55 protein-coding genes (2 of these 55 only partly in view) are annotated in these 55,805 nt (G+C 57.6%); 26 read left to right on the top strand and 29 right to left on the bottom strand.

Translation table 11 applies throughout. From position 1 onward, the window contains the following. A protein-coding gene (locus AC6I7A_RS02050; RefSeq protein WP_058958049.1) for an enterobactin synthase subunit F crosses the window boundary here: on the top strand, window positions 1-3,591 show its 3' portion. It extends 327 nt beyond the left edge of the window; only the last 3,591 of its 3,918 coding nucleotides appear in the window; the start codon falls outside the window, past its left edge; it ends in the stop codon at window positions 3,589-3,591. A 28-nt stretch (window positions 3,592-3,619) separates the two neighbouring features. Here the strand turns inward: AC6I7A_RS02050 and AC6I7A_RS02045 are convergent, their stop codons facing one another. The 4 genes from AC6I7A_RS02045 to fepB form a co-directional block, all read right to left on the bottom strand. Next, the gene (locus AC6I7A_RS02045) at window positions 3,620-4,411 is read right to left on the bottom strand and encodes an ATP-binding cassette domain-containing protein (RefSeq protein WP_058958048.1); all 792 of its coding nucleotides are present in this window, start codon (window positions 4,409-4,411) and stop codon (window positions 3,620-3,622) included. Next, window positions 4,408-5,388 carry an iron-enterobactin ABC transporter permease gene (fepG, locus tag AC6I7A_RS02040; protein WP_046101084.1) on the bottom strand — a complete coding sequence of 327 codons (981 nt, stop codon included), beginning with the start codon at window positions 5,386-5,388 and terminating at the stop codon, window positions 4,408-4,410. The genes AC6I7A_RS02045 and fepG overlap by 4 nt, the downstream gene beginning before the upstream one ends. Beyond that, complete coding sequence (gene fepD / locus AC6I7A_RS02035) at window positions 5,388-6,374, bottom strand: Fe(3+)-siderophore ABC transporter permease (RefSeq protein ID WP_072215518.1); 987 nt, start codon at window positions 6,372-6,374, stop codon at window positions 5,388-5,390. Before fepD ends, fepG begins: the two co-directional genes overlap by 1 nt. Window positions 6,375-6,465: 91 nt before the next feature. Beyond that, window positions 6,466-7,440, bottom strand: coding sequence for a Fe2+-enterobactin ABC transporter substrate-binding protein (gene fepB, locus AC6I7A_RS02030; RefSeq protein WP_058958046.1), 975 nt, complete (start codon window positions 7,438-7,440; stop codon window positions 6,466-6,468). Window positions 7,441-7,617: 177 nt separating this feature from the next. Here fepB and AC6I7A_RS02025 point away from each other — a divergent pair, with 177 nt between their 5' ends. From AC6I7A_RS02025 to AC6I7A_RS02005, 5 genes are read left to right on the top strand one after another with little or no spacing between them, the layout of a single operon-like run. Next, on the top strand, window positions 7,618-8,796 hold the full coding sequence (locus tag AC6I7A_RS02025) for an isochorismate synthase (RefSeq protein WP_058958045.1): 1,179 nt from the start codon (window positions 7,618-7,620) through the stop codon (window positions 8,794-8,796). 10 nt (window positions 8,797-8,806) lie between these two features. Then, window positions 8,807-10,417: a (2,3-dihydroxybenzoyl)adenylate synthase gene (locus AC6I7A_RS02020; RefSeq protein ID WP_058958044.1), complete on the top strand. Its 1,611-nt coding sequence runs from the start codon at window positions 8,807-8,809 to the stop codon at window positions 10,415-10,417. Window positions 10,418-10,441: 24 nt separating this feature from the next. After that, window positions 10,442-11,296 (top strand): isochorismatase family protein, encoded by an 855-nt coding sequence (locus AC6I7A_RS02015; protein ID WP_058958043.1) that lies wholly within the window; start codon window positions 10,442-10,444, stop codon window positions 11,294-11,296. After that, window positions 11,293-12,051: a 2,3-dihydro-2,3-dihydroxybenzoate dehydrogenase gene (gene dhbA, locus AC6I7A_RS02010; RefSeq protein ID WP_058958042.1), complete on the top strand. Its 759-nt coding sequence runs from the start codon at window positions 11,293-11,295 to the stop codon at window positions 12,049-12,051. The genes AC6I7A_RS02015 and dhbA overlap by 4 nt, the downstream gene beginning before the upstream one ends. A gap of 2 nt (window positions 12,052-12,053) precedes the next feature. Next, entirely contained in the window at window positions 12,054-12,476 is a 423-nt protein-coding gene (locus AC6I7A_RS02005) for a hotdog fold thioesterase (RefSeq protein WP_046101077.1), read from the top strand. 63 nt (window positions 12,477-12,539) lie between these two features. Here AC6I7A_RS02005 and cgtA read toward each other — a convergent pair whose 3' ends face one another. The 3 genes from cgtA to rplU form a co-directional block, all read right to left on the bottom strand. Next, on the bottom strand, window positions 12,540-13,712 hold the full coding sequence (gene cgtA / locus AC6I7A_RS02000; protein ID WP_009092447.1) for an Obg family GTPase CgtA: 1,173 nt from the start codon (window positions 13,710-13,712) through the stop codon (window positions 12,540-12,542). A 242-nt stretch (window positions 13,713-13,954) separates the two neighbouring features. Beyond that, window positions 13,955-14,212, bottom strand: a complete 258-nt coding sequence (gene rpmA / locus AC6I7A_RS01995) for a 50S ribosomal protein L27 (RefSeq protein ID WP_009092448.1) — start codon at window positions 14,210-14,212, stop codon at window positions 13,955-13,957. A gap of 15 nt (window positions 14,213-14,227) precedes the next feature. After that, entirely contained in the window at window positions 14,228-14,539 is a 312-nt protein-coding gene (rplU, locus tag AC6I7A_RS01990; RefSeq protein WP_008925416.1) for a 50S ribosomal protein L21, read from the bottom strand. Between the two features lie 257 nt (window positions 14,540-14,796). Here rplU and ispB point away from each other — a divergent pair, with 257 nt between their 5' ends. After that, window positions 14,797-15,768, top strand: a complete 972-nt coding sequence (gene ispB / locus AC6I7A_RS01985; protein ID WP_009092450.1) for an octaprenyl diphosphate synthase — start codon at window positions 14,797-14,799, stop codon at window positions 15,766-15,768. 231 nt (window positions 15,769-15,999) lie between these two features. Further along, complete coding sequence (locus AC6I7A_RS01980; RefSeq protein WP_033736431.1) at window positions 16,000-16,284, top strand: helix-turn-helix domain-containing protein; 285 nt, start codon at window positions 16,000-16,002, stop codon at window positions 16,282-16,284. A 62-nt stretch (window positions 16,285-16,346) separates the two neighbouring features. Here AC6I7A_RS01980 and murA read toward each other — a convergent pair whose 3' ends face one another. The 7 genes from murA to mlaF form a co-directional block, all read right to left on the bottom strand. Then, a complete protein-coding gene (murA, locus tag AC6I7A_RS01975; RefSeq protein ID WP_058958041.1) occupies window positions 16,347-17,606 on the bottom strand; it encodes a UDP-N-acetylglucosamine 1-carboxyvinyltransferase in 1,260 nt (419 codons plus the stop codon). 67 nt (window positions 17,607-17,673) lie between these two features. After that, complete coding sequence (ibaG, locus tag AC6I7A_RS01970; protein ID WP_009092456.1) at window positions 17,674-17,931, bottom strand: BolA family iron metabolism protein IbaG; 258 nt, start codon at window positions 17,929-17,931, stop codon at window positions 17,674-17,676. Between the two features lie 113 nt (window positions 17,932-18,044). Continuing rightward, complete coding sequence (gene mlaB / locus AC6I7A_RS01965) at window positions 18,045-18,350, bottom strand: lipid asymmetry maintenance protein MlaB (protein WP_046101075.1); 306 nt, start codon at window positions 18,348-18,350, stop codon at window positions 18,045-18,047. Continuing rightward, a complete protein-coding gene (mlaC, locus tag AC6I7A_RS01960) occupies window positions 18,350-18,985 on the bottom strand; it encodes a phospholipid-binding protein MlaC (RefSeq protein WP_009092458.1) in 636 nt (211 codons plus the stop codon). Before mlaC ends, mlaB begins: the two co-directional genes overlap by 1 nt. A 15-nt stretch (window positions 18,986-19,000) precedes the next feature. Then, window positions 19,001-19,546, bottom strand: coding sequence for an outer membrane lipid asymmetry maintenance protein MlaD (gene mlaD / locus AC6I7A_RS01955; protein ID WP_009092459.1), 546 nt, complete (start codon window positions 19,544-19,546; stop codon window positions 19,001-19,003). A 4-nt stretch (window positions 19,547-19,550) separates the two neighbouring features. Beyond that, the gene (gene mlaE / locus AC6I7A_RS01950; protein WP_009092460.1) at window positions 19,551-20,333 is read right to left on the bottom strand and encodes a lipid asymmetry maintenance ABC transporter permease subunit MlaE; all 783 of its coding nucleotides are present in this window, start codon (window positions 20,331-20,333) and stop codon (window positions 19,551-19,553) included. Window positions 20,334-20,337: 4 nt separating this feature from the next. Continuing rightward, window positions 20,338-21,153 carry a phospholipid ABC transporter ATP-binding protein MlaF gene (mlaF, locus tag AC6I7A_RS01945; RefSeq protein WP_046101074.1) on the bottom strand — a complete coding sequence of 272 codons (816 nt, stop codon included), beginning with the start codon at window positions 21,151-21,153 and terminating at the stop codon, window positions 20,338-20,340. A 226-nt stretch (window positions 21,154-21,379) separates the two neighbouring features. Here mlaF and AC6I7A_RS01940 point away from each other — a divergent pair, with 226 nt between their 5' ends. From AC6I7A_RS01940 to npr, 11 genes are all read left to right on the top strand, one after another. Beyond that, window positions 21,380-22,360 carry a calcium/sodium antiporter gene (locus AC6I7A_RS01940; RefSeq protein WP_009092462.1) on the top strand — a complete coding sequence of 327 codons (981 nt, stop codon included), beginning with the start codon at window positions 21,380-21,382 and terminating at the stop codon, window positions 22,358-22,360. Between the two features lie 16 nt (window positions 22,361-22,376). Continuing rightward, on the top strand, window positions 22,377-23,360 hold the full coding sequence (gene kdsD / locus AC6I7A_RS01935) for an arabinose-5-phosphate isomerase KdsD (RefSeq protein ID WP_058958040.1): 984 nt from the start codon (window positions 22,377-22,379) through the stop codon (window positions 23,358-23,360). Window positions 23,361-23,373: 13 nt separating this feature from the next. Continuing rightward, window positions 23,374-23,940, top strand: coding sequence for a 3-deoxy-manno-octulosonate-8-phosphatase KdsC (gene kdsC, locus AC6I7A_RS01930; RefSeq protein WP_058958039.1), 567 nt, complete (start codon window positions 23,374-23,376; stop codon window positions 23,938-23,940). Continuing rightward, on the top strand, window positions 23,937-24,509 hold the full coding sequence (gene lptC, locus AC6I7A_RS01925; protein WP_009092465.1) for an LPS export ABC transporter periplasmic protein LptC: 573 nt from the start codon (window positions 23,937-23,939) through the stop codon (window positions 24,507-24,509). The genes kdsC and lptC overlap by 4 nt, the downstream gene beginning before the upstream one ends. Next, window positions 24,484-25,035, top strand: a complete 552-nt coding sequence (gene lptA, locus AC6I7A_RS01920; protein ID WP_033736432.1) for a lipopolysaccharide ABC transporter substrate-binding protein LptA — start codon at window positions 24,484-24,486, stop codon at window positions 25,033-25,035. Before lptC ends, lptA begins: the two co-directional genes overlap by 26 nt. A gap of 5 nt (window positions 25,036-25,040) precedes the next feature. Continuing rightward, a complete protein-coding gene (gene lptB / locus AC6I7A_RS01915) occupies window positions 25,041-25,766 on the top strand; it encodes an LPS export ABC transporter ATP-binding protein (RefSeq protein ID WP_009092467.1) in 726 nt (241 codons plus the stop codon). Between the two features lie 48 nt (window positions 25,767-25,814). Beyond that, window positions 25,815-27,248, top strand: a complete 1,434-nt coding sequence (rpoN, locus tag AC6I7A_RS01910; protein WP_058958038.1) for an RNA polymerase factor sigma-54 — start codon at window positions 25,815-25,817, stop codon at window positions 27,246-27,248. Between the two features lie 21 nt (window positions 27,249-27,269). Then, complete coding sequence (hpf, locus tag AC6I7A_RS01905; protein WP_009092471.1) at window positions 27,270-27,557, top strand: ribosome hibernation promoting factor; 288 nt, start codon at window positions 27,270-27,272, stop codon at window positions 27,555-27,557. 149 nt (window positions 27,558-27,706) lie between these two features. Then, window positions 27,707-28,186, top strand: a complete 480-nt coding sequence (gene ptsN, locus AC6I7A_RS01900; RefSeq protein ID WP_009092473.1) for a PTS IIA-like nitrogen regulatory protein PtsN — start codon at window positions 27,707-27,709, stop codon at window positions 28,184-28,186. A gap of 47 nt (window positions 28,187-28,233) precedes the next feature. Next, window positions 28,234-29,088: an RNase adapter RapZ gene (rapZ, locus tag AC6I7A_RS01895; protein WP_003851114.1), complete on the top strand. Its 855-nt coding sequence runs from the start codon at window positions 28,234-28,236 to the stop codon at window positions 29,086-29,088. After that, window positions 29,085-29,357: a PTS phosphocarrier protein NPr gene (gene npr, locus AC6I7A_RS01890; RefSeq protein WP_009092474.1), complete on the top strand. Its 273-nt coding sequence runs from the start codon at window positions 29,085-29,087 to the stop codon at window positions 29,355-29,357. The genes rapZ and npr overlap by 4 nt, the downstream gene beginning before the upstream one ends. A gap of 2 nt (window positions 29,358-29,359) precedes the next feature. Here npr and mtgA read toward each other — a convergent pair whose 3' ends face one another. Further along, the gene (gene mtgA / locus AC6I7A_RS01885) at window positions 29,360-30,079 is read right to left on the bottom strand and encodes a monofunctional biosynthetic peptidoglycan transglycosylase (protein WP_009092475.1); all 720 of its coding nucleotides are present in this window, start codon (window positions 30,077-30,079) and stop codon (window positions 29,360-29,362) included. An 886-nt stretch (window positions 30,080-30,965) separates the two neighbouring features. Then, window positions 30,966-33,299, bottom strand: a complete 2,334-nt coding sequence (gene arcB / locus AC6I7A_RS01880; RefSeq protein ID WP_058958037.1) for an aerobic respiration two-component sensor histidine kinase ArcB — start codon at window positions 33,297-33,299, stop codon at window positions 30,966-30,968. Between the two features lie 891 nt (window positions 33,300-34,190). Between arcB and AC6I7A_RS01875 the strand changes: the two genes are divergently transcribed. Together AC6I7A_RS01875 and AC6I7A_RS01870 are read left to right on the top strand one after the other, a co-directional pair. Further along, window positions 34,191-39,722, top strand: a complete 5,532-nt coding sequence (locus tag AC6I7A_RS01875; protein WP_498004292.1) for a glutamate synthase-related protein — start codon at window positions 34,191-34,193, stop codon at window positions 39,720-39,722. A gap of 181 nt (window positions 39,723-39,903) precedes the next feature. Beyond that, window positions 39,904-41,661, top strand: coding sequence for a sulfite reductase subunit alpha (locus AC6I7A_RS01870; RefSeq protein WP_058957043.1), 1,758 nt, complete (start codon window positions 39,904-39,906; stop codon window positions 41,659-41,661). 113 nt (window positions 41,662-41,774) lie between these two features. Here AC6I7A_RS01870 and sspB read toward each other — a convergent pair whose 3' ends face one another. From sspB to zapE, 5 genes are all read right to left on the bottom strand, one after another. After that, window positions 41,775-42,260: a ClpXP protease specificity-enhancing factor gene (sspB, locus tag AC6I7A_RS01865; RefSeq protein ID WP_058957042.1), complete on the bottom strand. Its 486-nt coding sequence runs from the start codon at window positions 42,258-42,260 to the stop codon at window positions 41,775-41,777. A 3-nt stretch (window positions 42,261-42,263) separates the two neighbouring features. Further along, a complete protein-coding gene (gene sspA / locus AC6I7A_RS01860) occupies window positions 42,264-42,905 on the bottom strand; it encodes a stringent starvation protein SspA (protein WP_009092481.1) in 642 nt (213 codons plus the stop codon). A 330-nt stretch (window positions 42,906-43,235) separates the two neighbouring features. Further along, window positions 43,236-43,628: a 30S ribosomal protein S9 gene (gene rpsI, locus AC6I7A_RS01855; protein WP_008925401.1), complete on the bottom strand. Its 393-nt coding sequence runs from the start codon at window positions 43,626-43,628 to the stop codon at window positions 43,236-43,238. Between the two features lie 15 nt (window positions 43,629-43,643). Then, entirely contained in the window at window positions 43,644-44,072 is a 429-nt protein-coding gene (gene rplM, locus AC6I7A_RS01850) for a 50S ribosomal protein L13 (protein ID WP_009092483.1), read from the bottom strand. Between the two features lie 227 nt (window positions 44,073-44,299). Further along, window positions 44,300-45,427, bottom strand: a complete 1,128-nt coding sequence (gene zapE / locus AC6I7A_RS01845) for a cell division protein ZapE (protein ID WP_058957041.1) — start codon at window positions 45,425-45,427, stop codon at window positions 44,300-44,302. Window positions 45,428-45,605: 178 nt separating this feature from the next. Between zapE and zapG the strand changes: the two genes are divergently transcribed. The 3 genes from zapG (at window position 45,606) to degS (ending at window position 48,640) form a co-directional block, all read left to right on the top strand. Then, window positions 45,606-46,007, top strand: coding sequence for a Z-ring associated protein ZapG (zapG, locus tag AC6I7A_RS01840; protein WP_009092485.1), 402 nt, complete (start codon window positions 45,606-45,608; stop codon window positions 46,005-46,007). A gap of 108 nt (window positions 46,008-46,115) precedes the next feature. Then, window positions 46,116-47,489, top strand: coding sequence for a serine endoprotease DegQ (degQ, locus tag AC6I7A_RS01835; RefSeq protein WP_058957040.1), 1,374 nt, complete (start codon window positions 46,116-46,118; stop codon window positions 47,487-47,489). Window positions 47,490-47,578: 89 nt separating this feature from the next. Next, window positions 47,579-48,640 (top strand): outer membrane-stress sensor serine endopeptidase DegS, encoded by a 1,062-nt coding sequence (gene degS, locus AC6I7A_RS01830; RefSeq protein ID WP_046101068.1) that lies wholly within the window; start codon window positions 47,579-47,581, stop codon window positions 48,638-48,640. A 151-nt stretch (window positions 48,641-48,791) separates the two neighbouring features. Here degS and epmA read toward each other — a convergent pair whose 3' ends face one another. Beyond that, on the bottom strand, window positions 48,792-49,769 hold the full coding sequence (epmA, locus tag AC6I7A_RS01825) for an elongation factor P--(R)-beta-lysine ligase (protein ID WP_009092488.1): 978 nt from the start codon (window positions 49,767-49,769) through the stop codon (window positions 48,792-48,794). 135 nt (window positions 49,770-49,904) lie between these two features. On the opposite strand from epmA, the gene AC6I7A_RS01820 reads away from it, so the two are divergent. Further along, window positions 49,905-50,429 (top strand): lipocalin family protein, encoded by a 525-nt coding sequence (locus AC6I7A_RS01820; protein ID WP_058957039.1) that lies wholly within the window; start codon window positions 49,905-49,907, stop codon window positions 50,427-50,429. Window positions 50,430-50,483: 54 nt separating this feature from the next. Here the strand turns inward: AC6I7A_RS01820 and AC6I7A_RS01815 are convergent, their stop codons facing one another. The 3 genes from AC6I7A_RS01815 to efp all read right to left on the bottom strand — a co-directional run bounded on the left by AC6I7A_RS01815 (window position 50,484) and on the right by efp (window position 51,468). Beyond that, window positions 50,484-50,618 (bottom strand): entericidin A/B family lipoprotein, encoded by a 135-nt coding sequence (locus AC6I7A_RS01815; protein WP_003848302.1) that lies wholly within the window; start codon window positions 50,616-50,618, stop codon window positions 50,484-50,486. A 101-nt stretch (window positions 50,619-50,719) separates the two neighbouring features. Next, entirely contained in the window at window positions 50,720-50,851 is a 132-nt protein-coding gene (locus tag AC6I7A_RS01810; protein WP_009092493.1) for an entericidin A/B family lipoprotein, read from the bottom strand. Between the two features lie 50 nt (window positions 50,852-50,901). Further along, entirely contained in the window at window positions 50,902-51,468 is a 567-nt protein-coding gene (gene efp, locus AC6I7A_RS01805) for an elongation factor P (RefSeq protein ID WP_009092495.1), read from the bottom strand. Between the two features lie 43 nt (window positions 51,469-51,511). On the opposite strand from efp, the gene epmB reads away from it, so the two are divergent. Then, window positions 51,512-52,540, top strand: a complete 1,029-nt coding sequence (epmB, locus tag AC6I7A_RS01800; protein ID WP_009092497.1) for an EF-P beta-lysylation protein EpmB — start codon at window positions 51,512-51,514, stop codon at window positions 52,538-52,540. Window positions 52,541-52,593: 53 nt separating this feature from the next. Here epmB and AC6I7A_RS01795 read toward each other — a convergent pair whose 3' ends face one another. The 4 genes from AC6I7A_RS01795 to AC6I7A_RS01780 all read right to left on the bottom strand — a co-directional run. Continuing rightward, window positions 52,594-52,941 (bottom strand): DUF4156 domain-containing protein, encoded by a 348-nt coding sequence (locus AC6I7A_RS01795; protein ID WP_009092500.1) that lies wholly within the window; start codon window positions 52,939-52,941, stop codon window positions 52,594-52,596. 320 nt (window positions 52,942-53,261) lie between these two features. Then, window positions 53,262-54,911 carry a chaperonin GroEL gene (gene groL, locus AC6I7A_RS01790; RefSeq protein WP_058957038.1) on the bottom strand — a complete coding sequence of 550 codons (1,650 nt, stop codon included), beginning with the start codon at window positions 54,909-54,911 and terminating at the stop codon, window positions 53,262-53,264. A 48-nt stretch (window positions 54,912-54,959) separates the two neighbouring features. After that, window positions 54,960-55,253: a co-chaperone GroES gene (locus AC6I7A_RS01785; RefSeq protein WP_009092502.1), complete on the bottom strand. Its 294-nt coding sequence runs from the start codon at window positions 55,251-55,253 to the stop codon at window positions 54,960-54,962. 228 nt (window positions 55,254-55,481) lie between these two features. Beyond that, window positions 55,482-55,805 carry the 3' portion of an FxsA family protein gene (locus AC6I7A_RS01780; RefSeq protein WP_181161912.1) on the bottom strand. 138 nt of this gene lie beyond the right edge of the window, so the window shows 324 of its 462 coding nt (coding positions 139-462); its start codon lies beyond the right edge, outside the window — the gene reads right to left on this strand; it ends in the stop codon at window positions 55,482-55,484.

Here is a 55,805-nt window from a genome sequence, read left to right as displayed (position 1 = left end):
GATTTGTCGGGCGATCTGCGGGTGCTGAGCGGTTCGCCGCTCTGCCACCACAGCCTGCTGCGACTGGGTGAGGAGCAGTGGTACTGGTATCAGCGCTACCATCATCTGGTGGTGGATGGTTTCAGCTTTACCGCCCTGACCCGCCGTATCGCCGATCTCTACAGCGCCTGGCAGCGCGGCGACACGCCGCCGCCGACGCCGTTTGTGCCGTTCAGCGAGGTGGTTGAGGAGTATCAGCGCTATCAGCAATCGGCAGCCTGGCAGCGCGACCGCCAGTTCTGGCTGGAGAAAGGCGCAGCGTTACCTGCCCCCGCCTCCCTCTCCCCGCTGCCGCTGGCCGGTCAGAGCGCCAGCACGGATCTGCGGCGTCACAGCATCACGGTGGATCGAAGCGCCTTTCAGAAGCTGCTTGAGCACACCGGGCAGCAGAACCTCAGCGCGGCAGATACGGCCGTGGCGCTGGTGGCGCTGTGGCTGGCGCGTCTGACCGGTCAGAACGATTTTGCCGCCGGTTTCATCTTTATGCGCCGCATCGGCTCGGCGGCGCTCTGCGCCACCGGTCCGGTGATCAACGTGCTGCCTCTGGCAGTGCATTACGATCCGGCTCAGCCGCTGGCAGCTCTGGCGGCCCGGCTGGCGGGTGAAGTCAGAAAAATGCGTCGTCATCAGCGCTATGACGCAGAGCAGGTGCAGCGCGATCTGGGTCGTCACGGCGACAGCGATCCGCTTTACGGGCCGGTGATTAACCTGAAGATGTTCGACTACCAGCTCGATTTCGCTGGTACAGCGGGCATCACCCATCAGCTGGCGTCCGGCCCGGTTCGCGATCTGGAGATGGCTATCTATCTGAACGATCAGGGCGATCTGACGCTGGCGCTGCTGGCAAACGCGCAGCGCTACAGTGACGCCCTGGTGCAGCAGCATGCGCGCCGTTTTGATCGGCTGCTCTCCCAGCTCGCCAGCCAGCCCGCGCGTGCCTGTGGCGAGCTGGATATGCTGATGCCGGACGAGCACCGGCAGCTGGCGGCGATCAATCAGACCGCCGTGACGCTTCCCCCGGCCACGCTGAGCAGCCTGCTGCTGCAGCAGGCTGAACGAACGCCGCAGGCACCGGCGCTGATCGATGCGTCGCATCAGCTCAGCTATCAGCAGATGCAGCAGCAGGTCGCCGCGCTGGGACAGCAGCTGATCGCCCGGGGTGTGGCGCGGGGAGATATTGTCGCCGTGGCGCTGCCGCGCTCCGTGTTTTTATCGCTGGCGCTGCAGGCGATCGTCAGCGTGGGGGCCACCTGGCTGCCGCTCGACACCGGGTATCCCGACGACCGATTAAAGATGATGCTGGCAGACGCCACGCCAAAAGCGCTGATCACCCGCCGTGAACTGGCTGACCGGCTGGCGGCGCTCTCGCCGGTCACACCGCTGTTTTACGACACGCTGTTAACCCCCGCTGAGGCGATGCCGTCGCAGGCGCCCTCCCCGCAGGATGGCGCGTACCTCATCTACACCTCCGGCTCAACCGGGCGGCCAAAGGGCGTGCTGGTCAGTCACGCCGCGATCGTCAACCGCCTGCTATGGATGCAGGATCGCTATCCGCTGGGTCAGGATGATGTGGTATTACAGAAGACGCCGGGCAGCTTTGATGTCTCCGTCTGGGAGTTCTTCTGGCCCCTGATCGCCGGTGCGCAGCTGGTGATGGCGCCGCCCGATGCGCACCGCGACCCGGAGGCGCTGAGGCAGCTGTTTGCCCGCTACCGCGTGACCACCACCCACTTTGTTCCGTCGATGCTGGCCGCCTTTGTCGCTGGGCTGCAGGAGGCGGCGGCGGCAGCCTGCTGTGCCACCCTGCGTCGGGTCTTCTGCAGCGGTGAAGCACTGCCCGCCGCGCTGTCGCGTCAGTGGCAGACGCTGACCGGGGTGCCGCTGCATAACCTCTATGGCCCGACCGAAGCGGCGGTGGATGTCAGCTACTATCCGGCCTCCGGCGCAGAGCTGGCCGCCGTTGAAGGCGCCAGCGTACCGATTGGCTTCCCGGTCTGGAACACCGGCCTGCGGATCCTGGATGCCCGTCTGCAGCCGGTGCCGCCGGGCATTGCCGGCGATCTCTGGCTGACCGGCGTCCAGCTGGCGCACGGCTATCTGGATCGTCCCGACCTCACGGCCAGCCGCTTTGTGGCCGATCCCTGGGGTGACGGCACCCGGATGTACCGCACCGGCGACGTGGCACGCTGGCTGCCGGATGGCGCAGTGGAGTATCTGGGCCGCAGTGACGATCAGCTTAAAATTCGCGGACAGCGCATTGAGCTGAATGAGATCGATCTGGCGATGACCGCCCTGCCGGGCATTGAGCAGGCGGTGACGCACGCGGCCGTGCTGGGCGGCGGCGATCAGCAGGGTGATGCCCGACAGCTGGTCGGTTATGTCGTCGCCAATGAGACGATTGACGCGGACGTCCTGCGCCAGCGGCTGGCCACCCGGCTGCCCGCACACATGGTACCGGTGGCGATTGTTCAGCTGGCGAGCCTGCCGCTCAGCAGCAACGGCAAGCTCGATCGTAAAGCCCTGCCGCTGCCACAGACCCAGGCCAGAATCGCCGGGCGCGCGCCCTGCCCCGGACTGGAAAGCACGCTGGCTCAGGCGTTTGCTTCGCTGCTGGAGCGCGAGTCGGTCAGCGCACAGGATGACTTTTTCTTGCTGGGAGGGCATTCGCTGCTGGCGATGCGTCTGGCGGCGCAGCTGCGCCGGACGCTGGATCAGTCGGTGTCGGTGGGGCAGATTATGGTGGCCCCTACGGTGGAACAGCTGGCGGCCCTGCTCAGCGGCCCCTCTGCCGGGGCGGCCCGCGCCGGGTTTGAGACGGTATTGCCGCTGCGGCGCGGCACAGGCCCGACGCTTTTCTGTTTCCATCCCGCCTCCGGTTTTGCCTGGCAGTTCAGCGCATTAACGCGTTATCTGGACCCGCGCTGGTCGCTGCTGGGCATTCAGTCACCCGACCTCACCAGCCCGCTCAGCCAGGCGCAGCATCTTGATGCGGTGTGTGATGCCCATCTGGCGACGGTACGACAGCAGCAGCCTCAGGGGCCTTACTATTTCCTTGGCTACTCGCTGGGCGGCACGCTGGCACAGGGGATTGCCGCGCGGCTGGAAGCGGAAGGCGAAACCGTTGCCTTCCTCGGGCTGCTCGACACCTGGCCGCCGGAAACGCAAAACTGGGATGCACGGCGCGGCGAGAACGTGCTGGATCCGGCGGTGCTGGAGGAGGTTAACCGCGAGCGCGAGCAGTTTATCGCGACGCAGCGTCAGCAGGCGGGTGAAGGTATGGAGGCGCTGTTCACCACCATTGAGCGCAATTACGCCCGTTCCGTGCGGCTGCTGGCCACGGCGCGCAGTGCCCGTTTCAGCGGACAGGCGACGCTGTTTCTGGCGCAACAGACGCAGCAGCCCGGTCAGGATGCACGTCGCGCCTGGGCACCTTACCTCGGCGGTCTGACGATCTGGCCGCTGGACTGTGCCCATGTAGAGATCGTCTCACCCCGCCTGTTTGAACAGATTGGTCCCCGCCTGCAGCAGATACTGGCGTCGCTGAATCCGTAGCCGCCTTCTCCTGCGGAGAGGGTGCCGGTCAGCCTCTTCCGCACGGCACAATCATCGGGGTGCCGGCTACCGGATCGCGGATAATGACGCAGCGCAGGCCGTAGATCGCTTCAATCAGCGCTGGCGTCACAATCTCCGCCGGTTTCCCTTCAGCGATGATTTTTCCGTCACGCATCGCAATCAGGTGGCTGGCGTAACGGCACGCCTGATTAAGATCGTGCAGCACCACCACCAGCGTGCGGCCATGCTGCTGATTGAGGTCCTGCATCAGCTCCAGCAGCTCAATCTGATGCGTAATATCCAGCCAGGTGGTGGGTTCATCGAGCAGCAGTAAGGAAGTTTCCTGCGCCAGCACCATCGCGATCCAGACCCGCTGCCGCTGACCGCCAGAGAGCGTATCCACCGGCTGGGCGGCCAGATCGGCCACCCCGGTGGCCTGCATCGCCTGCTGCACCGCCGCCTCATCTTCCTGTCGCCAGCGTCCGAACAGCGTCTGGTGCGGATAACGTCCGCGTGCCACCAGTTCACTGACGCTGATGCCCGCGGGCGCACTGGAACTTTGCGGCAGCAGCCCCAGCCGCCGCGCCACCTCTTTGGTGGCATACCGGGCGATCGTCTGACCATCCAGCAGCACTTCGCCCTGCAGCGGCGTCACCAGCCGGCTCAGGGTGCGCAGCAGCGTCGATTTTCCGCAGGCGTTAGGCCCGATGATGACGGTCAGTTCACCGTCGGGGATCGCGACCGAGAGATGCTCCGCCACGATCTTTTTGTCGTAACCCAGCGTCAGCGCCCTACCCTGCAAACGTGTTTTCTCTCTCACTGGCGTCGCGCCTCCCGTATCAGCAGAGCAATCAGATAGAGTCCGCCCAGGCTGACGGTGATGACACCGACCGGCAGCTGATAAGGCAGGAAAAGATGCTGTGCGGCGTAGTCTGCGGCGATTAACAGCAGCGCACCGCACAGCGCAGCCAGCGGCAGTGCGCCTTTGACTCCCCCGCAAAGACGCCGTGCAATCTGCGGCGCCAGCAGCGCAATAAAAGAGAGAGGCCCGGCCAGCGCGGTTGAGGCCGCGGTCAGGATCACGCCTGTCAGCATCAGCATGACGCGGCTGCGTTCCACCGGAACCCCTAAGGCGCAGGCGGTGTCATCGCCCATCTCCAGCAGACGCATGCGCCGGGCCAGCATTCCCGTCGCCAGCAGCGCCAGCAGCAGCACAACCGTCACGGGAAGCGTCTTCGCCCAGGTGATGCCGTTAAGTGAACCGGCGCTCCAGAGCCCGGCGCTCAGTGCCGCCTCCAGGGAGGCGCTGATAATCAGCCAGCTGTTGAGCGCCATCAGCAGCGCCCGCACGCTGATGCCGACGATAATCAGACGAAAGGTCTCCACGCCGTTGCGCCAGCTGAACAGCCAGACCACCGCCGCCGTAAGCAGCCCGCCTGCCAGTGCCGCCAGCGTCAGGCCCGCCATGTTTTGCTGAAACAGCACCAGCGCGACCAGCACCCCGCTGTATGCCCCGGTGTTGAAACCGAGAATATCGGGGCTGCCCAGCGGGTTACGCAGCAGTGACTGAAAAATCGCGCCACTGACGCCCAGCGCGGCCCCCAGCAGCAGCGCCATCGTGACGCGCGGCAGCCGCCACTCCAGCACAATCAGCTGAACATTGCGCGCCGCCTCCCCGCTGAAGAGCGTCCACAACTGCTGCGCCGAGAGGGAGGGGGTGCCGCGTGTCAGCCCCATAAACGCCAGGATGCCGCAGGCCACCAGCAGTAAAAGCGCATTGATTATGATGCGTTTCATTACAGCCCTCTTCCCGGCCGGCGGCGAACCAGCACAATCAGCATCGGCGCACCGAGAATGGCGGTCACAATCGACACGCGCAGCTCGCCCGGCACCAGCAGCCGTCCCAGGATGTCGGCGGCCAGCAGCAGGCAGGGGGTCATCACAAGGGTTCCCGGCAGCAGCCAGCGATGGTCGTTGCCCAGCAGCCAGCGTGCCAGGTGTGGCGTCATTAAGCCGACAAAGGCGATGGGGCCGACGGCGGCCGTCGCCGCGCCGCTCAGCAGCGCAATCGCCAGCAGGCCCGTCAGCTGCGTTCGCACCACGCGGGTGCCCAGTGCGGTCGCCATATCACCGCCCATGCTCAGGCTGTTCAGTGAACGTGCCAGCAACAGTGCCAGCACGCTGCCGACAGCGACGGCCGGCAAGGTGGCGCGCAGAATCGCGAAACTGCGGATATCCAGCGAGCCGCTGTGCCAGAAACGCAGGTGATCGTAGATATCAGGGTTGAGCAGCGACAGCCCGGACGTTAATCCCTCCAGCACCGCACCCAGCGCTACCCCCGCCAGGGTCAGGCGCACCGGACTGACCCGACCGCCGCCCACGGCGCCGGTCAGCGCCACCAGCAGAGAGGCCAGCAGTGCACCGGCAAAGGCGAAGCCCAGCCAGTCAGATGGGGAGTCTGCGCCGGTCAGGGCGATCCCCAGTACGACCGCAAAACCCGCACCGGCGTTAACCCCCAGAATGCCGGGATCGGCCAGAGGATTTCGCGTCAGGCTCTGCATCAGCGCCCCCGCCAGCCCCAGGCTGCATCCGGCCAGCACCCCCGCCAGGGTGCGCGGCAGCCGGGCGTCACGCACGATGACACAATCAACGCGGGTGCAGTCGGTGAACAGGGCCTGAGTGACCTCATGGAGGGGAATGGATTTGGCGCCCAGCATCAGACTGAGCGCGAAAAGTAGCAACAGCAGCATCCCTGAACCTGCTATTGCGCGACATTGACGCATAACGTTTAAGCCTTCACCAGAAGAGTCACAGAGAAACCCATGCGATTAAGCGACCGATAAGCCTCATCATTTCTGCAGGTTATCCCGTCTCTCAGACGCCGCGACCGTTAACAAACAGCGTCTCCAGCCGCGTCAGCAGATTGCTGGCGCTGTAGTAGTCGAGGCGGAAGCTATCCAGCCCCAGTGCATAGACCGCCCTGCTTTTTACTGCCGGGGTCTGCGCCAGGAAAGGGTTGCTCATCACCTGTGCAGTGGTGTTATCGTCGGCGGCAAACAGCAGGTAAGTCTGACCATTCAGGCCCGCCGCCAGATTTTCACCTGACAGCTGAAGAATATCTTTGCGCGTTCCCATACTGTGCCCGGCCTGAAGGCTGGCGGGCGGCGTCGCCAGCGTGAAGCCCAGCTGCTGCAGTAACCGGGCCTGCGCTGACGCTGCCGTCCACAGGTTCACGGCCCGCCCGTCGCCGTTCCAGACCATCGCGGAAACCGGCTGTGGCGGCAGCGTCAGCTTAGCCTTCAGCGCCTTTTCGCGGGCCTCAAAGGCGTTTATCCGTGCGGCCGCTTCCGCCTCATGCCCCGTCGCCTTGCCCAGCAGCGTCACCAGCTGCTGCCAGCTTTTATCGTCATAATTGACCACCAGCACCGGCGCAATCGCCGCAAGCTGCTCGACCAGCCTGATGGCTGAATCGTTGCCGGTGGCGCTGACCACAATCAGATCCGGCGCTTCTGCAGCAATCGCTTCTGCACGGGGTTCGCCAATGTAGAGACGCTTCACGCCACGCTGTTTCGCCACCGCGCCCCACTGCCGGAAATAGCCCTGCTCATCCGCCAGGCGACTGCCGGGGGCGGTGGCCCCGCTGGCGACCACCGGCGCATTAATGGCCAGCAGCGACCCGGTCAGAGTCACGCTGGTTGAGACGATGCGGGTCGGTGCCTGCGTCAGGGTAAGATCGCCACTGGCCCCGGTAACGGTGCGCGGCCAGCCCGTCCCGGCCACCGCGCTGACACTGAGCAGGCTGCTCAGAAAAAACAGCACGATTGCCCTGCTAACCCTCTGTTTGTTCATACGTTCTTTTCCACACTCGTTCAGATAAGGTCGGCGGCTGTTTATGCTGATCTGACCCGGAGCAGCAGCCGAAGCGCCGCATATGGATTGACAGATCCGGCCAATCCACGTAGCTTAACGCCTAATAATACAAATGATAATCATTATTAGTTATCTTATCATTTCCGGGTGAAAAGTATGGCCGAATCACGCGCATTTGAACATCCCCTGTTGCACGATTTTGCGGCACTCTGCCAGGGTTTCCTGTTTACCTCGCCCTGGCAAAGCCTCACCACACAGGGCTGCTTTACGACGCTGACCACGCCAGTCAGACAGGGTGAACAGCTGACAGGGGATTTTCAGCAGCAGCTTCAGCACCACTTTACCTCGGCCAGAAAGCAGGGCATTGCGCACCCCATCGTGGCAGGTGCCATCCCCTTTGACGTGGCGCAGCCCGCCGCGCTGTTTATCCCGGAATCCTGGCAGCGCTTTAACCGTGACGATCTGATCGCCCGGGCCTCACTGGCAGACGCCGATCTGCCCGTGATTCGCCGCCGCACGGCGTTGCCGGATCAGGCGCGCTTTACCGACATGGTGGCGCAGGCCGTTGCCGCCACGCGCCGGGGCGACCTGGAGAAAGTGGTGCTGTCGCGGCTGATGGAGATCGTGGCTGAACAGCCGGTTGATACGGCTGCTCTGATGCAGCGCATCGTGGTGCAGAATCCCGGCAGCTATCACTTTCATCTGCCCCTGCCCGGCGGCGGCGCGCTGGTGGGAGCCAGCCCGGAACTACTGATTCGAAAACAGGGTCGCCTGTTCAGCTCCTGTCCCCTGGCCGGCTCGGCCGCACGCAGCCACGATCCGCAACGCGATCGGGCCTCCGGCGACAGCCTGATGCAGTCGGCGAAGGATCGACATGAACATCAGCTGGTGACAGATGCGATGCGCGCCACCCTGCAGCCGCGCAGCCGTTTGCTGTCGGTGCCTGAAACACCCTCTCTGCTGACCACGGCCACCCTCTGGCATCTCGCCACGCAGATCCGTGGCGAAGTGCTGGACGAGCACGAAAATGCACTCTCCCTCGCCTGCCTGCTGCATCCGACGCCGGCGCTCAGCGGCTTTCCGCATCAGCGTGCGCAGGCCCTGATCCAGCACCTTGAGCCGTTTGAGCGTCAGCTGTTTGGCGGCATCGTCGGCTGGTGTGACGACCGGGGCAATGGCGAATGGGTCGTCACCATTCGCTGCGGCACGGTGAAGGGATCGCGGGTACGGCTGTTTGCCGGTGCGGGCATCGTGACGGACTCACAACCTGAAGCAGAGTGGCGTGAAACCGGCGTCAAACTCGACACCCTGCTTCGCGCTTTTGGATTGCAATAAAGGAACCTGCATGACGATCTCCTACAGCCGCTGGCCGGACGACCTGGCCGCCCGTTACCGTGAAAAAGGCTACTGGCTCGACCTGCCGATGACCGACATACTGGATCGCCACCGCGACAACGATAGTGTGGCGGTGATTGAGGATGACAGGCGGTTGACCTACCGCCAGCTGGCGGCACTGAGTGACAACCTGGCGGCAGCGTTACAGCGGCGTGGCCTGAAACGGGGTGACACGGCGCTGGTGCAGCTGGGCAACGTGGCAGAATTTTACCTCACGCTGTTTGCCCTGTTTAAACTCGGTGTTGCGCCGGTGAATGCCCTGTTCAGCCATCAGCGCACCGAACTGACCGCCTACGCCAGCCAGATTTCGCCCCGCCTGGTGATTGCTGACCGCACGCATCCGCTGTTTGCCGATGACGCTTTTATTGCGCAGCTCCGCCACGATCACCCTTTACTGCAACAGGTGATCCTGCGCCATGCCTCACTGCCGGAACAGAGCCTTGAAGCACTGCTGGCCGAACCGGCCGGTGCATTTATGGCCACGCCGACCGCGGGCGACGAGGTAGCCTTTTTCCAGCTCTCTGGCGGCAGTACCGGCACGCCAAAACTGATTCCGCGCACCCATAACGACTACTACTACAGCATCCGTGAAAGTGACGCGATCTGTGGCGTCACCGCCGACACCCGTTATCTCATCGCCCTGCCCGCCGCCCACAACTTCCCGCTGAGTTCGCCGGGCGCGCTGGGCGTCTTTTACGCGGGGGGACAGGTTATTTTGGCCGCCGATCCCAGCGCGACAGCCTGCTTTCCACTGATTGAGAAACATCAGGTGACCGATACCGGCCTGGTTCCGCCTGCCGCCAGCCTCTGGCTGCTGGCACTTCAGGAATCGAACAGCAAGGCGGCACTGGCCTCCCTGCAGCGCATGCAGGTGGGGGGCGCTAAGCTGGGCGAAACGCTGGCTGCACGCATACAGCATGAGATCGGCTGCACCCTGCAGCAGGTTTTTGGCATGGCCGAAGGACTGGTGAACTACACCCGGCTGGATGATGATCCGCAGACCATCCTCACCACACAGGGACGCCCGATCTCCCCGGATGATGAGGTCTGGGTTGCCGACGAGCAGGGTCATCCTCTGCCCGTGGGGGCCACCGGTCGTCTGATGACACGCGGCCCCTACACCTTTCGCGGCTACTACAACAGTCCGGAACACAACGCCGCCAGTTTCGATGAACGGGGCTTTTACTGTTCCGGTGACCTGGTTGAGATCACCCCTGACGGCAACCTTATCGTGCAGGGTCGGGAGAAAGATCAGATCAACCGGGGTGGCGAGAAGATCGCCGCGGAAGAGATCGAAAACCTGCTGCAGCAACACGCCGATGTGATCCACGCGGCACTGGTCTCCATGAGCGATCCGCTGCTGGGTGAAAAAAGCTGCGCGTTTATCGTCACCCGTCAGCCGGTAAAACCGGCGGCGCTGCGGCGCCACCTGCGTGAACTGGGCGTCGCAGAATTTAAGCTCCCCGACCGCATTACCTGCGTAGATGCCCTGCCACTGACCCCGGTCGGCAAGGTCGATAAAAAACGTCTGCGCCAGCATCTTGCCGATCAACACGCGTAAGCCTGATCTGTCCGGAGAATTTTTATGACTATTCCACAACTGACCTCCTATCCACTGCCCGCCGCCACCGAGTTGCCGAATAATCGGGTGAAATGGGCGCTGGAGCCGGGCCGGGCCGCCCTGCTCATCCATGATATGCAGCGCTATTTTCTCAGCTTCTGGGGAGAGAACAGCCCGATGATTGAGCAGGTCGTCGGCAATATTGCCCGCCTGCGTCGCTACTGCAAAGCGCAGGGTATTCCGGTGTTTTACACCGCCCAGCCGACGGCGCAGAGCGATGCGGATCGCGCCCTGCTCAACGATATGTGGGGACCGGGCCTGAATAAGCATCCCGACCAGCAGAGGATCGTGGCGGCGCTGGCCCCCGACGAGGACGACCAGGTGCTGACTAAGTGGCGCTACAGCGCCTTTCATCGCTCCCCGCTGGAGGCGATCCTGAAGGAGATGGGCCGCGATCAGCTGATTATCACGGGCGTCTATGCCCATATCGGCTGCCTGACCACCGCCACGGATGCCTTTATGCGTGATATCCAGCCGTTTATGGTGGCCGATGCGCTGGCTGATTTCAGCCGCGAGGAGCATATGATGGCGCTGACTTACACCGCCGGCCGCAGCGGAAAAGTGGTGATGACGGCTGATATGATGCCGGTCCCTCTCAGCAAAGCGGATCTGCGCGCGCTCGTCCTGCCGCTGCTGGAGGATGATGAGGTGCCGGAGGATGATGAAAACCTGATCGATTATGGTCTGGATTCGGTGCGCGTCATGGCGCTGGCGGCACGCTGGCGTCAGGTTCACCGGGATATCGACTTTGTTACGCTGGCGAAAAATCCGAGCATCGATGGCTGGTGGGCGTTGCTGTCGCGGGAGCTCACTCAATGAGCCACACCTTCGACTTGAGCGGTCGCGTTGTCTGGGTAACCGGAGCCGGTCAGGGCATTGGTTATCAGAGTGCGCTGGCCTTTCATCGGGCAGGCGCGCGGGTGGAAGCCTTTGACCTGCAGTTTGCACGGCAGGATTATCCGTTTCGCTGTCATCGCCTGGATGTGGCCGATCCGGATCAGGTAGAAACGATCTGTCAGCGCGTGCTGGCAACGCAACCGCGAATCGATGTGCTGGTCAACGCGGCGGGCATTTTGCGCGTCGGCGCCACCGATGCGCTCTCCTTCGCTGACTGGCAGGCGTGCCTGAACGTCAACGCGGGCGGCGCCTTTAACCTGTTTCAGCAGACGCTGCCGCGCTTTCGCCAGCAGCGCGCCGGGGCCATCGTCACCGTGGCGTCTAACGCGGCGCACGCGCCGCGAATTGGCATGTCGGCCTACGGCGCATCGAAAGCGGCACTGCGCAGCCTCTGTCTGACCGTGGGGCTGGAAATGGCCCCTTTTGGCGTTCGCTGTAACATCGTTTCACCCGGCTCCACCGACACCGCGATGCAGCGCAGCCTGTGGCAGACTCCCGGTGGCGAGCAGGAAATGATCGCTGGTTTTCCGGATCAGTTTAAGCTGGGGATCCCGCTGGGCAAGATCGCACAGCCGCAGGAAATTGCGGCCACCGTGCTGTTTCTCGCATCAGACCTGGCCAGCCATGTGACCCTGCAGGATATCGTGGTCGACGGCGGCGCAACCCTGGGAGCCTGAAAATGTCTGCGATCTGGAAACGATCCTTCGATCTTCCCGCTCTGAATGCACTGGGCGAGCAGTCGCTGGTCGCCCATCTCGGGATCGTCTTTACCGTGATAGGCGAGGATTACCTGGAAGCGACGATGCCGGTGGATGCGCGCACGCACCAGCCGTTCGGCCTGCTGCATGGCGGGGCCTCCGTGGTGCTGGCGGAGTCGATGGGCTCAATGGCCGGGTATATGGCGGTGGAAGAAGGCAGCAGCGTGGTGGGTGTCGAAGTCAATGCCAGCCATCTGCGTGCGGTGTCAGCCGGGACAGTGCGGGGGATCTGTCGCCCTCTGCATCTGGGCAGACGCAGTCAGAGCTGGCAGATCGAGATCCGTAATGGCCGGGATCAGTTGTGCTGCAGTGCGCGACTTAGCGTGGCGGTGATGAGCAGCTGAAAAAAAGCCCCCCTTTCGGTCGGAAAGAGGGGCTTTGCCGGTCAGCCTGTGGCTGCGTCGTGGTTAGCGCTGATAGATAATTTCGACGCCTTCGTCGTCTTCATCATCCCAGTCGTCATCCCACTCTTCATCTTCCACTTCTGTCGCATTTTCAAGGGTTTCTTTGTGGTAATCGTCCCACATGAACTCCACTTTCTCCGGCTGCTTCTCTTCAAGCTCGGCTTCTTTCGGGTTGGCGTTGATGAAGCTCATCACATCCCAGCAGAGTTCGTTGACGCCGGTACGGCTGGCGGCAGAGATCAGGTAATACTTATCTTCCCAGCCCAGCGCCTCAGCGACCGCTTTGGCACGTGCCTGCGCTTCTTCTTCACCGATCAGGTCCACTTTGTTGAAGACCAGCCAGCGTGGTTTGTTGAACAGCTTCTCGCTGTACTTTTCCAGTTCGCCAAGAATGATGCGGGCATTTTCAACCGGATCGCTTTCATCAATCGGATCGATGTCGATCAGGTGCAGCAACACGCGGCAGCGCTCCAGGTGCTTCAGGAAGCGGATCCCGAGACCGGCACCCTCAGCGGCGCCTTCAATCAGGCCCGGAATATCGGCCACGACAAAGCTCTGCTCGCTGTCCATACGTACCACGCCCAGGCTTGGCACCAGGGTGGTAAACGGATAGTCCGCCACTTTTGGCTTGGCGGCCGACACGGCGCGAATAAAGGTGGATTTACCGGCATTCGGTAAGCCCAGCATGCCGACGTCCGCCAGCAGCATCAGCTCAAGCTGCAGGTCGCGCTTCTCACCCGGGGTTCCCATGGTTTTCTGGCGCGGGCTGCGGTTTACTGACGATTTAAAACGGGTGTTGCCCAGGCCATGCCAGCCGCCTTTGCCGACCATCAGTTTCTGGCCGTGACGCGTCATGTCGCCTAAGGTCTCGCCGGTTCCCTGGTCGATAACCCGGGTGCCGACCGGGACTTTGATTTCGATATCTTTACCGCGTTTACCGGTACAGTCGCGGCTCTGGCCATTCTGCCCGCGTTCAGCGCGGAACGATTTCTCGAAACGATAATCGATAAGGGTATTGAGGTTTTCATCGGCGATCAGATAAACGTCGCCGCCGTCACCGCCATCACCCCCGTCAGGGCCGCCCTTCGGGATATATTTTTCGCGGCGGAAGCTGACGCATCCATTACCGCCATCACCCGCGACGACCAGAATTGTCGCTTCATCAACAAACTTCATTTTCAATCTCCGTCACACAATCGCCTGCAGCACTCTGCAGACGGGTCCGCCAGGGTCTTCTGCGCTGACCAGCGGCGGATAAATCAGGACTGGCTGTCGCCAGTATGTACATAAAGTGTACAGCAAACTTCAGTGAGGCGTCGCTTTTACCGCGACAGAGCGCAGAATGTAAAAAGCCCCGCAGGAGCTGCGGGGCCTTTAATTCGTGCGTTCAGACGTTAAACGTCTGCGTCACGACAACCTTACTCAGCAACGATGCTGATATATTTACGGTTGTTCGGACCTTTAACTTCGAATTTTACTTTGCCGTCTGCGGTAGCGAACAGGGTGTGGTCACGACCACAACCTACGTTGCTGCCTGCGTGGAATTTGGTGCCACGCTGACGAACGATGATGCTACCTGCCAGAACAGATTCACCACCAAAACGCTTAACACCCAGACGTTTTGCATTGGAGTCACGACCATTTCGAGTCGAACCACCAGCCTTTTTATGTGCCATTTGTCAGATCTCCTCTTACGCCGTGATACCAGTGATTTTCACATCAGTGAACCACTGGCGATGGCCAGCCTGCTTACGGTAGTGCTTACGACGACGAAACTTAACGATCTTAATTTTCTCGCCACGACCGTGAGCAACAACTTCTGCCTTAATCATACCGCCTGAAACCAGTGGCGCGCCGATTTTCACGTCTTCGCCATTAGCAATCATCAGAACCTGGTCAAACTCGATGGTTTCACCGGTTGCGATGTCCAGCTTTTCCAGGCGAACGGTCTGACCTTCGCTTACTCGGTGTTGTTTACCACCACTTTGGAAAACCGCGTACATATAAAACTCCGCTTCTGCGCTTGCCTTTTAGTTCATCAGGCGGCGCGCTAAATATTCACAATAGGGCGCGAATTCTACGCAAAACTCCAGAAGAAGACAAGAGCACTTTGCACACTCTTGCAGAAAAAAAACACAGGCTGAACGCAACCGTTTCTCAGGCTGAAAATTCAAGTACAATCAGTAACAGATTACCTGAACGCTGGCTGGGTAAAAGCACTTACCATGGCAGAGATAACGAGTCATAGCTGAAAAGACGAATGAACTTAGAACAGATCAACGAATTAACCGCACAGGATATGGCTGCCGTTAACCAGACCATCCTCGACCAGCTGAATTCAGATGTCTCGCTCATCAACCAGTTGGGCTACTACATCATCAGTGGTGGGGGTAAGCGTATCCGTCCCATGATTGCCGTGCTCTCCGCACGCGCCATGGGCTACAAGGGTGATCTGCACGTGACCAATGCGGCGCTGATCGAATTTATCCACACCGCCACGCTGCTGCATGACGATGTCGTGGATGAATCCGATATGCGTCGTGGCAAAGCGACCGCGAACGCGGCGTTTGGCAATGCGGCAAGCGTGCTGGTCGGGGATTTTATTTACACCCGCGCCTTCCAGATGATGACCAGCATGGGGTCGCTGCGTATCCTGGCGCTGATGTCAGAAGCGGTCAACGTGATAGCCGAGGGCGAAGTCCTGCAGCTGATGAACGTGAACGATCCTGACATCACCGAAGAGAGCTACATGCGCGTGATTTACAGCAAGACCGCGCGCCTGTTTGAAGCCGCGTCGCAGGCTTCTGCGATCCTGGCTGACGCCACGCCGGAAGAGGAGAAAGCGCTGCAGGATTATGGACGCTATCTGGGCACGGCTTTCCAGTTAATCGACGATTTACTGGATTACAGTGCGGACGGAGAGACGCTGGGTAAAAACACCGGCGACGACCTGAGCGAAGGAAAACCGACGCTGCCGCTGCTGCATGCAATGCAGAACGGCTCACCTGAGCAGGCGAAGATGATCCGCGAAGCCATTGAGCAGGGTAATGGCCGCCATCTGCTGGAACCGGTACTGGAAGCGATGCACCAGTGTGGTTCGCTGGAGTGGACCCGCACCCGCGCCGAACAGGAAGCGGACAAGGCGATTGCCGCTCTGCGCATTCTGCCTGAATCACCCTGGCGCAGTGCGCTGGAGTCGCTGGCGCATATGTCAGTTCAGCGCGATTTCTGATTCCCTACGGAGCCTCCCTGGCTCCGTTTCTCCTCCCCGCTCTCACTTCTTTATGTTCGCTCATTGCTGTTGCATGCCTTTTGCGGGCTGTCACACAGACCCGACGCTGACGCCAAATATTACTGGAAATTAATGGAAACTATTTGCTATAAAAAACGCTTACTTTCCAGATAACAGTAAAAAGGTAAGCCAACGTCCCGGTGGACGACACAAAGACAAGGAGAACGGGTTATGCAAAAAAGGATGGAAGACTGGCACCCGGCTGACATTATCGCAGCCCTGCACAAACGCGGTACGACGCTGGCCGCACTGTCACGCTCGGCCGGCCTCAGCTCATCAACGCTCGCGAATGCGCTGACGCGCCCGTGGCCAAAAGGCGAATGGCTGATCGCTGAGGCGATCGAGGTGCATCCCAGCGAGATCTGGCCCAGCCGCTACTACGATCCTGACACGCACCGCCTGCTGGATCGCAAAAAACGTATCCGGATCCCCGCCGATCTTTCCGGCACGCCCTGAGATCGACAGGCGAAAAAAAACCAGCCCCGCAAAGGGCTGGTTCTTTCAGCGCATACCTGAGATTACTCTTCGCTGACGCGCTCGATATTCGCACCCATCGCTTTCAGCTTATCTTCGATATGCTCATAGCCACGATCGATGTGATAAATGCGATCGACGAATGTCGTGCCTTCCGCGATACAGCCAGCCAGAACCAGGCTGGCAGAAGCGCGCAAATCGGTCGCCATCACCTGCGCACCGGACAGGGTTTGCACCCCGTGACAGATCGCGGTGTTGCTCTCGATCTCCGCATGGCCGCCCATACGAATCAGCTCCGGGATGTGCATGAAACGGTTTTCGAAAATGGTTTCGGTAATTACGCCGGTGCCTTCCGCCACCATATTCAGCAGGGTGAACTGCGCCTGCATATCGGTCGGGAAACCCGGGTGTGGCGCGGTGCGCACATTGACCGCTTTAGGGCGTTTGCCGTGCATATCGAGACTGATCCAGTCTTCGCCGGTTTCGATATCGGCACCGGCGTCACGCAGCTTAGAGAGAACCGCATCCATCGTATCGGGCTGAGCCTTGTGGCACATCACTTTGCCGCCTGAAATGGCGGCTGCCACCAGGAAGGTGCCGGCTTCGATGCGGTCCGGCAGAACGCGGTAAACACCGCCGCCCAGACGCTCGACGCCTTCGATGGTGATCTTGTCAGTGCCTGCGCCGCTAATGCGGGCACCCAGCGTGTTAAGGAAGTTGGCGGTATCGACAATTTCCGGCTCCCGCGCCGCATTCTCAATCACGGTGGTGCCGGTCGCCAGGGTTGCCGCACTCATGATAGTGACGGTTGCGCCGACGCTGATCTTGTCCATGACAATCAGCGCGCCCTTCAGGCGACCGTTGACGGACGCCTTGACGTAGCCCTCTTCCAGCTTAATCTCGGCACCCAGCTGTTCCAGACCGGTGATATGCAGGTCAACCGGACGCGCACCAATCGCGCAGCCGCCCGGCAGCGAAACCTGACCCTGACCAAAACGCGCCACCAGCGGGCCCAGCGCCCAGATGGAGGCACGCATGGTTTTCACCAGATCGTAAGGCGCACAAAATACATCGACCGCGCTGGCATCGACATGCACAGAACCGTTGCGCTCCACCTTCGCACCCAGCTGGCTCAGCAGCTTCATGGTGGTATCAATGTCGCGCAGCTTTGGCACATTCTGGATCTCTACCGGCTCTTCAGCCAGCAGGGCAGCAAACAGAATAGGTAGCGCGGCGTTCTTCGCCCCGGAAATGGTTACTTCACCACTTAAGCGGGTGGGGCCTTGCACACGAAATTTGTCCATTAACACGGCTCTCAATTAACTAGCTAAAGATGGGACTCGCTTACCACGAGTGCACCACGCTGAGGGATCAGAAACCGTTGAGTTTACGGTCGCGCGCCCATTCAGCGGGAGTATAGGTTTTGATAGAGACAGCATGAATGCGGTTGTCCGCGATGTATTCCATCAGCGGCGCGTAGACAGCCTGCTGTTTTTTCACGCGGCTCAGCTCGCCAAACAGTTCGCCTACGGCGATCACCTGAAAATGGCTGCCATCGTTGCTCATCACATGCACTTCGTCTAAAGGCAGCGCTGCCATCAGCACGGCCTGAATTTCACTGTTTTCCATTGTGCTTAACTTCACTTAATAATAATAAGGCTGACATAGTAGAGGAAAGCGGCTGACTCTTAAATACGCAAAAGCCCCTGTTGAAAACAGGGGCTTAGCATAACAAGCGGAAATCAGGCGCTTTTATCCGCAGAAACAATAATCTGTTGCAGATTGTAAAGCGTAATCAGCGACTGCAGTTTGTCGCTGATACCGGCAAAGCGCGGGGTGCTCCCCTGCGCCCGTGCGATTTCCCGCAGGTGCACCAGCAGAGCGAGGCCGGAAGAGTCAACCCGGTTCAGCGCCGCGACGTCGATCGTCTCGACGCCGCGAATCAGCGTTTCACGCTGCTGCCAGAGGCCCATCAGGGTGTCGCGATCCAGCTCGCCTTTCAGTAATAGCGTGCTGGCTTCGCGCTCCCAGCGTAACGATTCGTGCATTATTGTTGTTTATCCAGCGTGATTGGCTGTGACGCAGACGATTTGAGCTGCGCCGTCAGACCATCGATACCTTTGGTCCGTAACAGATCGCTCCACTCATTCTGTTTGGTGGTGATCATGCTGACGCCTTCGGCAATCATGTCATAAGCCTGCCAGTTGCCAGTCTGGCTGTTTTTACGCCACTGAAAGTCGAGGCGAACCGGCGGACGGCCATTAGGATCGATGATAGTGACGCGAATCGCCACAATTTTGGCGTCGCCCAGCGGCTGCTCAGGCTGGATCTGGTAGCTCTGGCCGTTGTAGAGGGCCAGTGCCTGACCATAAGCCTGGGCCAGATAGTCGCCAAAAGCGCTGAAGTAAGCTTCGCGCTGGGCCGGTGTTGAGTCACGATAGTAGCGACCCAGCACTAATGCGCCCGCATATTTGATCTGCACGTAAGGCAGCAGTTCCTGACGCACAATCTGACGCAGGTAGTTGGGGTCCTGCTTGATTTTTGGCTGCTCATTTTTCAGACGGCTGAAGGTCTTTTGCGCCGCTTCGTTCATCAGCTTGTAGGGATTGCTCTGGTCGGCTGCCGTTGCCGTCAGCGGGACCGCAACCACCAGCATGGCAATCATCAGTAAACGTTTAAACATGGTATGCCCTCTTCTTTAAGGTTGAGCCGGTTCCGCAGGCGCGGCACTGCTGCCATCCTGCGCATCCTTGCCCTCATTTTTTTGTTTGTTGTCGCCGCTCTTGTAAAGGAACTGACCGATCAGATCTTCAAGCACCATCGCCGATTTGGTGTCGCGCAGCGTATCGCCATCTTTCAGCATCGCCGAACCGAGCTCAGGGTCGTCAAAGCCTAAGTTAAGCGCCAGGAACTGCTCACCCAGCAGACCCTGGGTGCGAATCGCCAGCGAACTGGTGTCTGAAATTTTATTCGCGTACTGATCGCTGATCTCCATCGTGACGCGCGGCAGCAGGGTCTTCGGTTCAAGCTCGATATCCGTCACCCGGCCAATCACTACGCCGCCGATTTTGACCGGCGAACTGGCTTTGAGGCCGCCAATATTGTCAAAGGTCGCGTAGAGTTTCCACGTCGGCTCCGTGCCCATTGACTTCAGGTCGGCGACGCGCAGACAGAGGAACAGCGCGGCAATCAGCGCCATAATCATAAAAATGCCAACCCAGATTTCGCTTTTTTTGCTTTGCATTGCATCAATTCCCAAACATCAGTGCTGTCAGCACAAAATCCAACCCGAGTACCGCCAGAGAGGCGTGTACGACGGTACGCGTTGTCGCGCGACTGATCCCTTCGGAAGTGGGAATCGCGTCATAGCCATTAAAAAGAGCAATCCAGGTCACCGTCACGGCAAAGACGGCACTTTTAATCAGGCAGTTCACCACGTCGGTGCGGAAATCGACCGCGTTCTGCATCGCCGACCAGAAGAAGCCGGGATCGATCCCCTTCCAGCTCACACCCACCAGCGCACCGCCCGCGATCCCGACCGCCGTGAAGATGAGTGCCAGCAGCGGCATGCTGATGAAGCCCGCCCAGAAACGGGGCGACACCACCCGGCGTAACGGATCGACCGCCATCATCTCCATACTGGAGAGCTGCTCGGTGGCTTTCATCAGGCCGATTTCCGCCGTCAGCGCCGAGCCCGCCCGGCCGGCAAACAGCAGTGCGGTCACCACCGGTCCCAGCTCTCGCAGCAGCGACAGGGCCACCAGCATACCCAGACTGGTTTCGGCGCCATAGGTGGTCAGCACCAGATAGCCCTGCAGCCCGAGAACCATGCCAATGAAGAGGCCCGATACCACAATAATCAGGAGCGACAGCACGCCAACGCTGTAGAGCTGTTTGATCAGTAGCGGCGTGTGTCTGCGAAACGCCGGTTTTCCTACCAGCGCGTGAAACAGCATTAATCCTGCGCGTCCAAAACTGGCGCACGTTTCAATTCCCTGACGACCAAACGACGCCAGCGCCTTCAAGACCATCTGTTTAGTTACTCCGTGAGCCGGTTAAATCAGCGAGATAATCGCCGGCAGGAAAACGGAATGGAACCGGACCATCCGCATCGCCATCAATAAACTGGCGCACGCGCGGGTCGTTATTCTCTCGCAGTTCCGGCGTGGTGCCGTGTGCGATAATTTTTTGTCCGGCCACAATATAGGCATAGTCCGCAATGCTCAGTACTTCCGGTACGTCATGCGAGACCACGATGCAGGTCAGGCCCAGCGCATGGTTCAGTTCATCAATGAGTTTGACCAGCACGCCCATGGTAATCGGATCCTGACCCACGAAGGGCTCATCAAACATGATGAGTTCCGGCTCCAGCGCAATAGCGCGCGCCAGGGCCACACGTCGCGCCATGCCGCCTGAGAGCTCTGCAGGCTTCAGCTGGGCCGCGCCCCGCAGGCCCACCGCTTCCAGCTTCATCAGCACCGTGCTGTGCAGCAGCGGCTCAGGCAGTCGCGTATGTTCACGCAGCGGCCACGCAACGTTTTCATAAACCGTTAAGTCTGTAAACAGCGCACCCGACTGGAACAGCATGCTCATCTTTTTACGCGCTTCATACAGTCTGGCGCGCGATAATGACGGAATGTTTTCGCCACGGAAAAAAATCTCGCCGCGGGTCGGCTGAAGTTGCCCCCCAATCAAGCGTAGCAGAGTGGTTTTTCCGATCCCCGATGGCCCCATAATCGCGGTCACTTTGCCTTTCGGCACGGTCAGCGAGATGTCATCAAAGATGGTGCGATCTCCGCGCGAAAAACTCACGCCACGAACCTCAACCAGATTCGTTTGCTGCTGGGTCATTATTACCTCTTGTAAGGATCGGGCGTAAACATGGGGTACGATGGTAGCCTGTTCGGTCCTGATTCACGATAGCTTTACAGAAACTTACCGCTAAGATTTGGCGAAAATGGTCATTAAATTTACTTTTGCCCCTGAGGCGGTCAAAATCAGCGCCTGTCTCGCCAAACAGAATTTTAAACCGGCCGGGAACGCATTGCCGGCCTGAGTTTTTACGCAAGGATTTTTCATGTTCGTAGCTTCTGCACTGTTGATTATCGGTTTGCTTTTACTGGCTTATGGTGCCGATCGTCTGGTGTTTAGCGCCTCAATATTATGCCGCTCTCTGGGCATTCCGCCGCTGATTATCGGCATGACCGTGGTCAGCATCGGCACCTCGCTGCCGGAGATGATCCTCTCCTTTTCGGCAGCGCAGCATGGCCAGATGGATCTCGCTGTGGGCACCGCCCTCGGCTCGAATATTACGAACATTTTACTGATTCTGGGTGCCGCTGCGCTTATGCACCCGCTGAGTGTGCATTCTAATCTGATTCGCCGCGAACTACCGCTGATGTTGCTGGTCACCCTGCTCAGCGGTTTTATGCTGTTTGACAATCAGCTTAGTCGACTGGATGGAATTGGCCTGATCGCGATTGCCGCGATTTATCTTCTGGTGGTGATTCGCATCGCGCGCAAGGCCGAACGGGACAATAACGACACCCTGACCCGCGAGCAGCTGGCCGAGCTGCCCCGTGAAGAGAGCGGCAACACGGTGGCCTTTCTCTGGCTCGCCGTTGCGCTGATCATCCTGCCGATGTCGACACGCATGGTGATCGACAACGCCACGGCCTTTGCCGACTACTTTGGCGTCAGTGAGCTGGTGATGGGCCTGACGCTGATTGCCGTGGGCACCAGCCTGCCTGAGCTGGCAACGGTCATCGCCGGTGCACTGAAAGGCGAAGATGATATCGCGATCGGTAATCTGGTCGGCGCCAACATTTATAATATTGCCATCGTGCTTGGCCTGCCGGCGCTGATCCACCCCGGCAGCATTGACTATCACGCTTTCGCCCGTGACTACTGGGTGATGCTCGGCGTGAGTGCGCTCTTTGCCCTGCTCTGCCTGCTACGGCGTCGCCGTGTTGGCCGGACGGCAGGCCTGATTTTACTCTGTGGTTTCTTCGTCTGGGTGACGCTGCTGTGGATGCAGCCGGCGTTCATGGACGGCTAACAAGGACAGACTCACTATGTCACATCAGCAACCAACAGCATTCGACTTCCAGCAGGTGGGAAAAACCGTCCTGCGCATTGAGCGTGAAGGGCTGGAACAGCTCGATCAATATATCAATGAGGATTTTGCCCGGGCCTGCGCCCTGATCTATGCCTGCCAGGGTAAGGTGGTGGTGATGGGCATGGGGAAGTCAGGTCACGTCGGCAAGAAAATGGCGGCGACCTTTGCCAGCACCGGCACGCCCGCCTTTTTTGTGCATCCGGGCGAAGCCAGCCACGGCGATCTGGGCATGGTGAGCAAAAATGATGTGGTCATCGCTATCTCTAACAGCGGGGAGTCGAACGAGATTCTCGCCCTGATTCCGGTGCTGAAGCGCCAGCACATTACGCTGATCTGCATGACCGGACGGCCTGACAGCGCGATGGGACGGGCTGCCGACGTGCATCTCTGCGTCCACGTTCCTCAGGAAGCCTGCCCGCTGGGCCTGGCCCCGACCAGCAGTACCACCGCCACGCTGGTGATGGGTGATGCTCTGGCGGTTTCGCTGCTGGAAGCGCGGGGATTTACAGCGGAGGATTTCGCCCTCTCCCACCCCGGCGGTGCGCTGGGCCGCAAACTGCTGCTGCATGTGGCCGATATCATGCACAGTGGCGATGCGCTGCCGCACGTCACGCGTGACGCCTCACTGCGCGATGCACTGCTGGAGATTACCCGCAAAAATCTCGGTCTGACGGTGGTCGTCGACGACCTGATGAAAATCGAAGGGATTTTTACTGATGGTGACCTGCGCCGCATCTTTGATATGGGCATCGATTTTCAGCGTGCCACCATCGGGGAAGTGATGACGCCAGGGGGCATCCGCGTCCGGCCGAATATGCTGGCGGTGGACGCCCTGAACCTGATGCAGACCAAAAACATCACGTCGATTCTGGTGGCCGATGACGACCATCTGCTCGGTGTGGTACATATGCATGACATGCTGCGCGCTGGCGTAGTCTGAACAGGAAGAGAAAATGCAACAGGCAACTCCCCCGATTGACACCTGCTACGGCCCGGTCAGTGCTGAAGTTATGGCGCGCGCCAGTCGCATTCGTCTGCTGATCTGTGACGTAGACGGCGTGATGTCCGACGGGGTGATCTACATGGGAAATAACGGCGAAGAGCTTAAGGCGTTCAACGTGCGGGATGGCTATGGCGTGCGCTGCCTGCTGACCTCCGATGTGGAAGTGGCTATTATTACCGGCCGCAATGCCCGTCTGATGGAAGATCGCTGCAAAACGCTCGGCATCCGTCATCTTTATCAGGGACAATCGGATAAGCTTTTGGCCTATCGCGAACTTCTGGATAAACTGTCTCTTTCCGACGACCAGGTCGCCTATATCGGCGATGACCTGATCGACTGGCCGGTCATGGCGAAGGTGGGATTCAGCGTGGCGGTGGCGGATGCACATCCCATCCTGTTGCCGCGCGCAGACTATGTTACCCGTATCGCCGGTGGACGCGGTGCGGTTCGTGAAGTCTGCGATCTGATCTTAATAGCGCAGAACAAATTTGAGGATGCCAAAGGGCAATCAGTATGAGTAAAAGCAGGCGTTGGATAACGCTGATTCTGACCTTGATTGCACTGGTTTTGATCGGCTGGAATCTTACCAATAAGGATGACGATGGGATGCCCGTCGGGACAGACAGTCAGTCTCCGACCTACACCAGTGCGGATTCGCACACGGTGGTTTACAACCCGCAGGGCGCGCTGTCCTATAAACTGGTCTCAGACAAAGTGACCTATTTCTCGGATGACGAACTGAGCTGGTTCGAGCATCCGGTGATGACCACCTATGATGAGAACAAAATCCCGACCTGGACGTTACGCGCGGATAAGGCAAAGCTCACCAAAGATCGTATGCTTTATCTTTATGGCCATGTTGAGCTCAACACGCTGACGCAGGATTCTCAGCTGGAGCGGATCAAAACAGATAACGCGCAGATCAATCTGGTGACCCAGGACGTTACCTCGGATGACCAGGTGACATTGTATGGCCGCAGCTTTAACTCCACCGGCATGAAAATGCGCGGCAATTTACGGACAAAAAACGCCGAGTTAATCGAGAAGGTCAAAACCTCTTATGAAATTCAAAATGAACAAAAATAGCCTGAAGCTTTTACTGGCCAGCGTGCTGCTGGCGACCAGCGTTCCGGCGCTGGCCCTGACCGGTGACTCGGACAAACCCGTTAATATTGACTCGCAGAATCAGGCGCTGGATTTACAGGGCAATGTCGCGACCTTTACCGGCAACGTCATTGTGACGCAGGGCACCATCAAAATTACGGCAGATAAAGTCGTGGTCACCCGTCCGGGCGGCGACAGTAAGAAAACCATCGTCGATGCCTACGGTAATCCTGCCACCTTCTATCAGATGCAGGACAGCGGCAAACCGGTTCAGGGCCATGCCGCAAAACTGCATTACGAACTGGCTAACGATTTCGTTGAACTGACCGGCAATGCGTTTATTGAGCAGCAGGACAGCAACATCAAAGGCGATCGCATTACCTACCTGGTGAAAGAGCAGAAGATGCAGGCTTTCAGCCAGGGCCAGAACAAGCGCGTCACCACCGTACTGGTGCCGTCGCAACTTCAGGATAAAGCGTCGTCCAACAGCGAGAAGAAGAGTAACTGATAGCTATGGCCACATTAATCGCAGAAAACCTGGCGAAGGCCTACAAAGGCCGTCGCGTGGTAGAAGATGTCAGTCTGCAGGTGAAATCCGGCGAGATTGTCGGCCTGCTGGGCCCGAACGGTGCCGGTAAAACCACCACGTTTTACATGGTGGTCGGCATCGTGCCGCGTGACGCGGGCCGTATCGTGATTGACGATGAAGATATCAGCATCCTGCCGCTGCATGCGCGTGCGCGTCGGGGTATCGGCTATCTGCCGCAGGAGGCTTCCATTTTCCGTCGCCTCAGCGTTTACGATAACCTGATGGCGGTGCTGCAGATCCGTGACGATCTGACCGAAGAGCAACGCCAGGATCGCGCCCGCGAGCTGATGGAAGAGTTCCACATTGAGCACCTGCGCGACAGCATGGGCCAGGCCCTCTCCGGCGGCGAACGCCGCCGTGTTGAGATCGCGCGTGCGCTGGCCGCCAATCCGAAGTTCATTCTGCTGGATGAGCCTTTTGCCGGTGTTGACCCTATCTCCGTTATCGACATTAAGAAGATCATTGAGCATCTGCGTGACAGCGGCCTCGGCGTGCTGATTACCGACCATAACGTGCGTGAAACGTTAGCGGTTTGTGAGCGGGCTTATATCGTCAGCCAGGGCCACCTGATCGCGCACGGCACACCCAATGAAATTCTTGCGGATGAGCAGGTTAAGCGGGTTTATTTGGGTGAAGAGTTCAGACTCTGATAAGGTGTCGTTAAGACCGCTATTTACCTGGGAACTATCATCCTGTCTATGAAGCAAGCCTTACAACTCAGGTTCAGCCAACAGCTGGCAATGACTCCCCAACTGCAGCAGGCGATTCGTCTGCTGCAGCTCTCTACGCTTGAACTCCAGCAGGAGCTACAGCTGGCGCTGGAAAGTAATCCCCTGCTTGAGCAGACGGACCCGCACGACGAGATCGACTCCCGGGACGCTGCAGAAGCGGAGGCGCTGGATACCCGCGAAGCGCTTGAGCAAAAAGAGATGCCCGATGAACTGCCGCTGGATGCCACCTGGGATGAGATCTACACCGCTGGCACACCTTCCGGCACCGGAACGGACTATCAGGATGATGAGCTACCGGTTTACCAGGGTGAAACGACGCAGTCTCTGCAGGATTATCTGATGTGGCAGGTCGGCCTGACGCCGTTCAGTGATACCGATCGCGCGATTGCGACCTCTATCGTCGATGCTATCGATGACACCGGATATCTCACCGTTTCGCTTGAGGAGATCCTCGACAGTATCGGCAATGACGAGCTGGAGGTGGATGAAGTTGAAGCGGTGCTGAAACGCATCCAGCGCTTTGACCCGATTGGCGTGGGTGCGCGCGATCTGCGCGACTGCCTGCTGGTTCAGCTGTCACAATATGCACCCGACACGCCCATGCTGACCGAAGCACGTCTGATTGTCAGTGAGCATCTCGACCTGCTGGCCAACCACGACTTCCGTAGCCTGATGCGGGTAACGCGCCTCAAAGAAGAGGTGCTGAAAGAGGCGATGCTGCTGATTCAGTCGCTGGACCCGCGTCCCGGCCAGTCGATTAACACCGGCGAACCGGAATATGTAATTCCCGATGTGCTGGTGCGCAAGGTCGGCAGCCGCTGGACGGTTGAACTCAACGCCGACAGCCTGCCCCGCCTGAAGATCAATCAGCACTATGCGGCGATGGGCGGCACCACGCGTAACGACAGCGACACGCAGTTTATTCGCAGCAACCTGCAGGAAGCACGCTGGCTGATTAAGAGTCTGGAAAGCCGCAATGATACACTGCTGAAAGTGACGCGCTGTATCGTTGAGCAGCAGCAGGCGTTTTTCGAGCAGGGGGAAGAGTTTATGCGCCCGATGGTCCTGGCTGATATTGCTCAGGCCGTTGAGATGCACGAATCAACTATCTCCCGCGTGACCACGCAGAAGTATCTGCACAGTCCGCGCGGTATTTTTGAACTGAAGTACTTTTTCTCCAGCCACGTCAACACGGAAGGGGGCGGCGAAGCCTCCTCTACGGCGATTCGTGCGTTGGTGAAAAAATTAATTTCGGCGGAAAATCCAGCCAAACCCTTGAGCGACAGTAAACTGACCTCCATGTTGTCCGATCAGGGGATCATGGTGGCACGGCGTACCGTCGCAAAATATCGTGAGTCTTTATCCATCCCGCCATCGAACCAGCGTAAACAGCTGGTTTGACAGAAATGAGAAGGAAGACCTATGCAGCTGAACCTGACCGGGCAACACGTTGAAATTACGCCACCACTGCGTGAATTCGTCAGTGCTAAATTTGCCAAACTGGAACACTATTTTGAGCACATCAATCAGGTCTATATTGTCCTGAAAGTTGAGAAAGTCATGCAGGTGGCTGACGCAACACTCCACGTTAACGGTGGCGAGCTGCACGCCACGTCGGAAGCGGAAGATATGTACGCGGCGATTGATGGGCTGATCGACAAGCTCGCCCGTCAGCTGACTAAACATAAAGATAAACTGAAAAAACACTAACCTTCATGCTGGCTACGCGCGCCTGGCGCACTGAGCCGACAGGATGGGGCGGATAATCCGCCCCGTTTTGTCATCTGGCAGGCGTCATTTCCGTCACGTCAGAAGACGCCGGCGGTGAATGGCCTGGTGAACCCGCAAGTGAAACGATAATGAACAACGATCTTACACTGGAATTGAGCACGGTGCTTTCGCCTGACTGCACACGCAGTGGCGTACACTGCCAGAGCAAAAAACGTGCGCTGGAAATCATCAGCGAACTGGCCGCTAAGCAGCTCAACCTGCCGCACCAGACGCTTTTCGAAGCGATCCTGACGCGTGAGCGTATGGGCAGTACCGGTATCGGCAACGGGATAGCGATCCCGCACGGCAAGCTGGAAGAGGATACGCTGCGCGCGGTCGGGGTCTTTATCAGCCTCGAACAGCCGATTGCGTTTGATGCCGTCGATAACCAGCCGGTCGATCTGCTGTTTGCCTTACTGGTTCCGGCTGACCAGTGCAAAACACACCTGCACACCCTTTCACTGGTGGCAAAGCGTCTGGCCGATAAAACGGTCTGCCGCCGGCTGCGCGCTGCGCAGAGTGATGAAGAGCTTTATGCCATTATTACGGAAAACCAGACAGAGCTGTAACGCGTCTTTACCGGCCGGGTGCCGGTTTTAAAACGGGAGAGAAGGTCATGGTGCTGATGATCGTTAGCGGTCGTTCAGGCTCGGGGAAGTCAGTGGCACTCCGTGCGCTGGAGGATATGGGGTTCTACTGTGTTGATAACCTGCCGGTGGTGCTGCTGCCGGAGTTAGCGAACTCACTGGCAGAGCGGAATATTTCGGCGGCGGTCAGCATCGACGTGCGCAATATGCCTGAATCCCCCGAAATTTTTGAAACCGCACTGAATAATCTGCCCGACTCCTTTTCACCTCAGCTGCTGTTTCTCGACGCCGACCGCAACACGCTGATTCGCCGCTACAGCGATACGCGTCGTCTGCACCCCCTCTCCAGCAAAAATCTGTCGCTGGAGAGCGCCATTGATGAAGAGAGCGATCTGCTGGAGCCGCTGCGTTCGCGCGCCGATCTGATCATTGATACGTCAGAGATGTCGGTGCATGAACTGGCCGAGATGCTGCGCACCCGCCTGCTGGGCAAGCGTGAACGTGAGCTGACCATGGTATTTGAATCCTTTGGTTTCAAACATGGCATCCCTATCGACGCGGACTACGTGTTTGACGTGCGCTTTCTGCCCAATCCCCACTGGGATCCGAAACTGCGCCCGATGACCGGCCTCGATCGCCCGGTCGCGGCCTTCCTCGACCGCCACACGGAAGTGCATAATTTTATCTACCAGACACGCAGCTATCTTGAACTCTGGCTGCCGATGCTGGAGACCAACAACCGTAGCTATCTTACCGTGGCGATTGGCTGTACCGGCGGTAAACACCGCTCAGTCTATATCGCCGAGCAGCTGGCGGACTATTTCCGCTCGCGCGGTAAGAATGTACAGTCACGCCATCGCACGCTGGAAAAGCGCAAATCATGACCGTCAGACAAACTGTAGAAATCAAAAATAAGCTGGGCATGCATGCCCGTCCGGCGATGAAGTTGTTTGAGCTGGTGCAGAGCTTCGATGCCGAAGTGTTACTGCGCAACGAGGCAGGCACCGAAGCCGAGGCCAGCAGCGTGATCGCCCTGCTGATGCTCGACTCGGCAAAAGGGGGACACATTGAGATTGAAGCCAGCGGGCCGGAAGAGGTCCCGGCGCTGGCTGCGGTCATTGAGTTGTTTGAAGCGGGCTTTGATGAAGAATAAGGTCAGTTAAGCTGATTACGCTGTAAAAAGCCCTCTCCGCCCAGCTGACGCATCTGGCGCAGTATCCACTGCTGCCGCGACCTGACATAGCCTGAAGGCGCGGCGGCACGGTAACGAATTGGATTCGGCAGGACCGCCGCCAGCAAAGCAGCATCGGCCGCAGTGAGCCGGCTGGCAGGTTTGTGGAAATAGTGCTGTGAGGCGGCCTCCACACCAAAGATGCCCGGCCCGAACTCCGCGATATTGAGATAGACGGTCAGAATACGCCGCTTCGTCCAGACCGTCTCAATCCCCACCGTCAGACCCGCTTCCAGCCCCTTACGGATCCAGCTGCGACCATCCCAGAGAAAGAGATTCTTCGCGGTCTGTTGTGACAGCGTGGACGCTCCGCGCATCCGGCTGTCATTGTTATCCAGCACCGATTCAATCGCCGCCACATCAAAGCCCCAGTGCGTGGGAAACTTTTGATCTTCAGAAGCGATAACGGCCAGCCCCATCCACGGCGAGATCTCATCATGTCCGACCCAGTCTGAGTGCGCCACATAACTGAAATCACCGCGCAACCACGCCCCCACCTGTCGCTCCACCATCACTGCAGAGAAGGGCACCGGTAAAAACGAAAAGAGTAAAATGCCGGCCAGCCACACGCCCAGCCAGACCAGCAGGAGACGGCCGGCAATCCGTCTGATACGCCGTCCGGCGCTTCCTTTATGCTTGTTCATGCAATCTTCCCATACCTGTTTCAGACGTTAATCAATTACTCATGTAATCACTGCCAGAAAAATCGCCTTTTTGCGATTTTCGGTGAAAATGAACGGTGCGTTTCCAGACTTCATGCACCTATTTTGCATCAACATGCGGCAACAGATCGAAATAGTTCAAGGACTTCCGAAAAAAGGAATCGGTTCCATTCATTGCCACTGCTTAGCATCTTTCCAGATAAACACTTAATAATAGGTAATAACCGCCGGTTTAAATCATTCATCACCCTTAACTGTTATTTTTTTCTGTTGTCGCAATGGTTCAACTCTTAACCAGAACTATTCTTATAACGTCTAAATAAACAGCAGCGGCCAGCGTAAATCCTGTCATAAATGACCCGGTTTTCGATCCCTGCCCCGCAACCCGGCAGACGCAGAAAAGTACAAAGGTTGAGATTCATTTCTGCCATTCCGAATCGTTTTGGATGATTCGGTTCATTTCAGGCTGCTGGCTTGCAATATCAGCGCGTTACACTGACTGTCAGGGCAAATGAACCTGCCGGTTCGCTTTTACGCTGTCCGGTCTTCGCGACACGGCGCAGCCGCGTTAAAAGTACACGAAAACCGGCAAATCTGGTTAAAATAGCAGCAACGCAACGCGGAAATTGATTCCTTGCTTGACTGTGTTGCCAAATTAATGTTTTCTGTGTTTAAACGCTGCTCAACATCACACATTTTAATGAATCTTGTCACATGAGAAGATGAATTTGCTAAGGTGATGACAGTGTTAACCAATACCCCGCGGCTGCATTAATTATTCAAATCATAGCGGCCGCAACATTTTCCCTGGTGTTGGCGCAGTATTCGCGCACCCCGGCCTCGGCTGGGGTCATTTTTTTCTGCCGTTTCACTTCTCCTGTCCGGCAACCCAGTCGCGCAGAACCTGCACATCGTGTCGCCACTCATGTTTCAGCTCTTCAATCCATTCAACCACGTTGTCCCACCACGCCGGCAGCTCCGGACTCTGGATCTGTTTCGCCAGCATCTGTAAACGCTGCAGCCCGACGGACCCGGCCGCGCCTTTGATTTTGTGCCCCTCTTCCGCAATTCCTTTCTGGTCGCGCGCCATCAGATTCGATTCCAGTACCGCAAGATAGTCCGGCATCATCTTCTCAAACATCGTCAGGCTCTGCGTAATCAGCCCCGGACCTACCAGCTCGATATACTGTTCGAGCATGGCGACATCCAGCAGCATCCGGGTTTTGTCATCGCTGACGGCGGCCGTTTCATCGTCCGTTTCTGCCTGATAGTCCCAGTACTTTTTGATCATTGCGGTCAGGGCAGGCACGGCCAGCGGTTTACTGAGCACATCATCCATCCCGGCGTCGAAATACTCTTTTTTATCTTTCAGCACGTTGGCCGTGAGCGCCACCAGCGGAGGCAGATGCGCGCCCTGATACTGCTGGCGAATCGCACGGGAGACATCCAGCCCGGTCATATCGGGCAGCTGAATATCCAGCAGCACCAGATCGAACTCCAGCGGGTCAAACATCGCCAGAGCCTCGCTGCCGGTCATGGCGACCTCCACGCTGCATCCCAGCTTCTCCAGAACGGAGCGCGCCACAATCACATTCAGTTCAATATCCTCAACCAGCAGCACATGCAGCGCAGGCAGAGGCAGGCTGTCGTCGACGCCTTCGTCAATCACTTCTTCTGCGATGCGTGGTGCTTTAATTTCGACGGTGAAGCATGAGCCCTGGCCGGGCGCACTCTGTACGCGGATATCTCCCCCCATCGCCTGGGCCAGTCGACGTGAAACCGCCAGCCCGATGCCGGTTCCGGTCGCCGGTTTCCCGCCATGCTGATCTTTAACCTGATAGTACATCGCAAAAATCTTGTCCTGCTCCTCCTGGCGGATACCCATGCCGGAGTCCTGCACCTCAAAGCGCAGTGTTTCATCCTGCTCATACGCGACGCGCACCACGATCTCGCCCTGCTGGGTGAACTTCACGGCGTTACCAATCAGGTTCCAGAGAATCTGACGCAGACGCGTTCCGTCGGTGGAGATCATGTGAGGCAGCGGCAGTTGCGGCGCGAGCACAAACTTCAGCCCTTTTGGCTGCGCCAGCAGGCCGGAGAGATTCTCTAAATCGGCAAGGAAACCGGTGAAGTCGAGCGGCTGATTATCCAGCTGAACTTTACGACGCTCGATTTTGTCCACCTCAATCACATCGTTGAAGATGTTGCCCAGCGTAATGGCCGAGACGTGGATGGTTTTCAGGTATTTCAGCTGTTCCTGATTCAGATCGGTATCCAGCAGGATGCGGCTCAGGCCGACAATGCCATTAAGCGGCGTACGCAGCTCGTGGCTGATGGTGGAGATAAAGGTGGTCTTTTCCCGGCTGGCGTTCTCTAACGCGTCCTGATAGCGCTTACGCTCGGTGATATCGCGGCCAAAGCCCATCAGCCCGCTGCGTTTGCCGACACGATCGTAATAGGGCACCTTGCGGATCTCAAAACAGGCTTTGCGCCCGTCAGGATATTGCAGCCACTGCTCATAGGTCAGGGAGACGTTATGGCGGAACACTTTTTCGTCCGTTTCCAGCACCTTGGTCGCGGCTTCATCATCGTAGATATCGCGCGGCGTCAGGCCAATCAGCTGCTTTTCGCTTTTGCCGGTCAGCAGCTCCATGGCGCGATTGCAGCCGGAGAACTGCTTGTCGATATTGCGATAGAACACCAGGTCAGGTGACGCATCCAGGAAGGAGCGCAGGAAGGATGATTGCTGCTCCAGCTCAATCTGAGCCTGTTCGCGGCGGGTGACCTCTTCGCGCAGCTTGTCCATCACCTGTTCGCGCGCCAGCTCCGCTTTTTTACGATCGCTGATCTCCTGATTCAGCTGGGTGATGGTTTCCTTCATCTGCTGATTGAGTTCCAGGTCGCGGGTGCGCATCTCTTCCAGCTTATCCACCAGCCTTGCCAGCCGCTGCCGCGACTCCTCAAGCTGATCGACCACCACCGACAGAAAATAGACGGCCCAGGGCGTAATCAGCAGCCCAAAGAAAACCGAGCGCACCACATCGATACTCTCGACGTGCCCCCGCAATACCATCGTGACCGCCATCTGGACAATCATCGCCAGCACCACCAGCGCAGAGGCCAGCAGCAGCGAGAACCTGACCAGGCCAAGTTTGACCATTAAATCGACATAGTACTGCGCCAGCAGACGAATCTGTTTCATAACGACTCCCTGGAAAAGAAACAGCCCCATGATAGCGCAGTTAGCCTGCGGACGTCGCAGCACGTCACGCGAAGATGAGGGATTGAATGCGCTTTTATGGTGCATCCGGCCTGCCGTTCGGCGACGTTTGGCACAAACCGGTTAAATCCCTTGACTGATTGTGCCAAATGAATAATCTGTAAGGCCGCCTGTGAATCGCAGATTTCACCCGACGGCCTTTTTTCAATATCCTGGCAGCGTCCTGTTGCGCAGGCTCTCTCCTTTATATGAATACTCATTCAACTTTAGTGCTGTTTTAAGCATTCCCTGCCTGATTAATTTTTCTTATAACCAACCGCTGTTTCATTCAAATAGGCCGACATAAGAAAAACAGATACATGCTATGTATCAGGGGTGCCGGACAGCATTTAATGCTGCCAGACACCCTGTCACCAGCATGGTGCAGAGATATGACGCCTGCACTACAGTGAGTCAGTTCACATTTATCGGCCGATCACCAGGTGGCAGAGTGAGACATTTTAAACCATAAAAATCAATACTTTCATATATTTATACAAGAAAAGCGCCTGATAAGCCCGCCTGGCCGCCCTATTTGACCTGATTACGCTTTCCCGATAAGTTGGAAATCCGCTGAAAGCTTTCCTGACGGGCCATTGTCTCGGCATATCTATGCAACAAGAAGACTCCCGCGTGGTTTAAGTCATCTCCTTTACGAGACCGGAAATCGAAGAGCAGCTCAATATAGGACGTTTTACGGATGTCTGGAGAGAAATGCTCAGGGCTATGACGCGCGCTCGACAGAGCATGGCGATGAAAATGAAGCTGCGCCTCAGTTGCGCCCAGACCCTGAAACAGTGCAGGTAATGTCAAAGCAGTTTAAGGAGACCCTCAATGTCCACTAAAAAACCTCAATCCTATGGCTTGTATGATCCGACAGCAGGCAGTGACAGCTGTGGTGTAGGTTTCATTACGCGTAAGGACGGCGAGCAGACCCATGAGATTCTGCAGATGGCGCACAGCGCCCTGTGCACAGTGCCGCATCGCGGCGGTATGTCAGCAGAAGGTGTCGGCGATGGCGCAGGCGTCAACGTTGACCTTTCACTGCATTTCTTCCGCAAGATTACCGGCCAGCCACTGGAAGCGGGTCGCTTTGGCGTCGGCAACTTCTTTGTGCCGAAAGATGCTGAGCTGCGCGCGAATGCCGAACGTCTGGTGGATGAGACCCTCAGCAGTTTCGGCCTGCCGGTGATCATGAAGCGCGACATGCCGCTCGACAGCAGCGTGACGCGTCCGGCTGCCATTCAGTTTCAGTTACCGATTCTGCAGTGGATCTTCACTGCGCCTCAGGACGTGGCCGATCAGAACGACTTCGAACAACGTATCTACCGCGCCCTGTTAACTATCGAAGCACGCGCCTTTACCGAAAGCGAATTTGGCGGGCTCTATCCGCTGTCGCTGTCGTCGCGCACGCAGGTATTTAAAGCGCGCCTGAACTCCAATGAAGTGATTCCTTACTTCAAAGATCTGACCGATCCCGATCATCAGGTGCGCGGGCTCTTTTTCCACACCCGTTTCTCGACCAACACCGATCCGCATACCACTATGGCGCAGCCATTCCGCCTGATGGCGCACAACGGCGAGCTGAACACGGATCGGAAAAACCGCATCGCCGAATCGGCCCTGGCACTGGCGCGCGGCAAAAAGATCGTGCGGCCTAAAGGGCAGTCCGACAGTTCGCGTCTGGATCAGAGTATCCACAGCCGTCTGATGGAAGATAATCTCGATCTGATCACCGCCGTGGTTTCCATGATGCCGCCCGCCTGGGAAAATGACAGCTCGCTGTCAACCGAGGTACGCGACATGCTGGAGTATTTCTCTCTGTATGAAGAGAAGAACGACGGCCCTGCCGCCTTAATCTTTGGCAATGGCGAAGTGATTGGCGCACGCCTTGACCGTCTGGGCCTGCGCCCGCTGCGCTCAGTCGAAACCGCAGACTATATCGGTGCGATGTCCGAAGCGGGCCAGATCGCCTTTCCTCCTGAAAGCGTCCTGCGTCGTGGCCGTATCGAAGCGGGCGGCATGCTCTACTTCGATCACCGTGAAAAACGCAGCTACACCACGCTGCAGGCGCTGGAAAAACTGGCCGCAGAGAAAGATTACTCCGCCCTGCTGCGTGAAGCGCGCGTCGGGCTGGACGATCTGCCGGAAATCCCGGCTGAGCAACAGGGTTCACCGCTGCGCTATCGCGGCGATCTGAAAACCTATCAGCGCTTTGTCGCCTACTACTACAACCAGGAAAGCTTCAAGTTCATGATGGACCCGATGCTCAATACCGGCGCAGAGAAGATCTCCGCAATGGGTTACGGCAACGCCATCAACGGCTTATCCGATCATGAAGGCGGCATGGCGCACTACTTCTCTCAGCGCTTTGCTCAGGTGACCAACCCGCCGCTGGACTCTATCCGCGAAGTGGACGGCATGACGCTGCGTGTGGCGCTGGGGGCGAAACCGCACCTGGGCCGCAGCAAAGGCCGTCAGATTGTGGTGCCGACACCAATTCTCAGCCATCTCGATATGCTGCGTTTGCGTGAGCAGACCGTTGCCCCTTACGCCCGCTTCGAGATGCTCTATGAGCCGGTCATCGGCAAAGATCTGCTGAGCACGACCGCCAACGCGAACGCCCTGGAAAAAGCGATTGATGACCTGGCGCAGCAGGTGGTGGATTTTGCCCGGACGCAGGGCGGCATCGCCGTTCTGACCGACCGCCACATCTCCTCGAAGCACGCCGCGATCCCGATGCTGCTGGTGGTTTCCGCCATCAACCAGCGTCTGGTGCAGGAAGGTCTGCGCCTTGATGTGTCACTGGTGGTGGAAAGCGGCCAGAGCATCTCCTCGCACCACATTGCCGCGACGCTGGGCTTCGGCGCATCAGCAATCTATCCGCTGGGCGTACAGATGCGCGCAGAGGAGAAATTTGGCGAGGGTGAAGAAGGCAATAAAGCCTTTAAGCGCTATGCCAAAGCCGCGGAAAAAGCCCTGATGAAAACCATGGGCAAAGTGGGACTCTGTACCGTAGAAAGCTACAGTAGCGGCGAGTTTTTTGAACCTAACTTCCTCAACACCGATGACCCGGTGCTGAAAAAGTACTTCCCGAATATCAAAACGCCGGTGGGTGGCGCAGGCTTCGCGGCTATCGCGCAGATGGCCGTTGACTGGCATCAGAGCGCACTGAAGATTCAGGGTGAGTCGGACGTACCGTTGCTGGGTCTGTTTAAAGAGCGCGCAGAGGGTGCCGGTCACTCCTACGGCACGATTGCCGTACGCACCTTTATCGATATGACCGAAGAGCCGATCCGCTTTGCTGATAAAGCGCGCGAAGAGGATAACTTTATCCGTCTGATGACGCTGGCAAAACTGGATAACGCTTTTGGCATTAAGCCAGAAACCTTTAAAGACAGCAGCTTCGAGCGTATTCCGGATGAGGTGATCAACAACTTCGCGATCACGGCCGACTATCGTCAGTTCTCCAGCCTGATGTATGAGGAGCGTAAGCGTCGCCCGGCGGCCCTGCGTGACATCCTGACATTCCCGGCCGATCTGACCCATATCGACAGCGAAGCGGAGTTCCGCCGCAAACTGGGACGCTACTCACTGACCAACAACGGCTTTGCCATTCGTGGTCTGGTGTGTGAAGCGGTGGATGGCAGCCTGAATCACTTTATGCTGCGTCTGACCGATGCGATCGAAGGCCTGAAGCCAGAGAACGAGCGCCTGCAGAATCTCTCTAACGCCCTGAAGTTCCGCTTCGGCGACGATATCGAGAGCAGCGAGGTGGTGACCGGCGGTCTGAAAATAACCGCTTACGGTAAAGCGGCAGACTACCTGTCACGTATTTTCACCACTCTGCCCTCCCTGACACTGAGCGACGTGCAGCCGGCGTGCGAAATCACCCGCACCTTTGCCTCCGGCGCGATGAGTCACGGTGCGCTGGTCGCCCCCGCGCATGAAGCGGTGGCGCACGGCACCAACATGGTCGGCGGCATGAGTAACTGCGGTGAAGGCGGCGAGCACTACTCCCGTCACGGCACAATCCGTGCCTCACGCATCAAGCAGCTGGCGTCCGGCCGTTTTGGCGTCTGGGCCGCCTATCTGGCGGACCCGATGCTGGAAGAGCTGGAAATCAAGATTGGTCAGGGTGCGAAGCCTGGCGAAGGCGGCCAGCTACCGGCGGCGAAAGTCACGGTTGAGATTGCGGCAGCACGTGGCGGTACGCCAGGCGTCGAGCTGGTCTCGCCGCCGCCGCATCACGACACCTACTCCATCGAAGATCTGGCGCAGCTGATCCATGACTGTAAAGCCGCGCGGGTGCGCGTGATTGTCAAACTGGTCTCCTCAGAAGGGATCGGCACCATCGCGGTCGGCGTGGCCAAAGCGGGCGCAGACGTCATTAACGTGGCGGGTAACACCGGCGGTACCGGCGCTGCGTCGGTAACCAGCCTGAAATACACCGGACGCGTGGCGGAAATCGGCATCGCTGAAGTTCATCAGGCGCTCTGCGCCAACGGCCTGCGTGAGAAAGTGCAGCTGCGCTGCTCGGGCGCGCAGCAGACCGGCAGCGACGTGGTGAAATCTGCGCTGCTGGGCGGCGACAGCTTCGAATTCGGTACCACTGCGCTGATGATGCTGAAGTGCGTGATGGCGAAAAACTGTAACGTCAAATGCCCGGCGGGCCTGACGACCAACGCCGAAGCCTTTGATGGCGATCCGCGTCAGCTGGCGCAGTATTTCCTCAACGTCGCCCATGAAGTGCGTGAGATCCTGGCGCGTATGGGCCTGCGTTCCCTGCGTGAAGCGCGCGGCCGGGCTGACCTGCTGCACCTGATGGATCACCCACTGGAAGTGGGCAAGCTCGACTTACGCGCCATGCTCACCGTGGTGCCAGAGCTGAAGATTGAGAAACCGGTCTATCTGGAGAAAGATTTTGAGCTGGATGATGGCTGGGTTGAGCAGCTGAAATCAGCGCTGGTCGATCAGGGCAATACCGACGTCGCACTGGGCAACGGCATCGTGCTGAACAACCGCAACAAAAGTGTGGGGGGCCAGCTGGCGATCGACATTGAACGCATGCTGAACCATCAGCTGAGTGCGGCGCAGCTGCAGGCGATGCCTGCGGTTCTGAGCGATGACCGCGGTCGCCATTATCTGGCCCCTGCGACCGTAAAAATTTCAACTACCGGTTCAGCCGGTCAGTCATTTGGCGCCTTCTGCAACGATGGCATGCAGCTGACCCACTACGGCACCTGTAACGACGGCGTCGGCAAGGGACAGTGTGGCGGTGAGCTGTTTATCATGTCGCCGGGCGGCGGCGCGCAGGATGGCGATGGTAACGTGCTGATCGGTAACTTTGCGCTGTTTGGCGCGACCGGTGGACGCCTGTTCGTGCAGGGCCAGGCCGGTGACCGCTTCGCGGTGCGTAACTCCGGTGCCACAGCCGTGGTCGAAGGCGTAGGGGATTTCTGCTGCGAATATATGACCAATGGTGCCATCCTCAACCTGGGCACCTTCGGTAAAGGCTTTGGTAACGGCATGAGCGGCGGCTTCGCCTATCAGTATGACCCGTATGGAACACTCGCCAGCCATGCAGCCGGTGATTCAGTACGCTTCGGCTCGATTGCCGATCAGGATGAGATGGCGCAGGTGCATAAGCAGGCCGTGCTGACCATGCTGAACTGGCATCTGGAGGCCACAAACTCACCGCGTGCCGCCTGGCTGCTGGAGAACTGGGAAACGGAGTGTCACCACTTTGTGTATGTGATGCCGCGCTCGCTGCTGCTCTATCAGGATGGCGGTGAGATCCTGAAAGCCAGAAGCCGTAAAGATCTGCTCGAAGAGCTGTCGACCGCGCTGGCCGGCCATCAGGTTGCGAAGTTCAAAGCGGCCTGGCGTCAGGGCAAGACCATTGCTGACGGTGCGGTACCCGCCTACGGCGCGACCGATACGCTGGAGATGTTTGTTCTGCTTAACAACTACACCGTTCTGAGCTTTGCTCAGCAGCTGGCCCTGAGTAAATTACCGAAAGGGACACCGGTTGAAGATCCGGCGGTAGAAAAAGCCGTGCGTAATCTGCTGATGACGGAGGACTTTTCGCTGATCAGCAAACTGCAGCGCCATGCCCGTTCCGCCATCGAAGCGTATAACGATGACGAACTGGCCAGTCTGATTGGTTCCAAACGCATGTCAGATTACAAAGCGGCGCTGACGCAGCGCAACATCCGCTCCATGGACAGCCTGGCCACCTATGGCTGGATCATGTATCAGGATGCCTGTAACCGGGAAGTGCTGGGCCATCTGCCTGATTTTGAAGAGCTGTTTGCACGTGCGGCCTTGCCTGAAATCGCCGCGGCGGTGGGCAAACTCTCCTGACAGTCACACTGTTCAGGCTGAACTGAATGTTATTCATTGATCATTGCCCGGAGTCGTCGTTGTACCGGACAGATGCAGAACCGCTCTCCCCAGCCGCACACCGCGGTGCGGGAAAGCGGAACCGCTTAAACCGGCCAGCGTTACTGATGACGGGGAAGAACGGGATTGAGTAAAAGTACCCATGAAAATTCCTTATATTCCAGAAGATGCACCTTTTAATGGCGATCAGAAATACTGGCTGGCTGGCTTTCTCGCGGGTCTTCACTCCCGTCTGCTGGTATTAGAAGACAAGCAGCAACCCGCTGCGGGCACAGGCGCAGCCGCGACCACGCAACTGCACATTCTCTACGGCTCACAGACCGGCAATGCCGAAGCGCTGGCGCAGACCGCCGCGAAATCGGCGCGTGCTAAAGGGCTGGTGCCGGTGGTTCAGGCGCTGGGCGATGTCGACCTCGACGTCTTTGCCACCATGCGCCATGTGCTGATCGTCACCTCAACCTACGGCGAAGGCGAGATGCCGGATAACGCGCAGCTCTTCTGGGATGCGATCTCTGCCAGTACCGCACCGCGCCTGGAGCAGATGCATTTTGCCGTGCTGGCAATCGGTGATACCGGCTATGACGGCTTCTGTCAGGCGGGCAAGTTCATCGATATGCGCCTTGAGCAGCTGGGAGCAAAACGCGTGGTGGATCGCATCGACTGCGATATCGACTATGAAGAGCCATCCAGCGAGTGGCTGAACAGCTCCATGCCTCAGTTTGCGGCCAGCGCAGGCAGCAGCGGCACCGTGCTGGAGAGCGCGCCTGAAGCACCGGTCATCCCGGGCAGCAACAAATCGAACCCTTACGCCGCGGCGCTGATCACCAACAAGCGCCTCTCTGGCGAGCAGTCTGCCAAAGATATCCGACATTTTGAGTTTGACCTGACCGACAGCGGCCTGAAGTATGAAGCGGGTGATGCGCTCGGCGTCATTCCGGTCAACGAGCCATCGCTGGTCAGCCTGCTGCTGACCCAGCTTAATGCCGACTACGAGACGCCAGTGCCCGGCTTTGACCGCAGCCTCGGCGACCTGCTGACCTACCAGTTTGAGATCTCTGAACCGTCGCGCAAGCTCATCGAATGGGTCGGGCAGAACACCACCAACCAGGAGCTGCGTCATGTGTTACAGCACGACGACAAAGATGCGCTGGGTGTCTGGCTGTGGGGCAAAGATAGCCTTGACCTGCTGCAGCTTGACCTGACGCGCACGCTGGCGGTGCCTGAGTTTGTTGCCCTGCTGCGTCCGCTGCAGCATCGCGCTTACTCAATTTCATCCAGCTCTAAAGCCCATCCGAATCAGGTGCACCTGACCGTTGCCTCGGTGCGTTATCACAGCGGCGGCCGTAATCGTGGTGGCGTCTGCTCAACCTACCTGGCTGAGCGCGTACGTCGTGGCGAAAAGCCAGCCATCTTTATTTCGCCGAACAAAGCGTTCCGCGTCCCAGCCAATAACAGCGCTCCGCTGATCATGGTGGGACCTGGCACCGGCATCGCGCCCTTCCGGGCTTTCCTGCAGGAGCGTCAGGCAACCGGCGCGCAGGGCAAAAACTGGCTGTTCTTCGGCGATCAGCATCAGGAACATGACTTTATCTATCAGGATGAACTGCTCGCCTGGCGGGATAATGGCTTGCTGACGCGGCTTGACCTGGCGTTCTCACGCGATCAGGAGAAGAAGATCTACGTGCAGAGCCGGATGCTGGAGCAGGGTGCAGAACTCTATGCCTGGCTGCAGGAAGGCGCTTACTTCTATGTCTGTGGCGATGCATCGCGCATGGCGAAGGATGTGGATAATGCGCTGTATGAAGTGGTTCGCCAGTTCGGTGGCCTCTCCAGCGAGCGCGCAGCGGACTATATTGACCAGCTGAAGAAAGAGAAGCGTTACCTGCGCGACGTCTATTGATAGCGAAGGTGTGATAAAAAATCCGGTTTGCGCAGGCAGCCGGATTTTTTTATGGCTGACAGGCAAAAAAATACCCGCCGGAGAGGCGGGTATCTGTTTTAAGAATGCTGCGGTTATTTCACGACGCGCAGTGAAGGTCGTCCGCCCCGCGGCGGTGGATCGTCATCAGGCGGTGTCTCATTATCGCTGGCATCGTCGGGACGATCGCCATCAATCACGGACATCATGGTCTCTTCCTGACCTTCTGACGCCTCCTGAATATCCAGCTCGTAAGCCGGTTCCGGTTCAAACATCGTTCCGGCACCGTTTTCCCGGGCATAGATTGCCAGAATTGCCGCCATCGGCACGTTAACCTGACGAGGAACACCCCCAAAGCGGGCGTTAAACGACACCTGGTCATTCGCCAGATCAAGGTTGCCGACAGCACGGGGCGCGATGTTCAGGACAATCTGACCATCACGCGCGTACTCCAGCGGCACCTGTACACCTGGCTGATTGATGTCGACCACCAGATGCGGCGTCAGCTGGTTGTCGAGCAACCAGTCATAGAAAGCGCGCAGCAGATAGGGACGACGTGCAGTAAGTTGCGACATTTCCATACGTTAAGCCCGTGCTTGCAGGCGCATTTCACGTTCAGCTTCAGTTAATGAAGCGAGGAAAGAGTCACGCTCAAATACGCGGTTCATGTAACCTTTCAGCTCTTTTGAACCAGAGCCGATCAAATCGATGCCCATTGAAGGCAGACGCCATAACAGCGGTGCCAGGTAGCAATCCACCAGGCTGAACTCTTCGCTCATGAAGTAAGGCGTGCGGCCAAACAGCGGCGCGATCGCCAGCAGCTCTTCACGCAGCTGTTTGCGTGCGGCTTCGGCTTCCTGACCACTGCTGTTCTCAACCTTCCTCATCAGGCTGTACCAGTCCTGCTCGATGCGGTGCATCATCAGGCGGCTGTCACCACGGGCAACCGGATAAACCGGCATCAGTGGCGGATGCGGGAAGCGCTCATCTAAATATTCCATGATGATGCGGGATTCATACAGCGTCAGCTCACGATCTACCAGTGTCGGTACCGTGCGATACGGATTGAGGTCAATCAGATCCTGCGGCAGGTTATCCATTTCGACCTGCTCGATCTCTACGCTGACACCCTTCTCCGCCAGAACGATACGTACCTGATGGCTGAAAATGTCAGTAGGACCAGAAAACAGCGTCATTACCGAACGTTTGTTGGCAGCGACAGCCATGAAAACCTCCAAGTTTGTTCACAAAAAGATACTGCGAATAGCCAACCACACGGCGACTCACTTGCTTGTCGAACTCGCACGCAACCTGGTCAGCTGCGCCGTAAAACTGACGCCCCGACAGCGGGAAGGCGCATAACGCACCGGCCTGCGGGCGCAAAGTGACACAGAGTTTACCAGATTTTAGGCTGCTTGTGGGCGTGGAATGAATCTTTGCAGGTAAATTGAGCGCGGGCTTACGGTTTTCACCGTTATCAGACGGGAAGGCAGAAAATAAAAAACCCGCCGAAGCGGGTTTTTTGAGCCAATTGCCGCAGCCGGAGCTGCAAACAATTAACGCTTGGAGAACTGAGGACGACGACGTGCTTTACGCAGGCCGACTTTCTTACGTTCAACCTGACGCGCGTCACGCGTTACGAAGCCAGCTTTACGCAGCTCGCCACGCAGTGATTCGTCGTATTCCATCAGAGCGCGGGTGATACCGTGACGGATCGCACCAGCCTGACCAGAAATACCGCCACCTTTAACAGTGACGTACAGATCGAATTTACCAACCAGATCCAGCAGTTCCAGCGGCTGACGAACGACCATGCGGGCAGTTTCGCGACCGAAGTACTGTTCCAGAGAACGTTGGTTAATTACGATGTTACCGCTACCCGGCTTAATGAATACGCGAGCGGTAGAGCTTTTGCGGCGACCAGTGCCGTAGTTTTGAGTTTCAGCCATTGCCTTTAATCCCGATTAAATGTCAAGAACTTGCGGTTGCTGTGCCGCATGGGTGTGCTCGTTGCCTGCGTAAACTTTCAGCTTACGGTACATAGCACGACCCAGCGGGCCCTTCGGCAGCATGCCTTTAACCGCGATCTCAATCACACGCTCAGGACGGCGAGCAATCATCTCTTCAAAGGTCGCCTGTTTGATACCACCGATGTGGCCGGTGTGGTGATAGTAGATCTTGTCAGTACGCTTGTTGCCGGTAACAGCAATTTTTTCTGCGTTCAGAACGATGATGTAATCACCCGTATCAACGTGCGGAGTGTATTCCGCTTTATGCTTACCACGCAGACGGCGCGCCAGTTCAGTCGCCAGGCGACCCAAAGTTTTGCCCGTTGCGTCAACTACAAACCAGTCACGTTGGACGGTTTCTGGTTTAGCTGTAAAAGTTTTCATCGAAAAGCTTACCCAAATTAAGTTACACGTTGGTGAAATCCCAAACGCTTAAGTAAACGAATGAGGCTCACACGACCATTTTGACCAGCAAGCCACCCCTTCGGATAGAGTTACTGGAACACAGAGGATTTGGGAAAAAAATCCTTTGCTGTAACGTGGGGTCGCAAGATTATAGAGAAGTCGATTGCAAAAATCGAACCCTATTTCGGTATTTATCCTGATTATTCTCACGGCAGATGCGGCAGGCGCAGATACTCTTCGCTCTGCATCTCCTGAAGCCGCGATAAACAGCGCTGGTATTCAAACTTCAGCCGCGTCCCCTGATAGATCTCGGTCAGCGAGGTTTCTGCGGCCACGACCAGCTTCACGTGACGCTCATAAAATTCGTCAACCAGGGCCAGGAAACGGCGCGCCTGATCTTCGGTTTTGTAGATCATTACCGGCACGTCATAGAGCAGCACGCTGTGAAAACGGCGGGAAAGCGCGATGTAGTCATGCTGGCTGCGCCCTTCCCCGCAAAGCGTCGTGAAGTTGATGGCCAGCACGCCGTCGCTGACGCCCAGCGTCGGCATCTGGCGATGGTTGATTTCCAGCACCGGTGAGTCCTCCGGCTGGCTGCCCGACAGCGCCTTAAACATGCGCGCCATCTCCGTGTGGGTGGCCTCGTTGAGCGGATAGTTCCACAGATGCGCCGAGGTCAGTGTCCGCAGCCGGTAGTCGATGCCGGCATCCACATTCATCACATCACAGTGCCGTTTTATCTGCTCAATAGCCGGCAGAAAACGCGCGCGCTGCAGGCCATTGCGGTAGAGGTCATCCGGCGGAATGTTCGAGGTTGCCACCAGGGCGATGCCGCGCTCAAACAGCGCTTCCATCAGCGTGCCCAGCAGCATCGCGTCGGTGATATCGGAGACAAAAAATTCATCGAAACAGAGGATGTCAGTTTCCGCTTTGAATTTGTCCGCGATAATCAGCAGCGGGTCGCTCTGCCCCTGCAGTTGCGTCAGTTCTTCATGCACCCGCAGCATGAAACGGTGGAAGTGCAGGCGCAGTTTGCGTTCGCCAGGAATAGACTGAAAAAAGAGATCCATGACCCAGGTTTTGCCGCGCCCGACGCCGCCCCACATGTAGAGTCCGCGAACAGGCTGGGGCGTCGCATTTTTCTCTTTACCGATCAATTTCGACAGGCGACCCAGCAGGCCGGATGAGGCGGGCGCGGCAGCCTGTTGCCGGGCAACCAGCGCCTGCTGCAGGGCGTCTAAACGGGTAATCGCTTCACGTTGTACGTCATCGGGCCTGAATTCGCCCTGCGACAGCGCCTGCTCATAACGTGCAAGCGGAGATGAGGTTTGCATTGTTGTTTCAAAGTCCCTGAATAGTGTCTGATTCATACCACGGTTGCTGAAAAAAAGGCCGTTCTACACTAAGCCATGCTGCTCCGGAGTTCCACATCCATAAGATTAACGGGTATAGTGACTATTATTGAAATGGTGCAACGCCCTACGGAACAATGGAAAAAACACGGGAGTCATTATGACCTGGGAATACGGGCTAATTGGTTTAGTGGTAGGTATTATTGTCGGCGCAGTCGCCATGCGTTTCGGCAACAAAAAGCTGCGTGAGCAGCGCAGCATGCAGTATGAACTAGAAAAATCGAAGGCCGAGCTGGCCGATTACCGCGAAGAGCTGACTAACCACTTCGCACAGAGCGCCGAGCTGCTGGACAACATGGCGCGTGACTATCGTCAGCTTTATCAGCATATGGCGAAAGGCTCTAACGATCTGCTGCCGAATCTGCCGGGTCAGCAGAATCCTTTTGCCTATCAGCTGACTGAAGCAGAAGCTGACAACGACCAGGTGCCGGTGCAGATGCCGCGCGACTACTCTGAAGGCGCATCCGGTTTACTGCGTGGCGAGCGCCCTGCCCGCGACTAATCTTTTTGGGGCGCAGCCTGTCTGCGCCCGCTGTTTTTGCGAACCCTGACCACAAACGACTGTCACACTCATTAAATCCTCCCACTTTGCAGCGAGAGCGTTGTAGCAATGAAAAAACAAGCACGCCTGTTTAGCGCATTAGCCTTGAGTATCGGGATGAGCCTTGCCGCCGCGCCAGACGCGATGGCAACGCTGCCAGCACAAATTGCGGGCCAGCCGCTGCCGAGTTTGGCACCGATGCTGGAAAAAGTGTTGCCTGCCGTGGTCAGCGTTCACGTGGAAGGCACCGATTCCGGCGAACAGGCTCAGGATATCCCTGAGCCTCTGAAACGTTTTTTCGGTCAGATGCCTGGCGGGAATAATCAGCCACAGCCGTTTGAAGGGTTGGGCTCGGGCGTGATCATTGATGCCGCGAAAGGCTACGTGCTGACCAACAATCATGTGGTGAACGGTGCCGACAAGATCAACGTGCAGCTTGGCGACGGCAGTGAATATGAAGCCAAACTGATCGGTCATGATGAGCAGACCGATATCGCCCTGATTCAGATCCAGGGCGCGAAAAACCTCACGCAGATTAAAGTGGCGGACTCCGACCAGCTGAAAGTGGGTGATTTTGCGGTCGCAATCGGGAACCCGTTTGGTCTGGGCCAGACGGCGACCTCCGGTATCATCTCTGCGCTGGGCCGCAGCGGCCTTAACCTGGAGGGGCTGGAAAACTTTATTCAGACCGATGCCGCAATTAACCGCGGTAACTCCGGCGGTGCGCTGGTCAACCTGAACGGCGAGCTGATTGGGATCAACACCGCCATTCTGGCCTCCAGCGGCGGCAATATCGGCATCGGCTTTGCTATCCCGAGCGATATGGCGATGAACCTCGCGCAGCAGCTGATCAAATTTGGCGAAGTGAAGCGCGGTCAGCTGGGTATTAAAGGCACCGAAATGACGGCTGATATGGCGAAGGCATTCAATGTCGACGCGCAGCGCGGCGCCTTCGTTTCGGAAGTGTTACCGCAGTCTGCCGCACAGAAGGCGGGCATCAAGTCTGGCGACATCATTACCTCAATCAACGACAAGCCGATTACCAGCTTCGCTGAGTTGCGGGTAAAGGTAGGCACGACCCCACCAGGCGAACAGGTTAAGCTTGGCCTGCTGCGCGAAGGCAAACCGGTGACGGTCACCGTTACGCTGGAGCAGAGCGCTCAGACCACCGCCAGCGCCCAGCTGATGTCTCCGGCCCTGCAGGGTGCCACCCTGAGTGATGGACAGACCAAAACCGGCGACAAAGGCGTGAAGGTCGACACCATCGAAAAAGGGACACCGGCTGAACAGGTTGGCCTGCAGAAAGATGATGTGATCATCGGCGTAAACCGCAACCGGGTTCAGAACCTGGCTGAGATGCGCAAGATACTGGAAGGCAAACCGCCGGTTCTGGCACTGAACGTGGTGCGCGGCGATGAAAGTATCTATCTGTTGTTGAGATAAACCTCGCATTATGGCGGACACAAGCGCGTGTGTGTCCGCCGCTCTCATGTTATTCTGCCCAGCGATCTCCCCTGGCGTGATTTAACACCATGTTTCTTAAACTTTTGCGTGCCGTAGTGCTGGGCCTGATTGTGGCGGGTATTCTACTCGCAGCACTGCCTGCACTGCGTATGGGCAGCGACGCCCTCTATAACCACGACGATATCAACGACGAAACGCCCTTCAGCTTCAATCAGGGGGTGCGCCGCGCCGTGCCTGCCGTTGTAAACGTTTATAACCGGAGCGCCCACGGCAACAACAACCGGGGCATTACCACCCTGGGCTCGGGGGTGATTATGAATGCCAAAGGCTACATCCTGACCAACAAGCACGTCATCAATAATGCCGATCAGATTATTGTGGCATTGCAGGATGGCCGCTTCTTTGAGGCCACGCTGGTCGGTTCCGACGGCATGACCGATCTGGCCGTGCTGAAGATCACCGCCTCCGGCCTGCCTGTCATCCCGATCAATCCCAATCGCCAGGCGCATATCGGTGATGTCGTGATGGCGATAGGCAACCCCTATAACCTGGGGCAGACGGTGACGCAGGGCATTATCAGCGCTACGGGCCGGGTTGGACTGAGTTCATCAGGCCGCCAGAACTTCCTGCAGACCGATGCGTCGATCAATCAGGGTAACTCCGGTGGCGCGCTGATTAACTCGCTTGGCGAACTGATGGGCATCAACACCCTGACCTTTGATAAAAGTAACGATGGCGAAACGCCGGAAGGCATTGGTTTTGCCATCCCCACCGTTTTAGCCTCGAAGATCATGGATAAGCTGATTCGTGATGGTCGGGTGATCCGCGGCTATATCGGTATTACCGGTCGTGAGCTGCCGCCGCTGCATGGACAGGGCAGCAATCTGGATCGGGTTCAGGGCATTATCGTCAGCGTGGTGACGCCGGATGGACCGGCGGACAAGGCCGGGATTCAGGCCAACGATGTACTGCTCAGCGTAAACGGTAAGCCAGCCATCTCGGCGCAGGAGACCATGGATCAGGTGGCAGAGATTCGTCCCGGTTCCGTGATTGATGTGCAGGTGCTGCGCAACGATCAGAAACTGACGCTGCCGGTCACCATTCAGGAATTTCCTGATAACAGTGGTTAGCTGAAACGGGTGCCCGGTCAGGGGTGGCCCGGCTGATCGCAAAGAAGGCCGCCATCCCTGGCGGTCGGCCTCGCCATCCTGGCTCGGACGCTTTGCTCTTCATCCGCGCCACCCCTTCCCCTCTGCTCCGTCATCGTCTGTGAGTCACGGACTAGCAGCGATCAACCGGAAAGGCGATCACCTCACTCAGTGACTCTGCTTTTAACGCCAGCATAATCAGCCGATCGATACCCAGCGCGACCCCGGAACAGGCGGGCATACCGTGCGCCAGCGCATCCAGCAGATAAGTATCAATAGGATGGACCGGCAGACCGCGCGCCGCACGGCGACGGTTATCCTGCTCAAACCGCTGACGCTGCTCGCGGCTGTCGGTCAGCTCACGGAAACCGTTCGCCAGCTCAATGCCTTTGTAATAGACCTCAAAACGTTCAGCTACGCGGTGATCTTCGGTGCTGATCTCCGCCAGTGCCGCCTGACTGGCCGGGAAATGATAAACAAAGCAGGGTTTGTCCTGGCCAATCTTCGGCTCCACGCCCAGCATAAACAGCAGCATCAGCAGCGTATCGCGATCCTCTTCTGCACGCGCCAGCTCGCCTTCGCCCAGCTTCTCTGCCGCTTCACGTAGCTGCGCTTTATCTGCCGACAGCGGGTCCAGATCCAGGTGGCGGATAAATGCCTGCTGATAGGAGAGCGACTCTGCGCTGTCACACTCCAGCACCTGCTGCAGCAGATCGTCCACCTCGTTCATCAGGCGGTACATGTCGTAGTGCGGCCGGTACCACTCCAGCATGGTGAATTCCGGATTATGATGACGTCCCGCCTCTTCATTGCGGAAACTGCGCCCCATCTGATAGATCGGACCACTGCCTGCTGCCAGCAGGCGTTTCATATGATATTCCGGGCTGGTCATCAGCCAGAGATCGCGCCCCTGCGACGCACCAGGCCCGACAAAACGCGTCTGGAAAGGCACCAGATGGATATCGGTAATAGTGGCCTGACTCATCGCCGGCGTATCCACTTCCAGTACGCCACGATCGGCAAAGAAACGACGCACTTCCGCTAAAATCGCGGCGCGTTTTAACAAATTGGCGATGGATGCGCTTGGTTGCCAGCTTGCCGTTTCGCTCATGGTGATGACTCCTGATACAAATAAGGGGTGGAAGTCTACCTGCAATGCCTGCGGCAAACAATCTCATGCCGGCAATGCCAAAAACAGCGCTTCGGCTTCTATACTTAAGCAGTTAAATCACAAAGGAATCCCGCTATGTCTCTATGGAAAACCCTTGTCGCCAGCCTCAGCGCTTTTCTCTCCGTTGCCTGTAGCACCACGCCACCTAAAAACGTCACGGTTGTTGAGAACTTTGACAGCCAGCGCTATCTCGGTCAGTGGTATGAGATTGCCCGCCTCAATCATCCGTTTGAACGCGGTCTGGAGCAGGTCACGGCTAACTACAGCCCGCGTGAAGATGGTGGCCTGAAAGTGATCAATCGTGGCTATAACGTGAAAAAACAGCGCTGGCAGGAGAGCGTCGGTAAGGCCTACTTCACTGGTGAGCCGCAGCGCGCCGCCCTGAAAGTCTCGTTCTTTGGCCCCTTCTACGGCGGCTACAACGTTATCGCCCTGGATCCCGACTACCGCTATGCTCTGGTGTGTGGCCCGAATCGCCACTACCTGTGGATACTGTCGCGCATACCGCAGCTGGAGCCGGGCGTCAAAGAGAAGCTGGTTGATCAGGCGCGCCGTGATGGCTTCCCGGTTGATGAGTTAATCTGGGTGAAACAGAAATAGTGCAGAGGGAATAAGCCGGTACAAAACCGTTTTCGTACCGGCTGTAATAACAGGTTACTTCGTGCTGTTCTGAATCGCCTGGCCACCCGCTTCGACGTCTTCACCCACGCCACGCGTAGTGTTGCAAGCCGTCAGCAGTGAAGAGAGCACCAGTACAGAGAAGATCGCGGCAATACTTTTCTTTAACATGACAATGTCCTTTTTGATGGATGTAAAGTACAGCGCTTTAAGCATAGCCGGATTTCCGGCGGATGCTGCCGCGGAACTTTAAAAAGGAGAAGCCGTTAAGGTCATTTTGCCGCACGCGAAATGGCACCACCTAAGTGGGAGACATCTTCGCCAAAACCGTGGAATGTGTTGCAGGCACTTAATGCAGAGGAGACCAGCAACGCGAATGCGATTAATTTTGCCAGCTTTTTCATTTTTTCTCTCAGACAAGAAAAAGGCGCATCCGGAGATGCGCCTGCGAATCTTACTTCACGCGTGACACGTATTCGCCAGAGCGGGTGTCAACTTTCACCACTTCGCCTTCCTGAACGAACAGTGGCACTTTTACAACCGCGCCGGTAGAGAGCTTGGCAGGTTTACCGCCGGTACCGGCAGTGTCACCTTTCAGGCCTGGATCGGTTTCCACGATTTCAGCTTCGATAAAGTTCGGCGGCTGAACGGCGATAGGACGACCGTTCCACAGCGTAACGATACATTCTGCGTTGTCCTGCAGCCATTTCGCTGCTTCGCCCACAGTCTTCTCTTCAACCGGGAACTGCTCAAAGCTTTCCTGGTGCATGAAGTGGTAGAACTCACCGTCGTTGTACAGGTAGCTCAGGTTGGTATCCATTACGTCTGCGCCTTCGGCGGAGTCGGTGGATTTGAAAGTTTTCTCAACGCGAGAACCCGTCAGCAGGCGACGCATTTTAACGCGTGCGAATGCCTGACCTTTACCCGGTTTAACGAACTCACTGGATTCGATGGCATACGGCTCGCCTTCGAACATGATTTTAAGACCGGGACGGAAATCGTTGCTAGAATAAGTCGCCATGAAGGCCCTCTACGAAAATTGATACTGGTACTAAGCCAAAAAAATGGCACACATTGTAACCCTAAAAATACCTTCCAGAGAAGATTGGTTGCAGCAACTTGCTGATGTTGTCACTGAACCTGATGAATTACTGCGTATTTTAGCCCTGGAACAGCATCCTGAGCTGGCCGCTGGCGCGGATGCGCGGCGGCTTTTCGCCCTGCGCGTTCCGCATGCCTTCATCAGCCGGATGAAAAAAGGCGATGCGCACGACCCGTTGCTGCTTCAGGTTCTGACTCAGCGTCAGGAATTCATCGATACGCCTGGTTATAGCACCGATCCGCTCGATGAACAAAGTAACGCGGTGCCCGGACTGCTGCATAAATACCGCAACCGGGCGTTATTGCTGGTCAAAGGCGGCTGTGCGGTCAACTGCCGCTACTGCTTCCGCCGTCACTTCCCCTATCAGGATAATCCCGGTAATAAGCGAAGCTGGCAGGCGGCGCTGGACTATATCGCCGATCATCCGGAACTGGACGAGATTATCTTCTCCGGCGGCGATCCATTAATGGCGAAAGATCATGAACTCGCGTGGCTGATTGCCGCGCTGGAAAAGATCCCGCACCTGAAGCGGTTGCGCATCCACAGTCGTTTACCGGTGGTGATTCCGGCACGCATTACCGATCAGCTCTGTGAGATGCTTCGCGCGACCCGCCTGCAGGTGGTGATGGTGACGCACATCAACCATGCGCAGGAGATTGATGATGCGCTGCGTGAGGCGATGAGCAGCCTGAAGCGGGCCGGTGTCACCCTGCTGAATCAGAGCGTGCTGCTGCGGGGCGTGAACGATAATGCGCAGACGCTGGCCACCCTGAGCAATGCCCTGTTTGATGCGGGCATTCTGCCCTACTATCTGCATGTGCTGGATAAGGTGCAGGGTGCCGCACATTTCTTTGTGTCTGACGATGAGGCGCGCCAGCTGGTGCGGGCGTTACTGTCACAGGTTTCCGGCTATCTGGTGCCGAAACTGGCGCGGGAAATTGGCGGAGAGCCGAGTAAAACGCCGCTGGATTTACAGCTGCGTCAGGAATAAAAACGGCCAGCACAAGGCTGGCCGCTGAGATTCGCTGTACTACCTATGCCACATTATGGGCACTTGTAGACCTGACCGGTCATTTTGCTGTCCAGAGGCGCGAACGCAGACAGCAGATTCTGCGTCGGGCTGGTGGCACCATAAATCACGTTGCCGCCCATCTCCGCGGCGCGATTGCGCAGATCATTGGCTGCACCGCGCAGTGCGCTGGTTTCGCCGCCTGCACCGCTCAGCCAGTTGCTCTGTGAGCCGGTTAGGTTGCCCAGAAGCTGGCAGGAACTGGCAGGCTGCTGATCGGTAAACGTCACGCGCTCGCCTGCTGAAGAGAGTTGCGTAGAGCTGCTGCAGCCCGCCAGCAATAACACGCCAGCCGTCAGTCCGGGCAAGAGGTTAATCCGCATTGTAATCCCCATTTATTATCATCAGAGTCGGGTGGCAGCGTAGCAGAAAAAAAGCACTTTTTTCTGCACATTCATTGCCTTAATCCCGTTATATCCCCTCAATATTTCATGTTACATCTCGGCGACGCTGCCTGCCTGAAGAATGAACTGAACATCAGTGAATTCAGCCGGACAACTGCAGACAGCGTGCAGACAACGGGAAATATCAGGAGGAAAGACGTACGATTGCGCCACTACTTATACTATTTTCCTGCCCAAAAGAAAAACCCCCGGCCGTTTCCGGTCGGGGGTTCTTTTGTGACTCAGGCAGTCAACGGCAATTACATCATGCCGCCCATACCGCCCATGCCACCCATACCGCCAGCGCCTGCGCCTAAATCAGGTGCGTCGCCTTTTGGCAGGTCAGTGACCATGCACTCGGTAGTGATCATCAGACCCGCAACAGAGGCCGCGTACTGCAGTGCAGAACGGGTCACTTTGGTTGGGTCCAGGATACCGAAGTCGATCATGTTGCCGTACTCTTCAGTCTGCGCGTTGTAACCGTAGTTACCGTCGCCCGCTTTCACGTTGTTCGCCACAACAGAAGGCTCTTCACCGGCGTTAGAGACGATCTGACGCAGTGGTGCTTCCATCGCGCGCAGCGCAACTTTGATACCGACGTTCTGGTCTTCGTTCTGACCACGCAGCTCTGACAGCTGTGCTGCAACGCGAACCAGCGCCACACCACCACCTGCAACCACGCCTTCTTCGACAGCAGCACGGGTTGCGTGCAGTGCATCTTCAACGCGCGCTTTCTTCTCTTTCATTTCAACTTCAGTGGCTGCGCCCACTTTCAGAACGGCTACGCCGCCTGCCAGTTTCGCGACGCGCTCCTGCAGTTTTTCTTTGTCGTAGTCAGAGGTCGCTTCTTCGATCTGCTGACGAATCTGGGTAACACGGCCCTGAATGGTGTTCTCTTCACCCACACCGTCGATGATGGTGGTGGTGTCTTTGTTGATCACAACACGTTTTGCCTGACCCAGATCTTCCAGCGCAGCTTTTTCCAGCTCCATACCGATCTCTTCAGAGATGACGGTACCGCCGGTCAGGATAGCGATATCCTGCAGCATGGCTTTACGACGGTCGCCGAAGCCTGGTGCTTTAACCGCAGCCACTTTAACGATGCCGCGCATGGTGTTGACCACCAGCGTTGCCAGGGCTTCACCTTCAACATCTTCCGCGATGATCAGCAGAGGTTTACCGGCTTTCGCAACGGCTTCCAGCACGGGCAGCATTTCACGGATGTTAGAGATTTTCTTGTCAGCCAGCAGGATGAACGGCGATTCCAGTTCAACCGCACCGGTTTCTGGCTTGTTGATGAAGTACGGTGACAGGTAGCCGCGATCAAACTGCATACCTTCAACCACATCCAGCTCGTCCTGCAGGCCGGTGCCTTCTTCAACGGTGATCACGCCTTCTTTACCCACTTTCTCCATCGCCTGAGCAATCAGCTGGCCCACGGTTTCATCGGAGTTAGCAGAGATAGTACCTACCTGCGCAATCGCTTTAGAGTCTGAGCAAGGTACAGACAGCGCTTTCAGTTTCTCAACGGCAGACACAACGGCCTGGTCGATACCGCGCTTCAGGTCCATCGGGTTCATACCCGCGGCGACGGCTTTCAGACCTTCGGTGATGATAGCCTGCGCCAGTACGGTCGCGGTGGTGGTGCCGTCGCCTGCAGCGTCGTTCGCTTTAGAGGCCACTTCTTTCACCATCTGCGCGCCCATGTTTTCGAACTTGTCTTCCAGTTCGATTTCACGCGCAACGGACACGCCATCTTTAGTGATGGTCGGTGCACCAAAAGATTTATCCAGAACCACGTTACGGCCTTTCGGGCCCAGGGTAACTTTTACTGCATCTGCCAGTACGTTCACGCCACGCAGCATTTTTACGCGAGCGTCATTACCGAATTTTACGTCTTTAGCTGCCATTTCAATTGTCCCTTAAATTCGTTTCGTTCAGTGAGTTACGCGAAAAAATTACGCTTCGACAATCGCCAGAATGTCGCTTTCAGAGATGATCAGCACTTCTTCGTTGTCGATCTTTTCGGTTTTAGCGCCGTAACCTTCGTTGAAGATCACCACGTCGCCAACCTTCACGTCCAGCGGCTTAACGTCGCCACTCTCAAGGATGCGGCCATTGCCGACAGCCAGAACTTCACCACGGGTGGATTTACCGGCTGCAGAACCGGTCAGCACGATGCCGCCAGCTGATTTAGCTTCAACTTCTTTACGCTTGACGATGACGCGATCGTGCAATGGACGAATTTTCATGTGATAGCTCTCCTTTGAGAAGTCCAATCATTCAGTTTTGGGGTTGAACACCGGGCTGCATGGCTTCCGGCCTCGTGACCTGTGAGATAGGGCCATCCCCACCCGCTTTCAAGGGGGCGAACAACAAATTTTTTCTATGGAAGCCATAAGTGATGTTTTTTTAAACAGACGACAGCACAAATAAAAAACGCAACCCGGAGGTTGCGCTTTCAGTGGTGACAATGACGGTTAACGATCCTGGTGATCGTCGTGATGCTCAAGGCGATCGCTGTTTTTACGCTCAAACTCGCCGTCCATCGTGTAGCCGCTGTCCGGTCCGGCTCCCGGCCCGCGCCAGACGCGCAGATGGGGCATCAGCTTCAGCGTCAGATGCTTCTGAACCGGGGGCAGCAGCAGCAGCAGGCCCAGCAGATCGGTAAAGAAGCCCGGCAGCAGCAGCAGGAAACCGGCGATGATCAGCGAGACGCTTTTGATCATCTCCGTGGCCGGGCTTTCGTTACGCGCCAGCTTCTCCTGCATCAGCATGAAGTTTTTCATGCCCTGATTTTTTAC

It is taken from the genome of Type-F symbiont of Plautia stali (assembly GCF_059731105.1).
This window is presented reverse-complemented; position numbering and strand designations above follow the sequence as displayed.

Excerpts from the sequence above, each read along its gene's own strand:
- fepG (WP_046101084.1), bottom strand. The coding sequence starts at position 5,388 with ATGAAACGCATCATAATCAATGCGCTTTTACTGCTGGTGGCCTGCGGC.
- fepD (WP_072215518.1), bottom strand. The coding sequence starts at position 6,374 with ATGCGTCAATGTCGCGCAATAGCAGGTTCAGGGATGCTGCTGTTGCTA.
- fepB (WP_058958046.1), bottom strand. The coding sequence starts at position 7,440 with ATGAACAAACAGAGGGTTAGCAGGGCAATCGTGCTGTTTTTTCTGAGC.
- AC6I7A_RS02025 (WP_058958045.1), top strand. The coding sequence starts at position 7,618 with ATGGCCGAATCACGCGCATTTGAACATCCCCTGTTGCACGATTTTGCG.
- AC6I7A_RS02020 (WP_058958044.1), top strand. The coding sequence starts at position 8,807 with ATGACGATCTCCTACAGCCGCTGGCCGGACGACCTGGCCGCCCGTTAC.
- AC6I7A_RS02015 (WP_058958043.1), top strand. The coding sequence starts at position 10,442 with ATGACTATTCCACAACTGACCTCCTATCCACTGCCCGCCGCCACCGAG.
- dhbA (WP_058958042.1), top strand. The coding sequence starts at position 11,293 with ATGAGCCACACCTTCGACTTGAGCGGTCGCGTTGTCTGGGTAACCGGA.
- AC6I7A_RS02005 (WP_046101077.1), top strand. The coding sequence starts at position 12,054 with ATGTCTGCGATCTGGAAACGATCCTTCGATCTTCCCGCTCTGAATGCA.
- cgtA (WP_009092447.1), bottom strand. The coding sequence starts at position 13,712 with ATGAAGTTTGTTGATGAAGCGACAATTCTGGTCGTCGCGGGTGATGGC.
- rpmA (WP_009092448.1), bottom strand. The coding sequence starts at position 14,212 with ATGGCACATAAAAAGGCTGGTGGTTCGACTCGAAATGGTCGTGACTCC.
- rplU (WP_008925416.1), bottom strand. The coding sequence starts at position 14,539 with ATGTACGCGGTTTTCCAAAGTGGTGGTAAACAACACCGAGTAAGCGAA.
- ispB (WP_009092450.1), top strand. The coding sequence starts at position 14,797 with ATGAACTTAGAACAGATCAACGAATTAACCGCACAGGATATGGCTGCC.
- AC6I7A_RS01980 (WP_033736431.1), top strand. The coding sequence starts at position 16,000 with ATGCAAAAAAGGATGGAAGACTGGCACCCGGCTGACATTATCGCAGCC.
- murA (WP_058958041.1), bottom strand. The coding sequence starts at position 17,606 with ATGGACAAATTTCGTGTGCAAGGCCCCACCCGCTTAAGTGGTGAAGTA.
- ibaG (WP_009092456.1), bottom strand. The coding sequence starts at position 17,931 with ATGGAAAACAGTGAAATTCAGGCCGTGCTGATGGCAGCGCTGCCTTTA.
- mlaB (WP_046101075.1), bottom strand. The coding sequence starts at position 18,350 with ATGCACGAATCGTTACGCTGGGAGCGCGAAGCCAGCACGCTATTACTG.
- mlaC (WP_009092458.1), bottom strand. The coding sequence starts at position 18,985 with ATGTTTAAACGTTTACTGATGATTGCCATGCTGGTGGTTGCGGTCCCG.
- mlaD (WP_009092459.1), bottom strand. The coding sequence starts at position 19,546 with ATGCAAAGCAAAAAAAGCGAAATCTGGGTTGGCATTTTTATGATTATG.
- mlaE (WP_009092460.1), bottom strand. The coding sequence starts at position 20,333 with ATGGTCTTGAAGGCGCTGGCGTCGTTTGGTCGTCAGGGAATTGAAACG.
- mlaF (WP_046101074.1), bottom strand. The coding sequence starts at position 21,153 with ATGACCCAGCAGCAAACGAATCTGGTTGAGGTTCGTGGCGTGAGTTTT.
- AC6I7A_RS01940 (WP_009092462.1), top strand. The coding sequence starts at position 21,380 with ATGTTCGTAGCTTCTGCACTGTTGATTATCGGTTTGCTTTTACTGGCT.
- kdsD (WP_058958040.1), top strand. The coding sequence starts at position 22,377 with ATGTCACATCAGCAACCAACAGCATTCGACTTCCAGCAGGTGGGAAAA.
- kdsC (WP_058958039.1), top strand. The coding sequence starts at position 23,374 with ATGCAACAGGCAACTCCCCCGATTGACACCTGCTACGGCCCGGTCAGT.
- lptC (WP_009092465.1), top strand. The coding sequence starts at position 23,937 with ATGAGTAAAAGCAGGCGTTGGATAACGCTGATTCTGACCTTGATTGCA.
- lptA (WP_033736432.1), top strand. The coding sequence starts at position 24,484 with ATGAAATTCAAAATGAACAAAAATAGCCTGAAGCTTTTACTGGCCAGC.
- lptB (WP_009092467.1), top strand. The coding sequence starts at position 25,041 with ATGGCCACATTAATCGCAGAAAACCTGGCGAAGGCCTACAAAGGCCGT.
- rpoN (WP_058958038.1), top strand. The coding sequence starts at position 25,815 with ATGAAGCAAGCCTTACAACTCAGGTTCAGCCAACAGCTGGCAATGACT.
- hpf (WP_009092471.1), top strand. The coding sequence starts at position 27,270 with ATGCAGCTGAACCTGACCGGGCAACACGTTGAAATTACGCCACCACTG.
- ptsN (WP_009092473.1), top strand. The coding sequence starts at position 27,707 with ATGAACAACGATCTTACACTGGAATTGAGCACGGTGCTTTCGCCTGAC.
- rapZ (WP_003851114.1), top strand. The coding sequence starts at position 28,234 with ATGGTGCTGATGATCGTTAGCGGTCGTTCAGGCTCGGGGAAGTCAGTG.
- npr (WP_009092474.1), top strand. The coding sequence starts at position 29,085 with ATGACCGTCAGACAAACTGTAGAAATCAAAAATAAGCTGGGCATGCAT.
- mtgA (WP_009092475.1), bottom strand. The coding sequence starts at position 30,079 with ATGAACAAGCATAAAGGAAGCGCCGGACGGCGTATCAGACGGATTGCC.
- arcB (WP_058958037.1), bottom strand. The coding sequence starts at position 33,299 with ATGAAACAGATTCGTCTGCTGGCGCAGTACTATGTCGATTTAATGGTC.
- AC6I7A_RS01875 (WP_498004292.1), top strand. The coding sequence starts at position 34,191 with ATGTCCACTAAAAAACCTCAATCCTATGGCTTGTATGATCCGACAGCA.
- AC6I7A_RS01870 (WP_058957043.1), top strand. The coding sequence starts at position 39,904 with ATGAAAATTCCTTATATTCCAGAAGATGCACCTTTTAATGGCGATCAG.
- sspB (WP_058957042.1), bottom strand. The coding sequence starts at position 42,260 with ATGGAAATGTCGCAACTTACTGCACGTCGTCCCTATCTGCTGCGCGCT.
- sspA (WP_009092481.1), bottom strand. The coding sequence starts at position 42,905 with ATGGCTGTCGCTGCCAACAAACGTTCGGTAATGACGCTGTTTTCTGGT.
- rpsI (WP_008925401.1), bottom strand. The coding sequence starts at position 43,628 with ATGGCTGAAACTCAAAACTACGGCACTGGTCGCCGCAAAAGCTCTACC.
- rplM (WP_009092483.1), bottom strand. The coding sequence starts at position 44,072 with ATGAAAACTTTTACAGCTAAACCAGAAACCGTCCAACGTGACTGGTTT.
- zapE (WP_058957041.1), bottom strand. The coding sequence starts at position 45,427 with ATGCAAACCTCATCTCCGCTTGCACGTTATGAGCAGGCGCTGTCGCAG.
- zapG (WP_009092485.1), top strand. The coding sequence starts at position 45,606 with ATGACCTGGGAATACGGGCTAATTGGTTTAGTGGTAGGTATTATTGTC.
- degQ (WP_058957040.1), top strand. The coding sequence starts at position 46,116 with ATGAAAAAACAAGCACGCCTGTTTAGCGCATTAGCCTTGAGTATCGGG.
- degS (WP_046101068.1), top strand. The coding sequence starts at position 47,579 with ATGTTTCTTAAACTTTTGCGTGCCGTAGTGCTGGGCCTGATTGTGGCG.
- epmA (WP_009092488.1), bottom strand. The coding sequence starts at position 49,769 with ATGAGCGAAACGGCAAGCTGGCAACCAAGCGCATCCATCGCCAATTTG.
- AC6I7A_RS01820 (WP_058957039.1), top strand. The coding sequence starts at position 49,905 with ATGTCTCTATGGAAAACCCTTGTCGCCAGCCTCAGCGCTTTTCTCTCC.
- AC6I7A_RS01815 (WP_003848302.1), bottom strand. The coding sequence starts at position 50,618 with ATGTTAAAGAAAAGTATTGCCGCGATCTTCTCTGTACTGGTGCTCTCT.
- AC6I7A_RS01810 (WP_009092493.1), bottom strand. The coding sequence starts at position 50,851 with ATGAAAAAGCTGGCAAAATTAATCGCATTCGCGTTGCTGGTCTCCTCT.
- efp (WP_009092495.1), bottom strand. The coding sequence starts at position 51,468 with ATGGCGACTTATTCTAGCAACGATTTCCGTCCCGGTCTTAAAATCATG.
- epmB (WP_009092497.1), top strand. The coding sequence starts at position 51,512 with ATGGCACACATTGTAACCCTAAAAATACCTTCCAGAGAAGATTGGTTG.
- AC6I7A_RS01795 (WP_009092500.1), bottom strand. The coding sequence starts at position 52,941 with ATGCGGATTAACCTCTTGCCCGGACTGACGGCTGGCGTGTTATTGCTG.
- groL (WP_058957038.1), bottom strand. The coding sequence starts at position 54,911 with ATGGCAGCTAAAGACGTAAAATTCGGTAATGACGCTCGCGTAAAAATG.
- AC6I7A_RS01785 (WP_009092502.1), bottom strand. The coding sequence starts at position 55,253 with ATGAAAATTCGTCCATTGCACGATCGCGTCATCGTCAAGCGTAAAGAA.